Here is a 57,144-nt window from a genome sequence, read left to right on the forward strand (position 1 = left end):
AGCCTGCGCTCCAGCGGCGGCCAGATGAACAAGAACGCCACCAAGGCGGCGGTGACCGCGGACCTGGACGGTAACGGCATTAAAAACCCAGCAATCTGGGATCTTTCCAGCCACAAACTCACGCCTATGCAGGACCTGACCGGTGACAGCTGTGGCGGCGGTAGCAGCGCTGGTGTGCAGAGCGCCACGGTGTGGGATATGGACGACACCGGCGACACAATTGTTGGCCTGGCCTACAAAGATGTCGATGCGGATGGCTCCTGTCAGCGCAGTGGTGTGGGCGAGATTGTTCCGGTGAAGTGGAACAAGCACGGTGAAATCGAAGAACTTTCTTACGATCTGCCTGGCTACGTGCAGTGGGTACGTGCCGACCGCATTTCCGGTTCCGGCCACGTCATCACCGGCTCCAGCACCTACAAGCAGGTTGCCTGGATCGATGGCCAGTTCCGCGATCTGTTCACCGAGTTTGGCGCTCGCAACTCAACCGCCATGAACCACGACGGTAGCGTTGTTGCACTGGATACCGACACCGGCGTCAAGCTGTGGAATACCAAGACCGACGCGCTGGAAGATATTGGTGGCCTGACCTGGTGTGAGGATATGGACTACAACCATTTCTTCCTCGGCAACCTGTGTACCAACCCACGTTTCGGGCCTGAGTTTGTACAGAGCGTCTTTGGTCCGATCCGCGTGATGCCCACCGATATGAACGAAGACGGTACCGTGCTGGTTGGCCGTGCTGGCTCCTTCTTCACCGGCTTTATTGGCGCGGTGTACCTGAAGGACGTTGGCTGGATCAATACCCGTGACTTCTTCAACAAGCAGGGTGTGGTGGAAGCTTCCCAGTGGCCGGCGGATAACCCGCTCGCGCTGAGCGGCAAGGGTGACCAGATGATGGCTAACCTGGCTGGTGCGACCATCACCTTCGCTGTGGATATGGAAACTGCTTTTGTGTGTGACGGTGGTGAAGATCGCGAAGTGAAGTTCCCCAATCAGCTGATTGCTGAAATAAAGGACGGCGCAGAGTTTGGTCGCTGCGCGCATCTAAACGACTAAGTTTCAGCTAACTTCCAAATAAAAAAAGCCCGCCGAATGGCGGGCTGAATTTGTTTGGCATGGAATCAAGCTGAAACATGTGTACGGATGTACAATTTTTATATGCTGCAGCAGTCTCAAGATTCTGTGGCTGGGCGGGCGATAGCAATGTAGTTTTTTGTCGATTGCGTCGAGCTCGCCGGTAGAGGGCCCTGCTGTTGTCAGGGCCCTCTTTCTTTCGGGTATTCGTTTACCCTGCAGCCTCAGGTCAGGCGGCCGAGTGATTCGCCGTTAAAAGACTGCAATTCGTCGAGACGCCCATCGCGGACTTTGTTGGCCCACTGTGGGTCCTGCAGCAGGGCGCGGCCTACGGCCACCAGATCGAACTCGCCGCGCTCGAGTCGCGTCAGCAAATCGTCGATGGCGCGGGTCTCGGAAGACTGCCCGGCAAAGGCACCAAAGAAATCCCCATCCAGGCTCACCGAGCCCACGGTCACGGTGGGCTTGCCGGTGAGTTCTTTGGTCCAGCCGGCCAGGTTGAGGTCCGACCCTTCAAATTCCGGTTCCCAGTAGCGGCGCTGGGAGCAGTGGAACAGGTCCACGCCCGCATCCGCCAGTGGTGCGAGAAAATCGTGCAGCTCCTGCGGCGTTTGTGCCAGGCGCGCGGTGTAGTCCTGCTGCTTCCATTGAGAGTAACGCAGCATGATGGGGAAGTCTGGGCCGGTGGCCGCGCGCACCGCCTTGATGATTTCCACCGCAAACTGCCCGCGCTTGGCCATGCTGCCGCCCCAGGCATCGCTGCGCTGGTTGGTGCCTTCCCAGAAGAACTGGTCGATGAGGTAGCCGTGTGCACCGTGGAGCTCGACGCCGTCAAATCCCAGCTTCTGCGCGTCGGCAGCCGCCTCGGCAAAGGCCTCGATCACGCGCTCGATGTGCGCGGTGGTCATGGGCTCGGCAATTTGCTTGCCCGGTTTTAGCAGCCCTGACGGGCCGGCGCTCGGCAGCTCCGGGTTGGCCGACTTGCGCGCGTCCCGCGCGGTGCCCACATGCCACAGCTGCGGGAAAATTTTGCCAGCGGCAGCGTGCACATCCTCCACCACTTTTTTCCAGCCGGCGAGCGCGGCTTCACCGTGAAATTCCGGCACGCGCTGGCTGAGGCTGGCGACCGGGTCGTTGACCGTGGTGCCCTCGGTAATGATCAGTCCGGTGCCGCCTTCGGCGCGGCGGCGGTAGTAGCCGGCCACATCGTCACCGGGTATGCCGCCCGGGGAAAAATCACGGGTCATCGGCGCCATTGCCACACGGTTTTGCAGGGTCAGGCTCTTCACACTGAAGGGGGTAAACAGGGGGTTGCTCCGTTCGCTCATGGTTATTACTTCTCTGGGGATCTACTAATTTGGGGTAAGCGCCGTGCCGGATTAGAGGCACTGGCCGTCGTCGAGTGCCAGTACCTGGCCGGTTAAAAATTCCTGGTCCGGTTCGCACAGGTACAGGATGGCCTTGTCCAGATCGGAGGGCTTGCCCACACGGCGGCGCGGCATAAACGCGGTTACCGCCTGGCCGGCGGGGCTGTCAAAGTATTCGGCATTGAGTTCGGTGCGGATATAGCCCGGTGCCAGTGCGTTTACGCAAATGCCCTTGTTGATCCACTCGCGGGCAAATTGCTGGGTCAGGCGGGCGATGGCGGCCTTGGTGGTGCCGTACACGGTATGTCCCGGCATTGCCTTGCGGTCAGAGACGGAGCCCACATTCACAATGCGGCCCTGGATGCCATTGGCGATCCAGCGGCGGGCGAATTCGGTACAGAGGAAATACGGGGCCTTGAGGTTCAGGTCCACTACGAAATCGAAATCTTCCGGGGTCATGTCTACGGCTTTCTTGCTCACCGAGCTGCCGGCGTTGTTGACCAGGCAGGTGATGGGGCCGACGACGGCCTCCGCCTTGTCGATGGCACCGGCGAGGGCGCCCAGGTCGGTGACATCCAGTTCCAGCGGATAGGCCTTGCCGCCGGCCGCTTCAATTTCTGCACACAGGGTTTGCAGTTGCTCCAGGCGCCGCGCGGCGGCAACCACGGTATAGCCGTTGGCGGCCAGAGTGCGGCAGAACTGTGCGCCGAGGCCGGAGGAGCCTCCGGTCACCAGTACGGTTTTGTTGTTACTCATGGTCAAGCTTCCAAATTTTCCAGTGCGTGTTTAGTTGGGCCAGTACAGGTAGGTGTCACCGGCCTCGGTAACTTCGTTGGTGGTCTTGTCGATCAGGATTGGCGCTTGCAATGCGCTGGGCCATGCCGGCGGTACCTGTTCGGCGTTGTGTGCCGCAAGTAGCGCCTCCAGTTCGGCGACTTTCTCCGGCTGTTCCGCGCTCAGGTCACGCTGCTCGGTGGGGTCGGCCGCGAGGTGGAACAGGAACTTCTGCGGGCCGGCACCGGGCTTGTCCGGTTGCGCGGCGCGGATTAGTTTCCAGCCCTCGGAAAGCACGCTCTGCTGGTGGCCCTGGCGCCAGAACAGTGGGCGCTGCAGGTTTGCGTCGACCTCGCCGCGCATGGTCGGCAGCAGGTCGATGCCGTCGAGCTTGCGGTCGTCGGGTACCGGAGCGCCTGCGGCGGCGGCGATGGTTTGGAACAGGTCAATGTGATGTGCCGGTTCGGTGACGGTGCCGCCCGCGGGAATTTGTGCCGGCCAGCGCATCAGGAAGGGTACATGGGTCCCGCCCTCGAAGTGCGACAGCTTCCAGCCGCGATAGGGCTTGTTCAGGTCCGGCAGGCCAAGGTAGCCGGCGCCGCCGTTGTCGCTGGAAAAAATTACCAGGGTGTTGTCGCTGAGGCCGTGCTTTTCCAGTGCGGCGTTGATCTTGGCTACGCTGCGATCGAGGGCGCGGATCATCCCCGCGTAGACCCGCAGGCGGTGATCCTTGATGTGAGACAGCGCTTCGTAATCCGCGCGCGACGCCTGCAGCGGGTTGTGCACGCCCCAGTGGGCCAGGTACAGGAAGAAGGGCTGGTTGCGGTTGGCTTCGATCACCTTGACCGCCTCGCGGGTGTAGTAATCGGTGAGGTAGCCTTCCGGGGCAAAGGGCTCGCTGCCGTTGAACTGTGCTGCGTAGGTGCCGGTCGCCCAGATCATATTGTCGATACCATCGCCGTGCACCCGCGCATTCACCACCTCTGGGTGGTCGGCGGGCTGGTACAAGGTGCCTTTCATATACAGGCTATCGTCAAAGCCCTGTTCTTCCGGGCGCATGCCGTTACCGGTGCCCAGGTGCCACTTGCCGATATGGGCGGTGTAGTAGCCCTGTTGCTTGAGCGCCTCGGCGATGGTGACTTCCTCTGCCGGCATCCCCAGCTCTTCCATGGGTGGCAGCGAGGCGGTTACGTCCAGGTCCACCAGCACCGGTGGATCGCTCGGCTCCAGATCTTCCATCCATTGGAAAATCCGCGGTCCCAGCTTGAAGATCGGGGTGTACTCGAAACCGAAGCGGCTGGAGTAGCGCCCGGTCATCAGGCTGGCGCGGGAGGGTGCGCAGATGGCGTTGGCGGCATAGCCGTTGGTGAACTGGGTGCCCGCGGCCGCGAGGCTGTCGATGGAGGGCGTCTGCAGGCTGCCATCAGCGGCGCCGCCATTGGTGAGGGAGATGTCATTGAAGCCCAGGTCGTCGGCGAGAATCAGGATGATGTTGGGCGGTCGCTCTGCCGGTGACTGTGTGGCCACCTCTGGCCCCTGCTGCCAGTTCACCGGCTGGTTGGGGGCAACGGGGGTGCGCAGCTCGGTGAGTTTGGGGGCCGCCCACAGCAGCAGGTCGAGTCGATTCTGCCAGCCGACATAGCCGGCGGCCACGAGCAGGGCAAGGGTAATGGCGAGTTTCTTCATGGGCGGTCCGTGGTCGTTTTTTTGTTCTGTATTTCGGTTTTGTGCTTTCTCGGGCGGGCGCCTTCAGGCCCAGAATTAAAGTGCGTTGATGTAGAGCGCGATCGTGGCCAACAGGGCAATCAGCAGTGGTACCAGAACGCGCGGGCCACCGGCCAGTGACCAGGGCGCCGCGGGAAAGGCGATGGTGCGGGCCAGCGCGTCGAGCTTGAGCCCGTGATGCTCGCTACCGAGGGTCTCGAGCATCACCTCTGCAAAGTCCGTGCGGCTGCGGTAGCGCACCAGAAAGGCCACGCCCCAATCCCGCTCCGGGGCCACATTGACACTTTCGATCTTGCCGGAGGCAGCGGTAGCCATTGCTACCGGGTGGCCGGCGCGCCGGAGCAGGCGCCCCAGGAAAATCTTCGAGTATGCGGTCAGCTTTTTGCGGGATTCTGCGCGCGGCTGCTTGAGTTCCAGCAGGTTGACCATCACAAAATCTTTGCCGTCGTCCCGCTCCAGAAACTGCAAAATATTGGACCGCTGGAACGCGGGTATGTCCGTTTTTTCCATGGCTAATTTAAGGCGCTCGCGCAATTCCGGCGCTACGCGCTTGCCAAAGCCCACATACCAGTAATGGAACAGGCCATAAGTGAGCAGTGCGCCGCCAATAATCCAGACTGCATGTGAACCCATACTCAACCCCTGTGCAATATGCCGGCGGGAATGCCTGCTAATCTGTTCGATTCGGTCAATCTATTGAATTGACACTAATTATGACAATAGGGGAAACTGGCCTCACAAGTCAATGCAAAGTCGGCGCGGGCCCACACCCGCCAGCCGCAACCCGGACAAGAGGCATTTCCAATGAATGAGCAGGTAACACAGGTGCGATTCGCCAAGCCCGCCACCGGCCTACCAACGGCGGAAACCTGGGCGTTCAGTCACGACCCGCTGCCCGAGCCAAAGGAAGGCGAGGTCTCGATCCGGCTCCACTATCTATCCATCGATCCGGCCATGAAAGGCTGGATTACCAACAAGCGCAGCTATATCGAATCGGTACCGCAGGGTGAGGTGATGCGCGGCTTCGGGGTCGGTGAGGTAATCGCTTCGCGCACGGACTATTTCCAGGTTGGGGATTTCTGTACCGGCTTTACCGGTATCCAGACCCACGCCACCCTGGATGGCAGGACACTGCGCAAAGTCGACCCGCAACTGGCGCCGCTGAGCCGCTATATGGGCGGCCTGGGGATGACCGGCTTTACCGGCTATTTTGGCCTGCTGGATATTGGCAAGCCGCAAGCGGGCGAGACGGTGGTCGTGTCGTCTGCAGCCGGCGCGGTTGGCCATGTGGTGTGCCAGATTGCACGTCTCAAGGGTTGCCGTGTGGTGGGTGTTGCCGGCGGGCCGGACAAGTGCCGCTATCTACGCGAGGAGTTGGAGCTGGACGCGGTGATCGATTATCGCGCGGGCAGTCTCGGCGCGGCCCTGAGCGCGGCCGCTCCCGACGGTATCGACGTCTACTTTGACGGTGTGGGTGGCGAAACCCTGGATGCGGTGCTCGCGCGTATTAACCGGCATGCACGCATTGTGTTGTGCGGTGCGGTATCCCAGTACGGGCAGCTGGAAAATATGGTGGGGCCGGGCAATTACATGCAGCTGATCGCTCAGAGCGGATTGATGCAGGGTTTCACCATGCGCGATTATCTCAAGCAAATGCCTGCGGCGTTTGTGGAGCTGCTGACCTGGGAGAAGCAGGGAAAGCTCAAGTTCCGTGAGCATATTGTCGAGGGTATCGAGCAGTTCCCACAGGCGGTGGACATGCTCTACCGCGGTGAAAACCACGGCAAGCTGATGCTGAAGCTGGTGTGACAAAAAATACGCGAGATTGAAATAATGATGGACATACTGCGCACGCCCGACGAGTGCTTCGAAAACCTGCCGGGCTATGGCTTTGCGCCGCACTACACCACCATCCTCGACGACGATGGAACGGAAATTCGTATTCACCACGTGGATGAAGGGCCGCGGGATGCTGAACCGATCCTGCTGATGCACGGCAACCCTTCCTGGGCCTACCTGTACCGCAAAATGATACCGGGGCTGCTGCAGAGCGGGCGCCGGGTTATTGCCGTGGACCTGGTAGGTTGTGGGCGCAGCGACAAGCCCGCACGCAAGCAGTATTACACCCTCGCACGGCACATGGACTGGATGAAAAAATGGCTGCTCGCCAACGACCTGCGCAACATTACCCTGTTCTGTCAGGACTGGGGTGGCACCATCGGTCTGCACCTGGTGGCCAAATTCCCAGAGCGTTTTGATCGCGTCATTGCCAGTAATACTGGCGTGCCCACCGGCAAGGGCGGCAACCGCTACCTGGATATCTGGCTGGCCGTGATGCGCTGGATGCCGTCCTTCCCGTGGAAAATCGCCTTTAAGAACACAATCCAGTGCGAAGAGTTCAATCAGGCGAAGTTCGATGCCTACCGCAAGGCACCCTTCCCGGCGCGCCGTTACCAAGCCGGTATATTGCAGTTTCCGCAGCTTATTGCGATCCATCCGGATAACCCGGGAGTACCGCTGAATAAGGAAACCTGGGCCGGCCTGAAACAATTTCACAAGCCCTTCCTGACCCTGTTTGGCAATCGTGACCCGGTCTCCCGCGGTTTTGAAAAAACATTGCAGAAACATGTGCCGGGCGCCCGCGGCCAGGCGCACAAGATCATCCGTGGCGGTGGCCACTTTATCCAGGAAGATAAACCGGAGGAACTGGTGGCGGAGATACTGCCGTTCCTCGAAGTGCACCAGTCCACCGAGGCCGCAAGCGATCCCGCGTAGTGCCAGGCGCAGATGGGTTGCCCAAAAAATAGAAAAGTAAAAAATAGAATAATCGAGTAAAAGTATGCCCAGCACGAATAAGAATACATTCGCCGAGCGCCGCATTGCGATTACCGGCGCGTCCGGCGGCCTCGGCCGCGAACTGGCACTGTGCTTTGCCCGCAATGGCTGGCGCGTCGCCGTGGCGGATGTGCGTGAGGCGGAAGGCGAAGCGGTGGTAGGGGAGCTCAAAACCCTCGGCGCAGAGGCCTTCTATCAGCACTGCGACGTGCGCCAGGAAACCGACTTTGAAACCCTGCTGGGCGCCTGCCAGCAGCACTGGGGCGGCGTGGATGTGCTGGTGAATAATGCCGGCGTTGCCAGTGCCGGGCGCATCGAGAAAGAACCCATCGACAATTGGCTGCGTTTGCTGGACATCAACACCCTGGGGGTGGTGCGCGGTTGCAAGGTGTTTGCACCGGCACTGAAGGCCCAGGGCGGTGGCCAGCTTGTGAATATTGCGTCGATCGCGGGCATCGCCTCGGTGCCAAAAATGAGTAGCTATAACGCCAGCAAGGCGGCGGTGGTCAGCTTGTCGGAAACCCTGCGTGCGGAACTATCCCCTGACGGTATTGGTGTGACCGTGGTTTGCCCGCATCTGTTCCGCACCGGGCTACTGGACTCCATGGTAAACAACAATGACCGCACCAAGGCCGGCATTGGCAAAACCATGGATGCTTCACCGCTGTCCGCCGCGGATATTGCGCAGATGATCTACCGCGCAGTATACAAAAATACGTTTATGCTGTTGCCGCACCGGTCGACGCATTGGGTCTGGTGGCTGAAGCGCCTGTCGCCTTCGCTGGATCGCTGGCTGTCGGCGCGCTTGGCCTGATTCTGCGGCAGTGGTTTGGTCTGTGGGACGTTACTGATATAGGAAACCTTGGAGAAAGCGAGTGAGTAACATCGACCCGATCCAGATATTCGGCCACATTGGCTCGCCCTACAGTCGCAAGATGGTGGCGCTGATGCGTTACCGGCAGATTCCCTACCGGGTGACCTGGGGGGACCCCCGCGAGGCATTGCAATCTTTAGGGGTGGCGGTGCCCAAGCCCGCCCTGTTACCGGTACTGTTGTTGCCGGGTGACGATGAGCAGCCTCACCCTCAGCCAGAGGCGCTCTGTGACTCTACCCCCTTGATTCGCCGTCTTGAGCATCTGTATTCAGACCGGTCCGTGTTGCCGCAGGACCCGGCGCTGGCGTTTATCGATTACCTGCTCGAGGACTATGCCGATGAGTGGGTAACCAAGTTTATGTTTCACTACCGTTGGCACTTTGCCGCCGATGCCGGTCACGCGGGTAACCTGCTTCCGCTGGGTTACTCGGTGAGCCTGCCGGATGCCATGTTGCAGCAGATGAAAACAATGCTGTCCGAGCGCCAGATCGGCCGCCTTGGGGTAGTGGGCTCCAGCGAACAGACCGCACCGGTAATCGAGGCCAGCTACCGCCGCTTCCTGCAGGTAATGGACGCGCATTTGGCCAGCCAGCCGTATATGCTCGGTTCAAGGCCAGGTGCTGGCGACTTCGCCTTGTACGGCCAGCTCACGCAGCTGGTGAGTGTAGACCCAACGCCGCGACACATCGCCCTTGAATTGGCTCCCCGGGTCGTTGCCTGGACCAGCCTGATGGAAGACCAGAGTGGCCTCGACCTTGCCGGTGCACAGTGGAACGACCCCGCGGACCTTCCACCGACCTTGCGCCCGTTGTTGAATGAAATTGGCCGCACCTATGTGCCGGCACAGCTCGCCAATGAAGCTGCCCTCCGGGCTGGTCAAAATACCTGGGAATGCGAGATCGACGGTCAGCGCTGGGCCCAGTCTGCATTCCCATACCAGGCCAAGTGTCTGGGTTGGCTGCGCGAGGAGTTTACGCAGCTGGCGAAAGCCGACCAGCAGCGGGTGCTGGGAGTCCTGGATGGCACCGGTTGTGAGGCGTTACTCGATGGGTTTGTTTAAAAGAATGTGTATGAGACCCGGAGCTATTTCCCTGCTGGAAGCGTTGTCATGAAAAAAACGCTGCTCGTGTTGTCTGCCCTGATCGTACTGCTGGGCGGGCCAGTGTTATACAGCCTGAGCCTGGTCAAAAAGACCGCTCAGGCCTATGTGTACAGTTACCCGCTCGCGCTGATGGCGCTTACGCGCGAGTCGATGGTCAGTAATGGCTTTACCCTCAACCAGTTCAGCCATATCCAGTCTTTTCCCGACCACACTTTTCGCAACGTGGTGCGTCCAAATAACGACACGCTCTACAGTATTGCCTGGCTGGATTTATCCACCGGGCCGCTGGTGCTGGACGTGCCGGACACCGCCGGCCGCCAGTACGTCATGCCACTGATGGATATGTGGACCAATGTATTTGCCACCGTTGGCAAAGGGAGCACCGGCACCGGCGCCGGCAGTTACCTGATTGCGGGGCCGGACTGGCAGGGCACGGTGCCCGCCGGTGTACGGGAAATTACCGCGCCCACCAACGGCGTGTGGATTATTGGTCGCATCCAGACCAACGGTCGCTCCGACATCCCCAGTGTGCGCGAATTACAGCAGGAAGTTTTCCTCACGCCATTGGCCAAGTGGGTGGCCGGGGCGCGCCATAATGGGCAGGCGGCAAAAACCAATACGCAATCCGCTAAAACAGACCCCGCTGCGGAACTGATGGCGATGTCCGCGACAGAATTTTTCGCACTGGTACATAGATTACTGCAGAAGCAACGAACCCTCGCGCAGGATGCAGTGGCTGTGATGAGTCTGCGTACACTGGGAATTGCGCCTGGCAGCAACGAGGTAAAAGAGCGCTGGAATCCGTTGCAGACACTGCTGATGGACAGGGCAATCAAGATTGCACAAAACCGGGTACTGTCTGCGGTAAATGGTCCGCGCGCGCTGGAAAATGGCTGGGCCGTTTGGCGTTCTAAACTCGGGCGCTACGGCGATGATTATGGTCTGCGTATGGCGGTGGCGGTTATTGGCCTCGGTGCCTTGCCCCCGGAAGAGGCGGCCTACCCCAACGCCGAAGTCGATGTTGAAGGTAACCCGTTGCTCGGCGCAAACCGTTACCGCCTGCATTTTCCTGCCGGGCAGACGCCACCGGTGGATGCGTTCTGGTCGCTGACCATGTATGACGAGGAAGGCTTCCTGGTCGACAACCCGATTAACCGCTATACGATCGGCGACCGGGACGCCCTGCAATACAATGAGGACGGCTCCCTGGACATCTTTATCCAGTCTGGTCCGCCAGAAAATCAGGCTAACTGGTTGCCGGCACCGGACGGCACTTTTGCGGTAACAATGCGCCTGTATTTGCCCGGCGACGAATTCCTGAATGGCGAGTGGCAGGTGCCGGGACTGCAGCGCGTTCGTTAAAACTTTTTCGTGGCTAACGTCATTGGCCTAGCTGATAAAAGTGACGGCCTCAGACAGTGTTGCGCGCTCGGTACGCGCGGTGTTCGCCGCTGCAGTTTCGTCCGGGTAGCCGAATGACATACCAAAAAGAATACCCTGCTCTTCACTCAGCCCGAACATTTCCCGGGCGGGCGCGGGGAACTGCCCCAGAGCACCCTGGAAGCAGCTGCCGAGTCCATGCTCTTCCAATAGCAGTGCCAGGCTTTGCGCATAAATGCCGATATCAACCGCGCCCATGATGCCGAGATACTTGTCCATCACAAAGAATGCCGCGTGCGGTGCGCCAAAGAACTCCCAATTTCGCACCATCGCCATCTGCCGAGCGTTCTTGTCCTCCCGCGCAATACCCATCGCGGAATACAGGGCATTGGCCGAGCCAAACTGACGCTCGCGGTGGACGCCGGCGTACTTCACCGACCAGTCAAAATCCGGTTTGGGCCCCTCGCCTTTCATCAGCTCTTCGATAAAGCGCTGCTTCAGTGCGTCTTTCTTGATGCCTGAGACGACGAAAGTTTGCCATGGCTGCACGTTGCAGTTGGACGGTGACTGTTGCGCGCGGGTGAATATGTCATTCAGCAGCGCCTGGGGCACCGGTGTGTCTTTGAAGGCGCGGGTGGAAACCCGGCTGTCGATGGGGGAAAGTTCGCTCATACAATCTTCTTCTGTTTATCCGCTGCAAGAGGTATTCAAATCGTCGCTGTTGCTCCGGCTTGATTCTCCCGCGTCGCATTTTTCATATTGTTGCCGCGTCGGGCAAAGGCAGATAGTAGCAGATCAATCAGAGCCGCCAGCGAAAACAGGATGAGCCCGAGCAGCAGGCGCGGGTCACCCAGGTACAGGCTGGGTTCGATTGGGTAGGCGATGGTCTTTTCCAGTGCTGCGGTCTTGAAATCGTGGCGGTCGAGAAACACCGGGTTGCTAATGATCTCCATAAAATCGCGCCGGCTACGGTAGCGGAAGATGGCGGCACTGGTCCACTCCCCGGCGCCCTCGAGTCCGATCAGGTCGATCACCGGGAACACGGCTTTACCCCAAAGTACCGGGTGGCTGGCGCGCTTCGCGAGTGCCGGCAGTATATGCTCCATGTACAGGCCCATCAGGGTGTCGGCGTCTGCGTTAGCCGGTGCGCCTTCCACCGCTGGTGGTTCGGCATTATTGTGGATCGCATTGACCATTAGGAACTGGCGGCCGCTGTCTTCACGCATAAAGCGCGCCAACTCATCCACCCGTTCTGCGGACACGTCGTTGTCGGTCAGTGCCCGGGTGATCTTTGCTATTTCTGCGTCACTGAGCGGGCCGGAAAAATCGGTGTACCAGAAAACAAAAAGGGCATACAGCAGGGCTGGTAATAGCCAGAGTTTTACGCGCGTTGACATCGGTAGTCCTGTAGTGGTGTTGCTTTGATTTTCTTCGAATGCGCCGGCTAATTTATCCGGCAGGATTCTCAACGGATGGCAATAACTTACGCAAAAGCGCCTCACACTGCTGTTGGTTCATCAGCGTGGGTACCGGGTAGTCCGGGTTGCCTTCCTTGAGGGCGCGCTGCGCAAGTTGCGGGATGTCTTTTTCCTGCAATTGCGCCACGTGCGTGGGAATATCCATATTGCGATTCATATCGCGGACCTTTTCGATAAAGCGCATGGCAAGGTCTGCGGTGGGTTCGCCGGTATCCCCCAGCCCGCCAACAACCGCCAGGCGCGCCAGTTTGTGCTCACAGTCCGCGCGCGAGAAGTCCAGGATGTGCGGCAGCACGATGGCATTGGCGAGGCCGTGAGGTACCCCGTACATGCCACCCAGGTTGTGTGCGATGGCATGTACATAGCCAATGAGTGCCCGGGTAAATGCGAGCCCTGCAAAGTAGGAGGCCTGGGCCAGATTGTTGCGCCGTTCCAGATCACTACCGTCCAGATACACCGCTTCGAGATCCTGGAAAATAATCTTTACCGCTTTCTCGGCATTCTCGTCGGTAAACGGTGTGCCAAATCTGCCGATATAGGCCTCGATGGCATGGGTAAGTGCATCCATGCCGGTACTGGAGGTGATGTGTGGCGGCAGGCCGAGCATCAGCTCGGGGTCCAGCACCGCGTAGCGGGGGACGATCTTCAGGCTGGTGACTGCGAATTTTTCCTGCGCCTGCGGATTGGAAACCACCGCGGCAATGGTGCACTCGGAGCCGGTGCCGGCGGTGGTGGGGATTGCAAACAGCGGTGGCAGTGCGCGGGCAATCTTGAACGCCCCACGCATTTTCATCACTGGTTTGCGCGGGTTGCTGGCGCGGGCGCCAATCATCTTGGCGCAGTCCATGGGCGAGCCACCGCCAAAGGCAATAATGCCATCACAACGATTGTGCTGATATGCCGCCACCCCGGCCTCGATATTCTCGATCGTGGGATTGGGCTGCACACCGTCAAACACGCTACAGCCAATACCAATTTCTTCCAGTGCCTTGACCAGCGCATCCGCCAGGCCAAGCCGGGTGATGCCCTGGTCGGTGACCAGTAATACGCGACCTACACCGTGCTTCTGGATAAGCAGCGGCAGCTGGGTAACGCTCCCGGCACCGGTGATCAATTCTGGTACCGGTACCTTGATCAGATTCACCAGTGGCTTGGTAACCACATGTGCAGTGCGGTACAGCGCTTTTTGTAATGGCCACTTCATGGTGTCCTCCAAGCTATCTCTTCTAGGCTGATGTCGTCACGGAGTGACGATATCAAACTTCCCATCGGCCATATTGAACAGTGAAAAGAACCGGATCAGGTCCAGCTTGCTGCCGGTAACTTCCAGCTCATCGGAAAACAGCACTTCCTTGGCGCTCGCCTGCCCGGTCAACAGTCTCAGAAACAAATCGTGGGTCAGGGTCAGGGTGGCATTGGCATTGGGGTCGGGTTGCCGCTGCCAGTAGTGCAGTACGGCGTTTTCGACCTGCAGTACATAGCTCTGGTTGAGGTCGGGGAAAACGAAGTTAACGGTCAGGTTTTCACCCTCGGCCTTGGGGCCGTCCAGACCCACCGCGATGGTGTCGAGAAAGCGCGGCAGGGGCATGTACTGCAATTGCTCGGCGGCCAGCGCCAGATCCATACCGCGTTCGGGGCCGCCGTGGCGCAGCTCGTAGGCGCCGCTCAGGTACACGTCCCGCCACGGGCCGGATTCCGCGATATACCCCAGCTGGTCATAGGTTTTCGCCAGCAGGGCTTTGGCGTCGTCATTATCGGGTTCCGCGAAGACCAGGTGGTTGAGCACCTCGGCCACCCAGCGGTATTCACCATCGTCAAAAGAGCGCTGTGCCTTGCTCAGTACCGCATCGGCACCACCCATAAATTCGATGGTCTTTTTCGCCGAGTCTACCGGAGGCAGCGGATTTAAATTGGCCGGGTTGCCGTCGTACCAGCCGAAATAAAATTGATACACCGCTTTCACATTGTGACTGACGGTGCCGTAGTAACCGCGGGTGGAAAAGTTATTGCGCAGTGACGCGGGGAGTTGGATCTGTTCGGCGATTTCCCGCGGCGTCAGGCCGGCATTGGCCATGCGGATTGTCTGATCGTGAATGTATTTATAAACATCGCGCTGCTTTTTGAGAAAGTCCACCACCTCCGCGTTGCCCCAGATCGGCCAGTGGTGGCTGCCGAAATAAATCTCCGCATTCCCGAAGCGCTGGATCACATCATCGATGGTGTTGCTCCAGTTCAGGCTGTCGCGCACCTTGGCGCCGCGCAGGGTGTAGACGTTGTGCATCTGTTGTGAAACCAGTTCGGCACCACACCATGCATTGTGCTCGGGCAGGTAGAAGGTCAGTTCCGCGGGGGCTTCCGAGTGGGGTGCGTTCTGGAAGACAAAAGGCACGCCGTCAATCTCGTGCTGCTGAGGCGTTTCGGTGACGAGATAATTTGGTGGCAACACGCTGCTGGAACCCAGCGCGGGCTCTTTGCCCAGGCCGGTGTCCACATGCGCGCGCTCGGAACGCGGCAGTCGCTTGCCATACATGTACAGGGCGCGGCGATACATTGCCATGCCGGCCATGGAGTTCTCGCTGGTGGCTTCTTCCATAAAGCCCTCGGGGGCGATGAGGTCCACCTTGCCACTGGCGATCTCCTCGGCGGAGACCAGTGCAGTGGCGCCACCAAAATGGTCCACGTGGCTGTGCGTGAAAATAACTGCAGAAATTGGCTTGCGCGGCAGGTGCTGCATGGCAAATTCGAAGGCGTAATGGGCGGTTTCTTTGGAGGTGAGCGGATCGACAACGATCCAGCCCTTTTCCCCATCGATCAGCGTCATGTTGGCGAGGTCGAAGCCGCGTAGCTGATAAATCCCCTCGGTGACTTCAAACAGGCCGTGGATATTATTCAGCTTGGCCTGGCGCCAGAGGCTGGGGTTGACGCTGGCGGGCGCGTCGCCCTGAATGAAGTCGTAGGCGGTAAGGTCCCACACGGGGCCGGATCCGGGCCCATCAATCCGAAGCTTGTCAGCGCTGGCAATCAGGCCGCGGCGGGCATCGGCAAAGTCCTGCTGATTGGCAAACGGCAGTTGGTTCAGCACATCGGCATTCGCGCGGATGGTCGCTGCGGTGGGTGCGCTGAAACCGTATTTATCCGGGCTGTCGTTGATGCTGCTGTCGGCGTTGTTATCAGAACTACTGCCGCAACCAGTCAGGGCGACGGCACAGAGCAATACGGGAATAAGCGGCTTCATAGTGCAGAGACTTGCTTGAGTAGTGAGCCAAAGCCCTGGCGCCCCTTGCGCTCGAACAGGGGGCCGAGAAAGAGTTTGCCGAGAACAGGGATGTTGATGGAACCTCTGGAAATCCAGGTGACCTTGGTCCCCCCTTCTACCTCGCTCAGGGTAACGCTGCCGATATCGTGGTTGAATGGCAGGGGCGAGGATTTTTCGATCTTGTAATCGAGCCGGTAGGGGCGCTCGAAGCAGGTAATGCGCTCTGCAAATTTTATCGCGCCCAGGTCAATGTGGCGCAGCGCTCCCTCGCCATTTTTTTCTGTATGCCCGGGCTCCAGAAGCTTTGCACCGTTTACTCCGCGAAAGCGTGCATACGCCGCGTGGTCGGCGAGTATTTCGAATACGGTATTAATGTCTTTGTCGATAATACGTTCTACATGAATATCAAACATGGAATTTTACTTCGTTATTCGCTACAGGGAATGGCATAACAGTGGATACGCATCAGGTGGCATTGGCCTGCGCGGCCTTCTCCTTGATGCGCTTAATACGCGCGTCAGGGATACCATCTTTGATAAAGGGCGGGGTGAATCCGTCGAACAGGCTGTTGTGGAGGATTCCATCGCCGATCAATCCGGGCATTATCTGCGCGTCGCGCAGTGCGGTGCTCAGGTCCGCTTTTTCGCCATCGGTAAGTGCTTCGTAACGCAACTGCAGCTGCTCGAAGCTCCAGGCGCGGTATTGATGCGCACTGAAGGACGCGGTTGCGCCGTAAATGGTTTCCTCGAAGTGCCTTTCACGGGCAATGCAGGCCTTCGCGGTGGCTTTTGCCAATGGCAGGTAGGTCTTGCCGATAAAGCCCAGTAGTGCCAGCAGGCTGTCTGGCAACCCTTCATTAAAGTCGATCCAGTCGCCGAACTCGGTTTGGCCGGCGCAGCCGCGGGTATCCCCCAGGTCGGTGATGGTCTGTATCCAGTTGCAGGTGCGCGGGGCCTTCACTTCCATGATTTCGTTGGAGCGGGGGTCTTCATACAGGTGCACCTTGAGCGGCCCGTATAGGGAGAAGTCCGCGACTGACGGTTTGAATCCCAGCAAAAACTGATGGTGCTTGAAGTGTTGTTCGAGTATCGCCAGCAGATCTTCAACTTGCTGGTCCATGCTGGCACGCACCTCGTCACCCACAAGACCCAGGTGCTGGTTAAAGCCGGACTGGCGTTCCACCAGGAATGGCGCCAGGTCTTTGGCTTCCATGTCGGCACTGCCAAAGGTGAAACCCCTGGCGATGCGGTGGCTCACGGCGGCCCGGTTCTGTTCATTGCCCCAACGGGTGTGCATGTGAATGCGCGGCATGTATTCATCGGCAAACTCTTCGATCAGCCACATCAGGAATGCGAGGCGCGCATCGTGCGGTACGGTTTCCACTGCCGGAAATTTTTCTTCCAGATGCATCACAATCGGAGTGGAATCCTGCATCACCTGATCATCGGGTGTCAGCATAATGGGGACAATGGATTGTCCGGCCACTTTCTTTGCCCACTCGAGTTCCATATGGTTGGCGCCCACCTTCTTATAAGGGATGCCCTTGTAGTTCATAAAGGTCATGACTTTGTAGGAGTAGGGCGAAGCCTGTGCCTGCCAGATGCGGTAGTGATCCTCTTGGCCGCGGTGGAGCTGTTTACTTTCTTCGTGCAGCTTCTGTTGGTGTGCGATGTTGGCCGGGATTTCTTTATTCTCTTGCATATTTTTTCCGTTGGGTAGAGCCGTCTACTCGTATCAAACGCTGGCAAATTATATTTTTAGCTTCACGTTTCATCGGGTGCGTTAGTAACGCCTGGTATAGCTGTTTAACTCAGCCCCAGAACCCGTGCTTCTTTTTCCAGAATTTTTTGAACGGCCGGCAGTGCCTTCACTCGCTCAATCAAACCCGCCAGTGCCGGCCAGCGCGCTGGATCGACATCGTAGCCGGCGTAGCTGGCATTAAAGAACGGGCTGGCAATACACAGGTCCGCCATGGAGAAGTCGCTGAATACAAAACCCTCTGCGGGAATCTGGCTCTCCAGGTAATCCAGTAGCGGCGGCAGGTCGCGGTCGATGATCTTTGCGACTTTTGCTTCGTCCGGTTCCTGCTTGAACGCAAGTGGCCGCATAAAGCGCTGGAAGAAAATACCCGCGGCGAGTTCGGAAACGCGCCCGCCACACAGGTCTTCGTACCAATGTGCCCTGGCCTTGTCAGCCACGGTTTGCGGATACAGTGGTGTTTCCGGGTAGGCCGCTTCCAGGTACTGGCAGATCACCTTGGAGTCCCCCAGGGTCAGGTCGCCATCCACCAGTGTGGGGACCTTGCGGAGGGGGTTGATTTTTAGGTACTCCGCGTCGCCGCTGAATGGCATTTGCGGAATCAGCTTGAAGGGGATGCCCTTGAGGTCCAGAGCGATCAAAACTTTGCGGACAAAGGGTGAGCCGTGCACACCGTAGACCTGAATCATGTTGTGTTCCCCAATTAGGTTTGCAGCGCTTTGCGCGCGCCGGTTTTGAATTTCTCCTGCTCTTTTTCGTCGTCGAGCAGGTTGCCGAGGCTGAACGGCACTGCAATGCCTTTTTGCATGCCGGGCTGTTCGTACATGGCGCTGAGCCAGCGATTGAGATGCTCGAGGCCTTCTACCGATACACCGGACCATTTGTGGGTGCGCACCCAGCACCAGTTGGCAATGTCGGCAATGGAGTAGTCGTCGGCGAGCCATTCGCGCTCCGCCAGCCGCGTGTCCAGTACTTCGAACAGGCGCCGGCATTCATTGTGAAAGCGGTCGATCGCCGGCTGCAGTTTCTCCGGGAAATAACGGTAGAACACATTGGCCTGGCCCATCATCGGACCGACGCCGCCCATCTGGAACATCAGCCATTGCATGACCGTAGTGCGGCCCTTGCTGTCGGTGGGCAGCAGCTTGCCGGCCTTTTCCGCCAGATAGACCATGATGGCGCCGGACTCGAATACCGCGAAGTTGTCCTGTGCGCGGTCAACGATGACCGGGATGCGACCATTCGGGTTCATGGCCAGAAATTCCGGTTTTTTCTGCTCGCCTTCAACGATATTTACAAAGTGTGATTCGTAGGGAATCTCCAGCGCTTCCAGCGTGCAGGATGCCTTGTGCCCGTTGGGCGTTGGGGCTGTGTAGAGATCGATCATGGGCGTTAACTCTCCTGTTGATTATTATTGCCGCGTCAAAATGCGGCTGGTTCAGGCCGCAGTGACCCGGTCGAGTTTGTGTGGCAGGTCGTCGCGGCCAACTTCGATCAGGTGATCGGCCAGCGCGCCGCGGTTGCCACTTTGCCAAAGTTCGAAGAAATCGTCGGCGAGGCGACGGTTCATATCGGCCACGGTATTCCAGTACTTGCGCAGTTCGTTTTCGGTCAGGCGGCGGAAGTCGTCGCGGTCAGGAATTTTGCCGTAGGGCAGGCTGGCGACGAAGGCCGGTGACGGCGCCACAAGCAAAGTGTTTTCCATCGCGCCGCCGCGCACCCAGCGCCAGCTGAGGGACTTATCAAACCAGCCCGGCACCATATACGGGAAAAAATGCGGGTACAGGGCCAGGCCCTGTGGGTGCCGGAAAGCGAGGTCGAAGTGGTAGTCGGTAATACCACCGTCGCGGTAGTTGCCCGCTGGTGCGCCGTGGGGATTCTGCACTCCCGCCATGACCAGCGGAATCGCACCGCTTGCCAGTACCGCATCGGATACATTGTGCTCGGACAGCCGGGTGTTGACGGTGCGCAGGTTGTCGAACTGCACCGACGCAGATTCGCCGGCGTGGAAGACCACGCGCTCCCAGAAGGCGCGCAATGTGCGCCGCGACACCGCATTGGCCATGGCCGATGCCATCAACACTGGCGCCAGTACCGCGCGGTTTTCGCTGGCCAGCGGACCGCGTCCGCGCACGGTCACGAAATGGCTCTGCCAGATGGGGTTGTTGGCTACCTGCTGGGCGCCGGTTGGGCCCAGGGCGGCGAGCACCATCTGTTCGCCGACCGCGGTAATTTCCGCAGGGGTAGGCTTGTCCGATTCGTACTGCTGGTTGATGTAGGCATTTTCGAGCCGGCCAATAGCCGCGGGGGCATCCTCCAACGCGTAACACATATTGCGGAAGCTGCCGATGGAGGAACCCACACTGGTGATTGGTGTGTTGCGGCCGGCAAAAAACTCGCCTGCCAACAGCCGGTCGAGGTGGCTGATCGCCAGCCATTTGGGGCCACCGGACGCGCCGATCAGGGTGGAGAACTGCTGCTGGTGCAGCCCCTCCTCACGGAGGCACCGGGCGGCGCTGGCGCCGGCCAGCAGCACGCAGGAATAGCGTTTCATAAGCAATCAGTCGAGTAGTGAAACCATCAGCCCGCGGCTGGCGCCGACCTGGTTGTCCAGCAGTTGCTGCCAGGCGTTATCCAGGGCCTCGGGCCCGTGCAGCCACTCGACCTTGAGGTTGCCGCTGGTGGCCGTGGCGATCTCGGCGCTGGCCATCATGGCTTTTTGCATCATCGCACCGGGCCCCCACTCCTTGTCGCGTTTGGCGATCTGGCCGGGGGCAAAGAAGAAGGTGGGTTTGGCCCCGGGCAGGTCGCCGGCAGCACCGCCGCCTTCCCAGTGGCTGGCGCCAACCATGGCGCTCTCGACAATGTTGTCGCCGATATGCTGGTGCAGGGCGCGGGTCAGGGTGACGTTACCGGACATGTCGATATAGGCGGTGCGCAGGCTCGCGTCGATCTGGCTTTCCTCGCCGTAGTTCACCACCTGATCGCAGCAACCCAGGTCGCGTACAAACGCGGTGTTGCCGGCGGACGTCACGCCCACCACCTTGGCGCTGATTTCGCTATTGCGATGCAGCAGGTGTGCCAGGCCGAAGCCGGTCTTGGACGAGACGGAACCGATGATTACCTGCTCGGCGCCGAACAGGGCGTTGTCGATGAGGTAGTCGTACAGTACAAAGGAGGTGGCGAACAGCGGGAACAGCAGGCAGCGCTCATTCTCCAGCTTGGTGAGGATGTCTGGCTCCGCCTGGGTGCGGCGGTAGGCGTTGTACATGGCGGGCAAGGCCTGGCGATGCTCCGCCATATCCATAAACTGATCTTCGCGCACCTTGCCCGGGGTCAGCACCGTGTGGCTCGCCATAGGGAAGAAGCCCCACAGGCGTTCGCCGACGGGGACCTCGGGGCAGTGGGATTCGACCACTGTGCCGCAGGCCCACACCGGCACCTTGCCCCATTGGTCTTCCGCAGGGAAATATCCCCAGTAGCCGATCATCTCTCCGGACAGGGCGTAGCTGACGTTATTGGCGGTGAGGCCAAACTTGTCGATGGCGACCAGCACCTGGCCGTCCCCGGCGGTGAGGTCCCGTTCACCGACCGTGCGTGTCTTGCGGAAGTCCTTGCGGTCGACCCAGAGTTCAGTGCAGCTCGCCATTTTCAGGTCCTTTATGTTTTATGAATATAATGGCACTATATATGCCAATACCTGATTCGCCAAGTGCAATTCGTCACGCAAGCAGCAAGTACCGGTAGCTCGAATTCGGGAGAATGACTGGGTGCTGGAGAAATTGTGCGGTGAATAGGTCGTCAGGGTATGCTGTGGCACAATATCGCGCCGAATTATGGGTGGTGGCAAGTTCAAAGAGGAAACGGGGACGTTATGGAAGTCAAAGTAGATGGTCGTGCCCTGCGCAGTGTGCGTAGCCGCCAGCAGATTATTGACGCAATGCTCGCGCTGATGGAGCGTGAAATCTATATCCCCACGGCGCAGCAGGTGGCGGATGAGGCAGGTATTTCCATTCGCACAGTATTCCGGCACTTCACCGAAATGGAGTTGCTGTATGCGGAACTCAATTCGCAGGTGCGTCCTGTGTATGAAGCCCTGTTCAATAAAATGCCGGTGGAGGGTTCCCTTGAGGAGCGGCTGACCGGTTCGGTGCGCTGTCGCATGGAAGCCTTTGCCCAGCTGATCCAGCTGCAGCGGGCGACGTGGAGCCTGCTGTGGCGCTCGCAGGTCATCTCCGACGTTTATGCATCCAATGTGCGCAAGATGCGCAAGAACCTGGAAAAGTGCCTGCCGGAAATTTTGCAGTTGCCTGCGGACAAGCGCGAGGCCGTGGATGCAATTATGTCGTTTGAATTTTACGAGCGTCTTTCCCGGCACCAGAAGCTCTCTGATAAGGCCTGTGGCAAGGTCGTTGAGGGGCTGCTGAAGGATTTGCTCACCTGAGCTTGTCACCTTCCTTTTACCCGCTTTCTTCAGCTTCCCTGATGTACCCTGTTTCTGCCTGAATCTTTCTCCCTTTCAGGTAACTGCTAACTGACTGCTAACTGACTGCTAACTGATTGGTGCATACGACCGCTGCACCAATGCAGTCCGCCTGCTCCGTTCTGCGCCTTTTTCCGTAATAGCTGGGTAACAGTTTCTCTTCATTTGGGTAGAAGTGACACAAGTTGTGCCGATTTATTCGGCTGTCCGCGATTTGCCTTGCATTCAATCCCTCGACTTGGCTAGCATTAAATTGATGTCGCAAGTTATGACAATAGTTGGCGATTAGGATCACCGGTGGTCTGGGTGAGGCTTGTTCGCCAATTCACAATAAAAAATCCAGCGATCTGGGAGAGAACCCATGCCGATCAATAAACTGTTTACCAAGACCGCGCTCGCGGTCGGCCTCGCCAGCGCCGCCACCACTGCCTGGGCGGAACTCGAAGAGGTGACTGTTACCGCCACCAAGCGCGAACAAAGCGTGCAGGACATTGCCGTTTCGGTAAGTGCCCTGTCCGCCGAAGAAATGCAGCAGGCCGGCATCGACGATGCAAAGGATGTGGCTGTGCAGGTGCCGAGCCTGACGGTTAACCGCAATTTGAACCCGTTTGCGGCTGGTATCCGCATCCGCGGCTTGGGCACCAACCAGAACGATCCTTCGCTGGAGGCCTCGGTGGCGGTTGTGGTCGATGGGGTTTACCTGGGTCGCTCCGGCCTCGGTCTTTCGGATCTGGTGGACATCGAGCGAGTGGAAGTGGTGCAGGGGCCGCAGGGCACTCTGTATGGTAAGAACGCCAATGCGGGTGTGCTCAACATCGTTACCCGTGGCGTGAATATGCAGGAGACCGAAGCGCGCCTGGAAGCGTCCGCCGGCGATTACGGGCTGCAGAAGTACACTGCCTCAGTGAGCGCACCGATTGGCGACACAGCCGGCTACCGCCTGAGCGGTTCTGTGCACGAGCGCGATGGCTGGCTGGAGAGTGGTACCGGCCCGGACCAGAACGACCGGTCTGACTGGAACCTGCGCGGTAAATTTACCTGGGAGCCCACCGATGCGCTCAGTGTGAACCTGATTGCCAGCCATGTAGAGCGGGATTCCAGTTGCTGTGGCGCCGACACTACCATCAGCCCGGCTATGGCCAGCGTGTTGCAGATGAAGGGCCTGGAAGTGCCCGAAAACGATCCGCTGGATTACTACAGCAATAACGATTACCCGCTGGCGTTTACCCTCTCGGCCGACGCGCTGAGCGCAGTGGTGGATTACGACCTTTCGTTCGGTACTCTCACCTCTATCACTGCCTGGAATGATTACGAATGGGCGAGCAGTTTTGACGGCGATCGCACCGAGCTCGACCTCTACTATGTGGATGATAGCTACCGTGGCGAGAGCCTGGTGCAGGAATTGCGCCTGAGCAGCGACCTGGACGGACCGCTGCAGTATCTGGCGGGCCTCTACTTCAGTCACGAGGAGCTGGGCCGCGGTGATGGTCAGCCGATTGCGACCTTTGGTTCGGACATCCTCACCGTGGGCACTCAGGTGCATCCGCTGGGGCAGGCATTTGCCATGCTGGTGCGCCCCGGTGACAGCGCCACAGCGGAGAATACCTGGGAGACTGATACCTTTGCGGCCTTCGGCCAGGCTACCTATACCTTCTCCGACAGCTGGGAGGCCAGCGTTGGCCTGCGCTATACCGCAGAGGAAAAGTCCGCGGACATGTATGTGCGGGCTGATTCCACCGCAACCGGTATCCCCGCCGGTGCCTTTGGGCCGGGGGTGCCGGCCATGCCTATCCCGACATTGGTGTCTGCACTTTATGCGCCGGTGGACGACAGCTTCAGTCTCGAGGATGAAAGTGTCACCGGCATGGCGAGCCTGACCCATTTCGTCAATGAGGATGTGATGGTGTTTGCGTCTATCGCCACTGGCCACAAGTCCGGCGGTTTCAACGGCGTGGCGGGGGCGGGTGCGGAGCGCACCTACGATAACGAGCAGACCACCAACTACGAGCTGGGTATCAAGTCGCGCCTGTTCGACAACCAGCTGGAGCTGAATGCCACCGCCTTCCACATGCTGGTGGATGACCTGCAGTACCTGAGACAGCAGGCCATGGGCCTCGGCACCTATGTCGCCAATGAGGAGGACGAAGGCACGATCAAGGGCGTGGACCTGAATTTTGCCGCGGCACCCTGGCAGTTCCTGAAGCTGAGCGGCGGCGTGCAGTACCTGGATAACGAACTCTTCCCTGCCTCGCGCTGGTCCTCCAATCTGGCTGCTACCCTGATGGCGCCGGTGGCTGATGGTGCCGCCTACCTGCGTACCGACTACAACTACGCTTCGGACCACGCCGTGAACCCGGATATCCCGGATTTTGTGCAGGACCGAGAGACCGTCAATGTGCGTGCCGGCTGGCGTAACGAAAGCTGGGATGCGGCCCTGTGGGCGAAAAACGCCACCAACGATGTCTACTCCTACCTGCGCACCGTGCCCGCAGCGATGACCGGCGCCCAGCAGGACTGGCTCGCCGAGCCGCGCACCATTGGTGCTACGGTCAGCTACCAGTTCTGAGGTGTGGAGCTGATCTAGTGTGAGTGTTGGGTCCAACAATGGGCCCATGCAGACGCAAAAAAGCCGGCGGGAAACTGCCGGCTTTTTTGTGCTCTTCGGTTTGTACTTTCATCCCGCTAGCCCCGGCGGCGCCGGCGCCACAGCAGCAGCGTTGCGACGCCGGCCAGTAATAGTCCGGCAGCAAAGGCGATCTGCGGCAAGCGCTGCCTTACGGCATTGCGGGTTACCTGGCGTCGCTGGTTGTAGTCCGGCGGTACCGGCAGTACGCCGTTGTCGCGCACATAGGCTTCGTAATCGGACAGCAGCTCGGTAAAGCGTGCCGGCTCCTGCTGTTCGAGCGGTGTGGTTTCACCAGGGTCGCGTTCGATATGGTAAAGGTGCCACTGGCCATCGTTGTTGGGGCCGCGGTTGAAGGTGATCTTGTAATCTCCCTTGATCAGTGCCGCATTGCCACCGATTTCGTAAGCGATGGTGTCCTCGGGGCCGTATACCGCTGTACTGGGCTGTTCCAGCAGTGGCCGCAGGCTGCGACCGGTCATCGGCTCCACAGTACGGCCGCGGTATTGGCCGCGGTGGTCGGCAACCCCGGCCAGTTCCAGCAGGGTCGGCGCCAGGTCTTTGACATAGGCGGTGGCGTGGCTGATTTGTCCGCGCAGGACATCGGCAACGGCTGGGCCACTGACCACTAGCGGTACCCGCATGCCGCCCTCCCCCGAGTGAAATTTGTAGTGCCCGAGGGGCGCGGCAGCGGCGCTGGCAAAGCTCGGGCCGATGGTGGCGAAGCTGCCCTTTTCGCCGAGGGTTTCGTAGTCGTCGGTGTAGTCCAGCAGCTTGAGCATCAGCAGGCGCTGTGGGCCGGTAATTTCATTGGGCTCGGGACCGTTGTCGGAGGTGAAGACGATCACGGTATTGTCGTATTCGCCGATGTCTTTCAGGTACTGCAGCAGTCGGCCGATGTGGACATCCATGGCATCGACCATGCCCGCATACACCGCCATGCGTTTGGCGTTGTAGCGCTGTTCCTCTTCCGACAGCGTCGCCCACTCGGCGGTGGTGTTCATGTGCTTCATCGCCGCATCGGCGGGCACCAGTCCCCTCGCTTTCGCCGCTTGCTGGCGCTGGCTGCGGATCGGGTCCCAGCCCTGGCGATAGGTCTCCAGATATTTCTGTGTGTATTTCCTTGGGGCCTGCATGGGCATATGCACGGCCATAAATGGCAAGTAGGTGAAGAATGGCTTGCCGTCGGCGCGGTTGCTGTCGATCTGCGCAATGGCCCTGTCTACCAGGAACTCCGAGGAATAGAAGTCTTCCGGCAGTTCAAATGGTTCGCCGTTCTCAAACCACAGGGTTTTTTCATACAGCGGCAGGTAACTTTTGTCGGACCAGTTGTCGCCGCCGGAATACGGCATCATGACGGTTTGTTCAAAGCCGCGGTTGATCGGGCGCAACGCCGGATCCTTGTAGCCCAGGTGCCACTTGCCCGCCATGTAGGTGTGATAACCCGCATCCTTGAGCTGGGTGGCGATGGTCACCACGTCCTTGCGCAGGTGCCCCTGGTAAAAGGGCGAGTGCGACTGTGCCGGTGTCAGTGCTTCGGCGATATTGGCGACGCCGGCGCGATGGCTGTCGACGCCCGACATCAGCATGGCGCGGGTCGGTGCGCAGCTGGGCGCGGTGCGGTATTTGCTGAAGCGCAGGCCCTGTTGCGCGAGGTCATCCAGGTTGGGGGTTTCGATCTCGCTGCCGTATGCGCCGAGGTCGGTGTAGCCGAGATCGTCGGCGAGGATCACCAGGATGTTGGGGCGCTTCGCGGCGGCGGATGTTTCTGGCTCACTCGTACTTTCGCTCATTTGCGCCTGCGCCACAGCGCTGATGGCAGCGGCCAGTGAGGTGCAGAGCAGTGTGTGGGTGAAACGTTTGCCGGTGCGGCGAGCGGTTGAAGCGGGCTTGCGGTACATAGGGGCTGCGCCTGTATGGGGCTGGTCGCCAGCGACAGTGCTGGCGACGTGAACGTGGGGCTTAGGGCTCGGCGACAATGGCCATCATCTGGTGCGCGGTTTCGTAGCCGGAGTTCTGGTTCTGACCGGTGACAAAGCGGCGTTCATCATCCACGACAACGTGGGTGGCAAAGATGTCGCGGAAGGCGGTTTGCTTTTCATACTCGGCACCGGCCTTGCGCAGCTCGGTTTCCGGGTGCTGTGGGGTGACCTCGATACCCAGCTCCTTGATCTGCTTGTCGCTGACTCCGGTCATACGGCGCCCAGCAATGAGCAGGTTGCCGTTCTTGTCCTCGGCCTTGATCAGGCCCAGCACACCGTGACACACCCCGCCGATCACCGCGCTGCTATCGTAATAGGCCTCGCTGACCTTGCGTCCCAGGACATCGGAATAACCCAGGTCGTAGGCTGCACCCCAGCCGCCGGCCATAAAGATGATGTCGTACTGGGTAAAGTCGACCTCGTCGATACGCAGGGAATTCTTTACTTTGGCCTGCACTACCGCATCCTGCAGGTAGCGCTCGTCCTCCGCGGTGCGCACCGCGTAGAAAAAGGATTCCGGGTCCACCGGGATCTCGCCACCCTGAACACTGGCGATATCAACCTGCATACCGCCGTCCAGGAAGGTGTAGTAAGGCACGGTCATCTCCGAGGCGAACACGCCGGTGGCTTTGCCGGTGGTTTCGCCGGGGGCGTTCAGGGTGCCGTGGCTGGTAGTGATCACCAGTGCGCGTTTGCCCGGCAGTTCCACGGTCTCGCCCTGATAGCTCGGGTGCAACCCGGCCTTGTGCAGGATGGTGGGCAGCAGTGCGGCCAGTAATCCAAAAAAGAGCGCTACGCCTGCCGCGCCAATCAGTAGTTTCTTCGCCATGGTCTGTATCCCGAGCTTTATATATAGGCACAATATATGACAATATTTATTCAAGGAAAAGGATTGCTGGGCTCGCTCGCGCATCTGCGGTGAGTAATCGCCTTTGCAGGGCGATACCCGGTGTGGCATGTCAGGCGTTCAGGGCGTCCACGATCAACTCCCGCAGCCACTGGTGGGCCGGATCCTGCTCGGCGTTCTTGTGCCAGAGTAAACAGGATTCGATTTTGGGCACCGGGAATGGCAGGTCAAAGCAGTCCACGTTGTAGCGGCTGGCAAAGCTGCTGGGGGCGCTGAGGGCGAGACTGGAGGATTCCACAATCATCGGTGCGATGCGGTAGTGCTGGGCGCGCAGGGTGATCTTGCGGCGGCGGCCGAGCTTGTTCAGTTGCAGGTCCACCAGTCCTGGGCCAGAGCGGCGACTGGAGATGTGGATATGTTGCAGCGCCAGATAGTCGTCCAACGTCAGATTGTTGCTTACCTGGGGGTGGTCGCGACGCAACATGCACACGAAGTGGTCCTTGCCCAGGGGGTGCTGCTGCAGCTGGGTATTACCCATCATGGGCACGTCGATGGCGAAATCCAAGCTGTGGCTGGCAAGCTCCCGCTCCAGCTGCTCTCGCGGTACGTTGTAGGACTCCAGTTGCATATTCGGCGCCGCCTGCTGCAACCGTTCTACTAAGGCCGGCAACAGCATGGTCTCGGTGAGGTCGTTCATGCTCAGGCGAATGGTTTTTTCCGCACTGGCCGGGTCGAAGGTCACATTGGCGGTGGCGCTCTGGTGCAATTGCTGCAGCCCCGTTTTTACCTGCGCGATGATGGCCTCGGTAAATACTGTGGGTCGCATGCCCTGTGGGGTGCGCACGAACAGCTCGTCATTGAGAGCCTCTCGGGCGCGGGCAAGGGCGTTGCTCACTGCCGGCTGGGTAAGGTGCAGCTGCTCCGCGGCGCGGGTCAGGTTGCGCTCGCGATAAATGGTGTCGATCACCACGAACAGGTTGAGGTCGATGCGGTGGGGGTGCATGTCTTTCTATATGTGACTGGTTTTAAATACACTTCTGATAATTTTTGTGAATGTCGGTATATCAGAACAATTGATTTTAATGATTAAAAGCCCTGCGCTACATTGCGTCAATGGTATTCATTGATGGATGGGCGACGGGAGGTTGCGGTGGCAGAATTTTTTACCGTACGGCATGGGCAGGCGTCCCTGGGCAGCGACAACTATGACCAGTTGTCCGCCCTGGGGGAGCAGCAGTCCCGCTGGCTGGGCGAACACTTTCGCCGTCAGGGCACCCGCTTCGAGCGCATCCTGTGCGGCGATCTGTTGCGCCACCGGCAAACCGCCGAGGCCATCTGTGCGGGCATGCAGGGCGGGTCAGGTGAAGACCAGCAAACGCCGGCACTGGAATGCTTTCCCGAGCTGAACGAATTCCAGTTCAAGCAGGTGATGGGCGCGTTCTTGCAAAAGCACCCGGAGCGGCGCCCGCCGGACGGCGCCGATACCCGTGTTTTTTTCCGTGTGTTGCGCGACGCGATGCACGCGTGGATCGATGACGAGATCCAGGTTGAGGAAACCTGGGCTGGGTTTGAGCAGCGCGTGCAGCGGGGCATGGACATTATCGCCGAGGGCAATGGCCGCACCTTGGTAGTCAGCTCCGGTGGCACCATCTCCATGCTCACCCGGCTGGTGTTGAGTGCACCCTCGCAAACCGTGGTGCAGCTCAATATGCAGACTCGCAACACCTCCCTCAGCCGCTTTTTCTTTCAGGCACAGCGCGGCCGCGATTCGGTCAGCCTGCACTCCTTCAACCACACACCGCACCTGGAGCACCCCGAGCGCCAGGACGCCATAACTTACGCATAAAACGAGGCGATGCACTATGGATTTTGATTACACCGACAAGGTAAAAGGACTGCAGGCACGAGTGCAGCAATTTATGGAGGAACACATCTACCCGGCGGAAGCGCTCTATGAGGAGCAGCTCCAGCAAAACCGCTGGGATACGCCGCCGGTGATGGAAGAATTGAAAAAGAAGGCCAAGGCCGCGGAGCTTTGGAACCTGTTTTTGCCGGAGTCCGAATACGGTGCGGGCCTGACCAACCTGGAATATGCGCCACTCGCCGAGTTAATGGGGCGCTCGCTGATTGCCTCGGAAGTGTTTAACTGCAGTGCGCCGGATACCGGCAACATGGAAGTGCTGGCACGCTACGGTAGCGAAGAGCATAAAGCCCAGTGGCTGACGCCACTGCTAAACGGAGAAATTCGTTCAGCATTTGCCATGACCGAGCCGAAGGTGGCCTCCAGTGATGCTACGAATATCGAAACATCGATTCTACGCGACGGCGACGACTACGTAATCAATGGCCACAAATTTTATATCAGCGGTGCATCCAATAAGCACTGCAAAATCCTGATCGTAATGGGCAAAAGCGACGCGGATAATCCGGATCGCTATCGCCAGCAATCCATGATTTTGGTGCCCATGGATACCCCCGGGGTGGAAGTGGTACGTCCCATGCAGGTGCTCGGCTTTGACGATGCGCCAGAAGGTCACGCGGAAATTAAATTCAACAATGTGCGGGTGCCGGCGTCCAACATGCTGTTGGGTGAAGGGCGCGGTTTTGAAATTGCCCAGGGGCGCCTGGGCCCGGGCCGTATTCACCACTGTATGCGCCTGATTGGCCTTGCGCAGCGCGCGCTGGAAGCGATGGCCAAGCGGGCGAGCGAGCGCGAGGTGTTCGGTCGCGCCATGGCGCGCCATGGTGGTGTGCGCGAGGTGCTGGCAAAGAGCCAGTGTGAGATCGAGCAGGCGCGCCTGCTGACCCTGAAGGCCGCCGAGCGTATGGACAAGGTCGGCAACAAGGGGGCGAAGGATTTGATTGCGATGATTAAAATCGTCGCACCGCAAATGGCCTGCAATGTGCTCGACCGCGCGATTCAGATCCACGGTGCCGCCGGCCTGGGGCAGGATTTCTTCCTCGCACGGGGTTATTCCTACGCACGGATTATCCGCCTCGCGGATGGTCCGGACGAGGTGCATATGATGCAACTGGGGCGCGGTATTGCTGCGGCCTACGGTGCGTAATTCAGGGCGCGTAATTGGGAGAGGATGTTGTGAGTGAATTGAAACAGGCCGTTGATCAACTGGACGAAGCGCTGTTGGCAGAGTATCTCGCCGAACATATTGATGGCTTCAGCGGGCCGGTAACCGCGAGCAAATTTTCCGGTGGCCAGTCGAACCCGACGTTCAAACTGGAAACACCGGAACGGACTTATGTACTGCGCCGCCAGCCCCCGGGCAAACTGTTGAAAAGCGCCCACGCGGTAGACCGTGAATATCGGGTAATTAAGGCGCTGGCAAACACCGCCGTACCGGTGCCAGAAGTTTTCCACCTGTGCGAAGACCGCGATGTAATCGGCTCCATGTTCTATGTGATGTCGCACATGGAGGGGCGTATTTTCTGGGATGCAAAGTTGCCAGAAGTGGCCAAGGCCGAACGCACGGCCATGTACAACGAGATGGGGCGGGTGCTGGCAGACCTACACAGTGTGGATGTGGATGCGGCGGGGCTTAGCGATTACGGCAAGCCGGGTAACTACTTCGCACGGCAGTACGATCGCTGGTGCAGCCAGTATCGTGCATCTGAGATCGATAAAATCGACGCGATGGAGAAACTAATTGGCTGGCTCGGCGAGGCGCAGCCAGCGGACGACGGTCGTGTGTCGCTGGTGCATGGTGATTTCCGCCTCGACAATATGGTGTTTGCGCCACAGGAACCCAAGGTCATTGCGGTGTTGGATTGGGAATTGTCCACACTCGGCCACCCGTTTGCCGATCTCGCCTACCAGTGCATGCAGCTGCGTATGCCGGGTGGTATGGGTAATATTTCAGGGTTGATGGGCGCCGACCGCGCCGCGCTTGGTATCCCCTCTGAAGAGGACTATGTGGCGCAATACTGTGATCGTATGGGGATCGCGCAGATTGAGCACTGGACCTATTACTTAGCGTTTAGTTTCTTCCGTTTGGCCGCGATTGTGCAGGGGGTCGCCAAACGTGCGCAAGGTGGCAATGCGTCCAGCAAGGAGGCGTCCAAAGTCGGCGCCTTTGTCGAGCCTCTGGCGGCGATGGCGCTGGATATTATTCAAAAAGAAAGTTAGCAATACACCAAATAAAAAACGGGGCCACTGGCCCCGTTTTTTATTTCTATTGTGGAGTTGGTAGTTTAATCGCCGCGATTAAACAGCCCCTTGAAGCGATCTTTTAGCTTGTCGCGCAGCTTTTCGGATTTCTCTTCCAGCTGGTCGCCGTACTTCTTCTGCGCCTTGTATTTCAGTTCTTCACGGATCAGGTCATCCAGCCGGCGGCTGTCCGGTTTACAGGTGGTGGCACCGGCTTCAGAGAATTTCGCCTTGCAGCGCAGCGGCAGTGGGCGGTTGCGCCAGCGCGAATTCTGCACGGAACAGCCGTTACCGGAAGTTCGCTCGCCAACCAGTGCCAGGCCCAGGGCAAAATCAAAATTCTGCTGTTGCAGATTAATGGTGCCATCACCGCTCAGCGCGATGTTCTCAATCCCTGCATTGAAACCATCTACCTTGGCTACATCACCATTTAAATTCACGCTGGCACGCAGGTCCTGCATGCGGGTCTGTGCGGGCCATTCGCGCTCTGGCATCGGCGTTTTCTCTGCGTAGCTCACCAGCTGGCACATGCCCTTTTCAAGGTTGAACGGGGCCAATGCCAGTTCCTGCGAGTTGAGTTGAACCGCGGCGCGCAGGTTCTTTTGCAGGGCCTGGGTGTCTGCGCCGGAGGTCTGGCCTACCCAGGTGAGGTCGGTTTTGCCGGACAGGGTGACTTTGTTCTGGTCGGCGGCCTGGGGCTCATCGCTGGCGAACAGGGCTTCCTGCACCTTGGAAATCTCCACGCCGCTCAGACCGCCGCTCAGTTCGCCGCGCGCGGACTTGCCGCGGGCATTGAATACGCCGGTGCTGTTCAGGGTGCCGCCGTATACACCGGCCGCCAGTTTGTTCAGTTGGTAGAGGCCGTTTTGCACATTGATGGCGAGCTCGGGTTTGTCGATATCGAAATCCAGTGCGTGTAGTTTGTCGAGTGTCAGATCCAGTTTGGCGTTAAAGCCGCGCATGGCCTCCAGTGGCAGTGGTACCGGCTTGGCTGCGGCAATATCCGCGCTGAGCTCATCCTGTTCCGGCGTGGCAACTGGTGGTGGCAGGTAGTCATCCACATTCAGGTCGCCGCCTTTGAGGCTTAGTGAGACAGTGGGCACGCCCTTGGCTCCGTTTGCCCCTTTGCTGTTATCAAGAGCGGCCTGATAACTGGCGCTGCCGGTAAAGGTATGTTCGTCGAGCACCAGTTCCAGCGGCTGCATATTCATCTGGCGGTCGCTACCGGTTACGTCGGTGTCGATTTTCAGTTTCTGCAGAGCGCTGGTGCTTTGTGGCTTGTAGCTACTGCCCACGGCAGCAAGCCAGCCGGAAACAGGCTCTACATTCACTTTCAGGTTCAACTGGATCTGCCAGGGTGCGTCGGCTTTGGCTCGGCGCACGTTACCGCGCAGGTACACTTCCGCACTCGCATCGTCGCCGCTGGTGAGCTTGATGGTAGCTGGCTGCAGGCGCAGGCCGTTCAGCCCTTCGTCAATGGCGAGGCTGCTGTGAATATTCAGGTCCACCGGCTCCGGGAAATCGCTGCCGGCAAGTTTTGCGCGCACTTGCACATCGCCGGGCTTGCCCCCGGGCACCAGATTATCGGCGGTAACATTCAATTCACTGATCGAGTATTCGCTGCCACTCTGTTTATCGGTGTAGCGCAGTAGGCCGTCTTCAAGGCGCAGTTCCTGCAGGGCCAGTTCCAGTCCGGCGCTGGGGGCGGCTTCCTGCTGGGGAACTTCTAAGGTGGGCGGCGTTTCACGCTGCTGCTTGGCATCCTGCTCTGCTTTGGCCTCGATGGCGTCGGTAATCAGCTCCCAGTTGCCCTTGCCGTTCTGGTCCACGGTAAGGGCGACTTGCGGAGCCAGTAATACAATCTCCTGGGCTTCGATACGCTTGTTGAGTAGTGGCATCAGCCCCACGCCAACGGCGACCTTGTCCGCCTGCAGCAGGGATTCACTGGGCAGGGCCAGTGGCGCGACTTTCACTCCTTCCAGCTTGAGTGCGATATTCGGCCACAACTGCCAGCCGATATCGCCGTCCAGCGTCAGGGAGACCCCCTGATCGGCTGCTAGCTGCACAATCTTGGGTTTGTACTGGTTGGCATCGAGACCGGAGAGGAACCAGGCGACGGCACCGGCAAACAGTGCAAAGAGAACAACGAGGGTGATAAGTCCGCGTTTGATCCAGGCCATACAGGGCGCATCCTTAATACTGAGAAAGGCGGGAAAGCGGCGCCTGCAAGGCAACATTAGCAGGCACCATGGATGCGACTATTGAAGCAGTTGCCGGTCAGAAATGAAACCGGCGGGGACAAAAAGCGTGAGCGCCTCCCATGGCGCTCATTCGTTAATGCTCGACGTTGCGCCCGGCGCGCATCACCAGCTCGGAGACCGCGGAGTGCATGCGGATAAAAATCGCCCGAATCAGCGCGGCAGTGATGTTGACGCTTTCACTCACCGTGATGCCAATCAGTTTGCCGAGGCGCACCAGCAGGCGGGTGACCCAGTAAGAGGCTTTCTTGCCAAAGTCGTAGGCTTTTTTCAGGAAGATCGCCATCTGGTCGAGTAGGGTAAAGGCGGTGCCACCGCCCACTACCAGTGCGATACCGGTTAGCTCCACCACTTTCTTCAATACCCACATAACCGCTTCAGCGGCTACCCATGCCGTATTCAGGGTGAGCGACAGCGGCCCATCGGATTTCAGCCAGCTTTCAATACTGCGGGTAATGGGCGCGGGTGGGCGCTTTTTGCGTACCAGTTCCCAATTGTGCTTTATCTCCGAGCCGGATAGGGAGCCAATGTAGTTTTCCATCTTGTGATATTCAATGGGATTGAGTGCCACGCTGGAATTCAGCAATAGATCGCCAAGTCCACCATTGGGTACATGGATAAATGGCCAGGTTGGCACCATGGGTACCGGATCGGTACGGTGGTATACCCGAAAGATATTTTTCTCTCCCAGGCGACGCAGTGCGCCCTCGGAAAAAAGACTCAGGCCTACACGTGGGCTGCCAAAAGTGTACAGGTTTACCGCGCAGCCACTTTTTGCTTTCAGGTAGTCGGCAGCCAGGGTCGCAAGCGCGCCGCCCAGGCTGTGGCCGACACAGTGGACTGTGTGGATGTCAGGGGGCAGGTTTGCGAGAAACTGATCGAGCTCCGGCAAAAATGATTGAAAGGCGTAATAGAAGCCCTGATGGACGAATCCTCCGGTATTGAATTGTTTCAGGCCTGCGTTCAGGTCGGTAAGCCCGTCGTATCCGTTGGAGGTCCCCTTTAACGCAATCAGCGCTTCACCCTTGCGCTGCTTGATGCCGGTAGCCGCCAGACCCAGCGACTGTTCTTTTTTTAGAAGGATGAATGCGCCAGTCTTGCCCTGCAGATTGGCGTCATCTTTGAATGCGAACTGATCTGCGTACAGGTCGAAAAATAATTTCCGTGTATTCTGGTTTGTAATCAGATAGATATCATTCGCAATGTTTGCGCTGAGTTCCGGGGTTAGCTGAGCCATGTGAAATCCTTTTCGACATAAATTGTTAGCTTTCTTGTGGCAAAGTGCAGCGGGTGCCAAGAATGGACCCGAAGGCTCTCGTTGTTATGGACTCGCTGGTAAGTTCGCAGGACAGTTTCAGCGGTTCACCGTCCATCTCGCTATTCAGTTCGGTTTTGCGCTTGGCGTAGTTCCAGATTTCGTATTCCTTACCTTCATATTGCACGGTCAGAAACTGTGCTGAGACAAACTCCATCGGGAAAAACTTGAGGTAGTAATTTTCAAATTCTGCCGGAAGTGTGACCTGTCCATTCCCGTCGGCGGTGAATTCATCTACATGCTCTTTACGCCATTCGATTGTACGAGTGATTTTCGCCCCGGTTGCAGGCTTTCCATCAAAGAAAAGTGAGATCTGCATTTCAGAAAAGGTGCAGGCTTTGAGTGGGTTCAGGTTCGACATGGCAGCTCCGGGCCAAGGTAGGGCAAGAATGATCAGTACCACCGTAAAAATGATAATAATTTTTTGCACTGATTGTTCGTCCGTGATTTTTGTTTGAGCAAACAATTTAAAGCGGAAAAATGGGCTTGTCGAGGATGGGTTTGAAAATGGTTTTAATTGGTACTTACGTGCTGCAAAAAAACAATATTCCGCAGTGTGTTGCGCGTTTTTAACGTTGTAATTGGTGCGGATTGGGCAATCGGACGGCCATAAAAAACGCCCGGCAGGTTTCCCTGTCGGGCGTTTCTCATAGAGCCTCGGTTGCGGCGTAGGCCGCAGCCTGGTGCTTAGAACTGGAAGCGTACGCCCGCCTCAACACTGCGTCCGACTTCCGGAGCGAAGTCACGCAGTAGAGAAGTGGACTGACGAATTTCTTCGTCCAGCAGGTTGCGCGCGCTGGCGAACAGAACGGCATTGTTGCCGCCGATGTTCAGGTTGTAGTGCGCGGTCAGGTCCATGCGGGTGTAGCCCTCGGTTCCCTCTTCAAAGGCACCGGCGCGTTCCTGTGCAGACGCTTTGGTGGTGCGCAGCTGCCAGTTCCACTGGTCGTAGTTGCCACCGAAGGCCAGGCCAACACGCAGCGGCGGCATACGCGGGACCGCACGGCTGTTGTCGACGATCTCTTCGTGCTCGTGGCCTTCCTCTTCCTCGTGGTGCAGTTCGAGGTCGCTGGTGAAGCTGGCGCGCACGCTGTCACCGAACAGTTCTACGTAGTGACCGCCGGCGAAGGGGTAGCGCACGGACGCTTCAGCACCGTAGAAGACCGCATCGCGGTTGGTGTAGCCGTAGATCGCCAGGCCTTCTTCTTCGTGTTCCTCTTCGAGGTGCACTTCGCCTTCTTCATGTCCTTCTTCGAAGAGCTCGCCGGTGTTGGCGGCGTAGATGTAATTGTTTACGCGGTTGTAGAACAGGTTGGCTTCAACCTGTAGCGCGTGCCAGCCGGAACCGCCTTCGTTGTGGTGGTGGTAACCCAGTTCCAGGTTGAAGGAGTTCTCTTTATCAAGATCTTCTTCGCCTTCCAGATAGCGTGCTTCCGCCAGGTGCTCACCATCGGCGAACAGCTCTTCGGCCACCGGCGCGCGCTCGGCGTGGGTCAGGCCGAAGCTCAGGTGCTGGTGCTCGGCCAGGAAGTACTGCAGGGTGCCGCTCAGGCCCAGTAGGTTGAAGTCCTGAGACGCGCCTTCCTGCGGGTCGATGGTGACCTGCTCCAAGCGGCCGCCCAGATCCAGGTGCCAGTTACCCCAGGTGCGTTCCTTCATGGTGAACACGCCGATGCTCTGGGTGTTGCTCGGCTGGATAAACGCTTCGTCACCCACCGCGGCAAAGTCTTTGTCGCTCAGTTGCAGGCCGTAAGCGCCACGCCACAGGCCGCCGTTGTCGTGGGTGATTTCCACGCGGGTTTCCCACGCTTTATTGGTGAAGCGGGTGCCTTCGACGTCTTCTTCCAGCTCAACGTGCTCGTAGTCGTTGTAGCCCAGACGCACGCTCAGTTTTTCCCAGTATTCGCTGTTGAAGCGGTGCTCGCCCTTCAGGTCGTAGCGGGTTTGCTGCAGGGCGATGCGCACGGCTTCTGCGCCTTCTTCTTCGTGCTCCGCGTGCTCTTCGGCGGTTTCGCCGGCGTGCTCTTCTTCTTCATGATGGTGTGCGTGTGCGCCCAGCGGGATACCGTAGTTGTTGTCCAGCTGGTTTACGGAGAAGCCGACAAAACCGGTGTCGGTGATCCAGGACAGGCCACCGCTGTAGCTGCTGGCGCGGGAGTTGGTGTTACCCACGAAGCCGTCGGTGTTGAATTCTTCCTCGTGCGCTTCATGGGCTTCGCCAGCCATTTCGTCGGCGTGCTCTTCATGCTCTTCGTGATGCACGATGGCTTCGCCCGGGATCTGGGTGTTGCCGTTCTCGCGATATACGCCGTCCAGGTACCAGGCCAGCTGACCGGCACCGCCGTTCAGGCGGAAGACACCGGCGTCTTGGCTGTTGCCGCTGTCGTGACGCAGTTCAACAGCGCCTTCCATTGCTTCCGGTACTTCGCTGGGGATACGGCCGTCGAGCACGTTTACTACGCCGCCGATGGCGCCGCTGCCGTAACGCAGGGCCGCCGGGCCGCGCAGGATTTCAATGCGCTCGGCCAGTAAGGGCTCGATACTGGCGGCGTGGTCTGAGGAGGTGTTGGATGCGTCGGATACGTCCAGGTTGTCGCTCAGCACGCGCACGCGGTTGGCGCTCTGGCCGCGAATCACCGGCAGGCCAACGCCGCTACCGAAGGAAGCATTGGCCACGCCCAGCTGGTTAGTCAGGGTCTGACCCAGGGTGCCGGCAGCTTGCTGGCGCAGTTCTTCGCCGGTGAGGATGGAAACCGGGGCGGCGACTACATCGGCAGGCTTGGCCAGTGGGGAAACGGTGACATTCACCAGCTCCAGGTTTTCGTTCTTGTCAGTGTCGTTTTGAGCGTAGGCAGCAGAAGACAGCGCGCAGGCAACGGCCAGCGCCAGAGTGTTTACTCGGTACATTGTTTTTTATCCTGTCGAACACGGGCAGCGGCCACCCAAGAGGCCGACACCCGGAAAATAAGCGTTATTAGGTCGCCCGGCGGCCCGGTAACGGCGGCATGGCGACAGAGAGATCAGCTAAGAGACAGGATTGCGGGCGGCCCGCGGGCGGACTGGCGTTCCGGTTGGCAGTCGCGTGCTGCTGGGGCCTGCTGCTCAATGTAAAGCGGTGCGAGGTCGTCGGAAACAAAAGTGAGGTCACTACCACCGAGGGCGGGGGCGTGATTATTGGACAGGTCGCACAGCTGGTGCGCGCGATCTTCGATGTGAATATGCTCCGCCGCTACCGGTTGCGCGAGCATCAGCGCAAACAGCAGGCATAGGCTGACCCAGACGGGGGTCTTATGGCGGGGACATAGGTTCATGCCGCGTATGATATTTGATCTTTGGGGTGAATCAAGTTACATCTGAGACTATCCCCCAAATTTCGCCTCATTTGGGCGTATAATCCGCGCCATCTATCCTCTGGGGCCGGCCGAGCGGGTCATCCCCACCTCGCAATAAAGGATGTAGTCCCTATGCGCACCGCCAGCGTCAACCGCGACACTCTGGAAACCAAGATCCAGGTCAGCCTTAACCTCGACGGCAAAGGTACCGGCAAATTCAACACCGGCGTTCCATTCCTCGAGCACATGATGGACCAGATTGCCCGTCACGGCATGATCGACCTGGACATCACCTGTGACGGCGACGTGCATATCGACGACCACCACACCGTGGAAGATATCGGCATCACCATCGGCAAGGCCATAAACCAGGCCGTCGGCGACAAGAAAGGCATGACCCGCTACGGCCACGCCTACGTACCACTGGATGAGGCCCTGAGCCGCGTCGTCATCGACTTCTCCGGCCGCCCGGGGCTGACCATGAACGTGCCCTTTACCCAGAAGCGCATCGGCAACTTCGATACCGAGCTGTTCTACGAGTTCTTCCAGGGTTTCGTAAACCACGCGCTGGTCACCGTGCACATCGACTGCATCCGCGGCTTCAACGCCCACCACCAGATCGAGACCGTGTTCAAGGCCTTCGGCCGCGCCCTGCGCATGGCCCTGACCCCGGACCCGCGCATGGAAGGCGCCATGCCCTCCACCAAGGGCGTGCTGTAAGCCAGGAGACTGCTCAAGATGCAAAAGATCGTCGTCCTCGACTACGGCATGGGCAACCTCCACTCCGTGGCCAGCGCCCTGCAAAAGGTCGCCCCCGATGACCAGGTCGTCCTCGCCACTACACCGGAAGAAGCCGAAGGCGCTGACCGCCTGATCGTCCCCGGCGTCGGCGCCATCCGCGACTGCATCGAAGGCTTCATTCGCCCCGGATTCGTACCCCTGCTGAACCAGAGCATCGAATCCGGCATGCCCATTCTGGGTATCTGCGTGGGTATGCAGATCATGATGTCGCAGAGCGAAGAGAACGGCGGCGTTGACTGCCTGAGTATCTTCCCGCAACCGGTGAAATTCTTCGGCACGGACCTGCATGATAAAGGAGCGGATGGCGCCCGCGGCCCAAGGTTAAAAGTGCCACATATGGGCTGGAACCGTGTAAAGCCGACCATCGATCACCCCATGTGGAACGGCATCGAAAGCGGTAGCCGCTTCTACTTTGTGCACAGCTACTATGTGCCCGCCGAAAACAACGATGCCGTTGCCGGCCAGACCGACTACGGTGTGCCGTTTGCGGCTGCGGTTACCAAGAACAATATTTTCGCTACCCAGTTCCACCCTGAAAAAAGTGCGGATGCGGGTATGCAGTTGCTGAAAAATTTCGTTGGCTGGAACGGCTCAAATTAGAAAATATTTTTTCTGCTAACGAAGTAAGAATCTAATTCGAGAAGGTGGAGTGTCGGACTTAGGGTTTCGGAAGCGTCGGCAACAGGGATGTTGCCGACGCAGCGTACAGGGACGTATTCACAGCGGTTCCGAAACCCTAAGTCCGATGCTTCACCGCCACAGAACCGGATAAAAACACCCCGGGGCCTAGAGCTACAGGAAGTTATACAAATGATCGTAATCCCAGCCATTGATCTGAAAGACGGCCAGTGCGTGCGCCTGCGCCAGGGTGAAATGGAAGACGCGACCGTCTTCTCCGACGACCCGGTTGCCACCGCCGAACACTGGCTCGGCCAGGGTGCCAAACGCCTGCATATCGTCGACCTCAATGGTGCCTTCGCCGGCAACCCCGTGAACGGCGACGCCGTCAACGCCATCGCCCGCCAGTTCCCGCAATTTCCTATCCAGATCGGTGGCGGCATCCGCGACCTCAAAACCATCGAATGGTATCTGGAGGCCGGCGTCAGCTGGACCATCATCGGCACCGCCGCCGTAAAGAACCCCAAGCTGGTGAAAGAAGCCTGCCGCGAGTTTGAAGGTCACATCATCGTCGGCCTCGACGCCAAAGACGGCCTCGTCGCCACCGAAGGTTGGGCCGAAGTTTCCGACGTGCAGGCCACCGAACTGGCCAAACAGTTCCAGGACTGTGGTGTCAGCGCCATCGTCTACACCGATATCGCCCGCGACGGCATGATGCAGGGAGTGAACCTCGAATCCACCATGGATCTCGCCCGCGCCGTACAGATCCCCATCATCGCCTCCGGCGGTGTCAGCTGCATCGAAGACATCGAACAGCTGCTGAAAGCCGGCGACGACAAAACCGAAATCTTCGGCGCCATTACCGGGCGGGCCATCTACGAAGACAAGCTCGACCTGCGCAAAGCACAGGAACTGTGCGACAACTGGACCAAATAACTTACCGGGAACCGACCATGGGCCTCGCCAAACGCATTATTCCCTGTCTCGACGTTGACGCCGGTCGCGTCGTCAAAGGCGTTAACTTTGTCGACATCCGCGATGCCGGTGACCCGGTAGAAGTCGCTCGTCGCTACAACGAAGCCGGTGCCGACGAAGTCACCTTCCTCGACATCACCGCCACCCACGAAGGCCGCGACACCACCCTGCACACCGTAGAAAAAATGGCGTCAGAAGTGTTTATCCCGCTGACCGTTGGTGGTGGCGTGCGCGAGCTACAGGACATCCGCAACCTGTTGAACGCCGGTGCGGATAAAACCGCGATCAACTCCGCCGCCGTATTCAATCCGGATTTCGTGCGCGAAGCCGCCGACCGCTTCGGCAGCCAGTGTATCGTCGTCGCGATTGATGCCAAGCAGGTGGGTAATGACAAGGAGCCCAAATGGGAAATCTTTACCCACGGCGGACGCAAGCCCACCGGTATCGACGCGGTGGAGTGGGCGAAGAAAATGGATAGCTACGGCGCCGGCGAAATCCTGCTGACCAGCATGGACAGAGACGGTACCAAAAATGGCTTTGATCTGGCGCTGACCCGCGCGATTTCCGATGCGGTATCGGTACCGGTGATTGCTTCCGGCGGTGTGGGTAATCTGCAGCACCTGGCCGACGGTGTATTGAAGGGCGGGGCCGACGCGGTCCTCGCGGCGAGCATCTTCCACTTCGGTGAATACACCGTGGGTGAAGCCAAGGCCTTTATGCAGGACGCGGGAATTGAAATGCGACTGTAGGTGCTCTATCTAAATGTTTCGCCCTTCTAGCCCGCCGTTCCTGCGGGCTTCTTAATTCTCAAAAGTCACATTGCTCATTTTTGTTCCCAAGAATGTGAATTCGTGTGTAATTGCCTGTAATTGACTTGGTTTTGTCAGCACGTTATACGTGATCCCTCATCTCTTTCTCGAAAAAGGCCCAGCGGCACCCGGGTCTGGATATGATCCAGGAGTTCGCTATGTCCGCTATTCCATCACCGGTTTCCGACGGTAGCCGAAATAAAAGGTTGGATGTTCTACGAGGTGTTGCAGTTCTTGGCATACTCGCGATGAATATTTGTGCTTTTGCGCATCCCTCCGGTTACTACGGTAACCCTATTTTCTATGGGGAGACCGAACGGACGCCCCGACTCACTTAGTCTATTTTCATGCCCTTGTTTTCGCGATCTGGGGGGCAGTTGGTATGGAGTCCTATATGGTTGGGATATTTCCGCTTCGGACCGTTCGAGTGGCTGTGGCGGTCTCTGATTTACTGGAAAATTCAGCCTATTCAGAAGAGTGGTAAAGAAACAACGACAACAGCTATTGCCTAAGAATAGGGGGAGCGTTATGAACAGAAGGGCCTTTAATAAAAACATGGGACTGATGCTCGGAGCTGCCGCGCTCGGTGGCTTTCAGTGGTCTTGCGGAAAAAAAGTAGAGCGTCAAATTTCCGTATTTGATGGTGCCGGATTTCCGCACCCCCCTGAACCGGAATTCAGGGTCCAGCTCACTGATCGGGTGATTTCCGATCTGCATTCGGCAGGGTACCGAATGTTGCAGTCGACAGTTGGTACTGTAGGTGCAGGGGAAGATCTATTTAAACGCTCTATGGCCGATATTGAGCGAATTCATGGGGAGGTCGCCGCGTTTCCTGACACAGTTCAGATTGTGCAATCAGCAGCAGATCTGGAAACAGTGTACCAGTCCGAAAAGGTTGGGTTGATTATGGGTTTTCAAGATACCCGGCAGCTTGAAAAGCGTGTGGAGAATATCGATCGTTTCTATGAGGTTGGCGTACGTTGTATCCAGCTTACATATAACCTTGATAACCATGCAGGTAGTGGTTGCCTCTCTGACGTGGATGGAGGATTAAAACCTTTTGGCTATGAAGTAATAGAGCGGATGCGGGATAGGGGGATCCTTCTGGATTTGAGTCACGCTTCTCGCAAAACTACTCGAGACTCATTGCAAAATGCGGACTACCCGGTGGCTATTACGCACTCCGGTTGCGATGCCGTGTTTTCACATCCACGCAATAATCCGGATGATACTCTGAAGATGCTGGCGGACCGCGGTGGCGTGATTGGGATTTATTTTATGCCATTCCTGTGTGCCAAGGGCACTGCGCGTTCAGAAGATCTTATCGCCCATATTGAGCACGCTATAAACGTTTGTGGTGAAGAGGGTGTTGGTATTGGTACCGATAATGCAACACACACTGCTCCATACTCAGAGGAAGACTTGCGGATGTGGAATGAGGAGTTAAAGAAGAGAAAGGAGGCAGGGATTTCTGCCCCGCGGGAAGAGGCGGATTCCTTTCTGTATATTGAAGACCTCTATACTCCGCGACGCTTCTACGATCTCGCAGATTTATTGTCCCGCCGCGGCCACAGTGAGTCGAGAATAGAGAAGATCCTTGGTGGTAACTTCCGCCGGCTTTTTTCCGAAGTTATTTGAACTTCAGAGTATATGGCGATTTCAGTCGCGAAACTGTTTTCGCCAGCGCAGCGCACGCAGGCTGCCGAACGGGCGTACGTTGCCCGTATAGTCCTGCGCCGGATTCAGAAATTCATCCAGCGCCTTTTCTGCTTCTTCTCTACAGCGAAAAGGCCCAAAGGCCTTGCCGCCACGCACATTGAAATACCAATCGTCACCGAGTTTGTAAAAACGGTCTGAACGTACGGGAATGGTGGTGCCCTGTTCGCCACTACGATACTGCATGACTACCTCGTTACTGCTTTGCGGCTTGGAAGGCACAGGTTCAGCACAAGTCCGCAACGGACGTCCACTGGCAGAGCCATCCAAAATAGAAAACCGGCGTTCCTGAAATAAGTTTAGCTACTGGGTAGCCGCATCAAATCGCAGGGGCGCCGGTTTAATTTTCAGGGCCGTTGTTTGGCAGAACTTTTCAGGTATCTACAGTTCTCTCGGGCGTTTTCCTCAAGTGTTTTCTTGGGAACCGCACTACAGGTCTTCCGGGTTAACCCGTGCAACCTTGTCCTTGGGCTCCGGCTCAGCAGTGGCCCGGTCCGCATCGCGGTTGACTGGCGCGCGGCGCACATACAGGTTCAGGCCCTTGAGTACATTCAGTGCTTCAAATACCTGGTTGTCACGGCTGTACCAGTCTTCTTTCTCGGCCTTGGCCCGCTTGCGGTCCTGTGAACCGCTTTCCTTGCCGCCATTGCCGTTGCCCAGATGGCCCGCCAGGTCCGCTTCGGTGGAGCGTGAGCGCCCTTCCATACGCGTGATCTGCACGCGCTCCACGGTAATGTCCGGCTTGATGCCCTGGGCCTGGATAGAGCGGCCTTTGGGCGTGAAATAAAGTGCCGTGGTGAGTTTGATGGCACGGTCATCATTGATCGGAATCACCGTTTGTACCGAGCCTTTGCCAAAGCTGTCGGTACCCATAACCACCGCGCGTCGGTGATCCTGCAGTGCACCGGCAACAATCTCTGCGGCGGAGGCGGAACCGTCGTTGATCAGGACTACTAACGGTGCGCCCTTGGTCACATCGCCTGGGCTGGCGGAGTAACGCAGGTTGGAGGCGTCGTTGCGGCCCTCGGTATAGACCACTAGACCCTCTTCCAGAAACGCATCCACCACCTCGACGGAAGACTGCAACACGCCGCCGGGATTATTGCGCAGGTCGAGTATCAAACCTTTCAGTTCGCCCTCGTTTTTCAGTTTTTTCATCGCGCGCATCAGGTCGCCACCGGTATCCAGCTGGAACTGACTGATGCGCAGATAACCGTAGCCATCTTCCAGCATCTCACCGCGTACACTGTACACACGCACCTTGTCGCGCTTGAGCGTCACGTCGAATGGCTGCTTGTGCCCCTTGCGGCCGATGGTCAGGGTCACGGAAGAGCCCACCGGGCCGCGCATCTGTTCCACTGCATCGTCAAGGCTCACACCGCGCATGGATTTACCCGCGAGGCGCAGGATCACATCCCCGGCGCGCAATCCGGCGCGTTCCGCGGGCGTGTCGTCCATGGGGGTAATGATGGTGATGTATTCGTCTTCCACACCCACCTCGATACCAAGCCCGGCGAACTCGCCGGTGGTGTTGGCCTGCAAGTCGGTAAACGAGCGGCTGTCCAGGTAGGAAGAGTGTGGGTCCAGCCCCTGCAGCATGCCCTTGATGGCAAACTCCAGCAGGGTGCTGTCGTCGACTTCTTTGACATAGCCGCGGCGAATCTGCTCGAACACCTTGGCAAAGCTGCGCAGGTCTTCCAGTGGCAGGCGGGATTCTGCCTCCAGCGATACGCGTTCTTCGGGGTCGCCCTGGCTGAGTCCCATCAGCGGCAGTGCGGTGAGTGCTGCCACGCCGAGAAGGCTGGTCAGCATTTTGGGGGTGAACATAATCTGCACGTCCTTGGCATTTATCGTTACTGTCTAAATCGCGGCTACTACCCGTGGTGTTCCACTTGAAATTGTAGACCCGGGGCCAACGCGGGGTTTTCAACTTGGCGGCGATTCGAACTGGGGTGCGTGCGGCGGGATAAAAATGCAGAGGAAAATATGCTAGAGGAGGGGGCGGCGGACGGCGCAGTGACAGGGGTGCCGGAGGTTATCCCCGACACCACGCGGTAGGGTCCTGGGGTTTGCCGTTGCGGCGAATTTCGAAGTAGAGACCGGACTGGCTGGCGCCACCGGTGTTGCCCACCTTGGCAATGGTGTCACCGCGCTCTACCCACTCGCCCACCGCACGGGTCAGTGACTGGTTCTGGCCGTACAGGCTCATATAACCGTCGCCGTGGTCGAGGATGATCAGCATGCCCTGGCCGCGCAGGTAATCGGAAAACACCACGCGCCCGCGGTGAATGGCGCGCACCGGGTTGCCCTCGTTGGCGCGCAGGGTGACCCCGGTCCAGGTGATGCCGTTGGCGCGGCGCTGGCCGAAGGCGTTGGCGCGGCGGCCTTTCGCCGGCCACTGCATACGCCCGCGCTGTTTGGCGAAGGGGGTCTCGTCGCTGGGGTTGATCAGGGTGGCAATGGCGCGGCCCACTTCGTCCACCAGGCGCTGCAGACGACTGCGGTCGCTGTGCAGCTGGTCGAGTTCACCCCCCTTGCTGGCCAGTTGCCTGGCGAGTTTATCCAGGGTGCGCTGGCGCTTGGTTTGTGCACTCACCAGCGCGCGGCGTTTGTCTTCCAGCTGGTCGCGTTCACGGGCGAGGGTATTGCGTTCCCGTTCGATGCCGGTGCTGACGGTAGAGAGTTGGTCGAGGGTGCTGACGTAGTCGTCGATCACGCGGCTGCGTTGTTGGAGGAAGTAGTCGTGGTAGCGGAGTTGGCGGGCGATGTGCTGGGGGTCTTGCTGGTTGAGGAGCAGTTTGACCTGCTCCTGGCGACCGAGTCGGTAAGCGGCGGCGACTTCCTGCTCGACCCGCCGCTGCATACTTCGGCGGGATTCCTCGAGCTGTTTTTCTTCCTGTTTCAATTCCTGCAGTTTTTCACCGCGGCTTTGCATGTCGGACTTGATCTTGTCGATGCGCTGCAGCAGTTCCGAGATGTCTTTCTCGTTGGCTTCCAGGTCCCTGAGCAACTGGTCGCGGTCGCTCTTTACCTGGTTGAGTTCCTTTTGCAGGGTTTCGATACGCTGCTTGATTTCCGCCAGCCGCGCCTGCTGCTCTTCGTCACTGGCCTGCGCAAAGCAGGTGGGCACCAGTGCGAACGATAACAGTGCGGCGAAGATAATCCGGGGAAATTTCATCGTCTCTGCTTTTCTCGCATTTGGGAGTGCCCGCGCGGCGGGCATCCTCGATTAATTAACTTTGATCAGCGGCTCGCCGTTCATTTCTGCTGGCTGCGACAGGCCCATCAGCGCCAGCATGGTCGGTGCCACATCCGCCAGGCTGCCACCATCGCGCATGGTGACGTCGCGCTCGCCCACGTACACAAACGGTACCGGCAGGGTGGAGTGCTGGGTGCTGACCTGGCCGGAGCCCGCGTCAAACATCTCTTCCACATTGCCGTGGTCGGCGGTAATCAGCACTTCGCCGCCGGCAGCCAGCGCCGCCTGGATCACGCGGTCCACGCAGCCGTCCAGTGCTTCTACCGCCTGTACCGCAGCGTCGAATACACCGGTGTGGCCCACCATGTCGCCATTGGCGTAGTTGCACACGATGGCATCGAACTTGCCGCTCTCGATCGCGGATACCAGGTTGTCGGTGACTTCCGGTGCGCTCATTTCTGGCTGCAGGTCGTAGGTGGCGACATCTGGGGATTTAATCAGGATACGCTCTTCGCCATTGTAGGGCTCTTCGCGGCCGCCGCTAAAGAAGAAGGTCACATGTGCGTACTTTTCTGTCTCGGCAATGCGCAATTGGGTCTTGTTCTGGCTCTGCAGGTACTCACCGAAGGTGTTGACCAGGTTCTCCGGCGGGAAGGCGCAGGCGGCATCAATGGAACTGGCGTATTCGGTGGTCATCACGAAGTCGGCCAGTTGCGGTGTGGCGGCGCGCTCGAAGCCGTCAAAGTCCGCTTCGGTAAAGGCGCGGGTCAGCTGGCGCGCGCGGTCCGGGCGGAAGTTCATAAAGATCAGGGCGTCGCCATCGTTCAGCGGCGCGGGTTCACCGATCAGGGTCGGCGCAACAAATTCGTCGTTTTCATCGCGCGCATAGGCGGCTTCCAAGCCGGCCAGTGCAGATTCCGCCTGGTATTCCGCCTTGCCCTGGGTGATCAGGTCGTATACCGGCTGCACGCGCTCCCAGCGGTTGTCACGGTCCATGGCGAAGTAGCGGCCGGCGATACTGGCGATGCGCGCGGTGCCCAGTGCGTCGCACACCTGGGTCAGGCGTGCCAGCGGGGTTTCAGCGCTGCGCGGCGGGGTGTCGCGGCCATCGGTAAATGCGTGGATATACACCGCCTTGGCGCCGCGCTGGGCGGCCAGGGTGGCCATGGCGACAATGTGGTCGTCGTGGCTGTGCACACCGCCTTCGGAGGCCAGGCCCATAATGTGGACCGCGCCTTTGCTGGCGATGGCCTTGTCTACCGCGGCGGTGTAGGCCGGGTTCTTGAAGAAGTCACCGTCCTGGATCGCCTTGTTGATGCGGGTGAAGTTCTGGTACACCACGCGGCCGGCGCCGAGGGTCATGTGGCCCACTTCCGAGTTGCCCATCTGTCCTTCCGGCAGGCCTACTGCCATGCCCGAGGTGTGGATCAGGGTCTTGGGGCGGCTCGCCCAGATGTCGTCCCATACCGGACTCTTGGCCGCGGCAATGGCGTTGTGTTCGCTGTGCTCGCTGTGGCCGAAACCGTCCAGAATCAGCAGTACCAGGGGACGTTTGGGCGAAGTCTCGGAGGCCATGGGTTCGGAATTCCTGTATTGGGTTGTCTGGGGGTCAAACGAAAAATTTGACTGGGAGATCGTACGGCGTCATTGCCGAAAACCGGTCGCTAAGCGGATGCACGGCCCGGGCCAAGCCGGAGGTGCACAACAGCAGGTGGCGGATTTTACCCTGTTGTGCGGCTCAGGTCAGTAATTGCTCAGTACTAGCGGGTCATTTTCCCATTGCGCGCCGGGGCAGCAGGTCCCAATTGGCGGAATAAGAAATCGCCGTCATCGTGTATACTGCGCCACCTCTCGATTGAGAGTCTGAGAGTGTCGCGAAGTGATGACTGCCCAGCAGTTTTATCCTCGGCGACGCTAAACTGGTGGACTGCCTGGTCTGTGGTGCCACCGTATCAAAACAACGAATTGTGAATATTTGGGGGCGAAGTGGACTTTTTCGTCTTTATCAGCGAGCAATGGCTGCTGGTGAGTCTGTTGGTGGCGCTGATTTATGCGCTGGCTATCACCGAACGTATCAAAGCGGGTAAGCCCGCGTCGGCCCACGAGGCCACCCAGCTGATCAATAGCGATGGGGCCAAGGTGATCGACCTGCGCGACCGCGCCGACTTCTCTGCCGGGCACATTGTGGATGCCATTCACATCCCCCACAGCGAGATCGAGAAGCGCATTGGTGAGCTGGCACCTTATAAAGAAAAGACCCTGATTCTGGCGGACAAGATTGGCCAGCACGCAGGCCCGGTTGGCCGTCAGCTGAAAAAGGCGGGCTACACCGTGCGCCGTCTGGAAGGTGGTATGTCCGAATGGACAAACCAAAAGCTGCCGCTGGTGAAAGGCTGAGCCGGCAGTCATTGGATTAAGTGACGCAAAGAGGTTTTCCGGTCGTGAAAGACGTTGTTATCTACACCACCCGTTACTGCCCCTTCTGCATCCGCGCCAAGTACCTCCTGGACAACAAGAATGTCCCTTATAAGGAGATCTCCGTGGATGGCGACCGCGCAGCGCGCGCGGAGATGACCGCCAAGGCCGGGCGCCATACGGTGCCACAGATCTGGATCGGCGACCATCATGTGGGCGGTTGCGATGAGCTGATGGCCATTGAGCGCAGCGGCCAGCTGGATACCCTGCTGCGCTAAGACGCGCCGCCAGGCAAAGAAATTTGAAAAAGTGCCTTGAAAGGGGTTTTCGAGGCCCCCATAAGTAAGACTCATACAGGGAGTCTTCTTTCAGGGAAGGCATTTAACCAACATTATTGAGTGAACAGGCTACTAACATGGCTGAAGAACAAAACGGCGCTGCGGTAAACGGCGAAGAACAACAAGTACAATTCGCGATGCAGCGCATCTACCTGAAAGACCTGTCCTTTGAAACCCCGATGGGTGCAGAGATTTTCAAGAAGCAGTGGCAGCCCCAGGTGAACCAGGAGCTGAACACCAAAACCGCCAAAATCGACGAAGATCTGTATGAAGTGGCGCTGACCCTGACCATCACCGTCAAGGTTGAAGACGAAACCGCTTTCCTGGTGGAAGTGCAGCAGGCCGGTCTGTTCGGCATCAAGGGCCTGGAAGGTCAGCAGCTGGCACAGGCGCTGAACACTGCGTGCCCGAACATCCTGTTCCCATACGCACGTGAGGTGATCGACAACGTAGTAACCAAGGGCTCCTTCCCTGCCCTGATGCTGCCGCCGATCAACTTCGACGCCCTGTTCGCCGCCGCTCTGCAGCAGGCGCAGCAGCAAGCTGCCGAACAAGGTGGTGAGAAAACCGACGCCTAAGCGACGGCAACTCGGAAAAAGGCTCCTTCGGGAGCCTTTTTTGTATCTGTAAGGAAGTCATGTCTATGCAGTGGGACTACCCCAACCCCTATATCCACCGCGTGCAGGTGGCGCCGGAGCACGTGGACGGCCTGCACCACGCCAACAACGCGGAATACTTGCGCTGGTGTGAACAGGCCGGCTGGTCACACAGTGTCGAACTGGGCCTGGATGTCACAAATTACCAATCCCTCGACCGGGGCATGGCCATTCGTCACGCGGAGTACGACTATATACTGGCGTCGAGAGAGGGCGATGAGCTGCTGATCGGCACCTGGCTGACCAAGGTCGATGGCCGCCTGAATATGACGCGCAAGTTTCAGATATATCGCGCCAGTGACCAGGCGCTGATTCTGCGCGGGGTGTGGCAGCTGGTGTGTATCGAACTCTCCAGCGGCAAGCCCAAGCGTATGCCGCAAACCTTCAAAGATATCTATTGCCCGGCAGTGGTGGCGGAGACCTCACACGACTAGGCCGATAGCGGAAATACCAGAAACTACCCAGGGAGCGCCTGTATGAGCGAAGACATCACTCTCACCAAGAACACGGGCGCCCTGCAGGGCAAGACGATCTTTATTACCGGTGCCAGCCGCGGCATCGGCCGCGCCATTGCGCTGAAGTGCGCCGCCGATGGTGCCAATATCGCGATTGCCGCCAAATCCGCCGAACCCCATCCGAAACTCCCTGGCACCATCTTCTCCGTGGCCGAGGAAGTGGAGGCCGCCGGCGGCAAGGCCCTGCCGATGCAGGTGGATGTGCGGGAAGAAGACCAGGTGGCGGAAGCCCTGCAGAAGACCGCAGATACCTTTGGTGGCATTGATGGGGTGATCAACAACGCCGGCGCCATCAACCTCACCAGTGTGGAGGCAACCCCGCCCAAGCGCTACGACCTGATGATGGATATCAATGCCCGCGGCGTATACCTGACCGCCCATCTGGCCATGCCCTACCTGAAACAGTCTGCCAGCGGCCATATCCTCAGCCTATCGCCGCCGATCAATCTCGAACCCCGCTGGCTCGGCCCCTTTGCGCCTTACGCCCTGTCCAAATATGGCATGACCATCCTCAGTATGGGGCTGGCGGAAGAATTGCGTGAATCCAATATCAGCGTCGCCACCCTGTGGCCTCAGACCATTGTTGCTACCGCGGCAATTGAATTTGCCGTGGGCAGTCGCGAGATGTTCGATCAGAGCCGCAAACCCGGGGTAATGGCGGATGCGGCCTACGAGATATTGAGCACCAGCGACAAGTCCCTGAGCGGAGCCCAGTTGATCGACGAGACCCTGCTGCGCGCACGGGGGGTAGACGATTTCAGCCAGTATGCGCACAATCCCGCCAAGGCCGGCGAGTTGATGGTGGATCTGTTCCTCGATCCCTGACACCTGCGGGCCAAAGCAGTGGTTATTTGGGGGTAGTTGTGGGTAAGAGTGACCAGGACGATTTTCGCGGCGCCATGGGTGCGCTCGGTGACGTAAAGCCGCTGCCCCCCAAGCAGCGCCAAAGCGCGTTGAAAAAAGACACCAAGGACCCGCTCAACCTGCGCGCGCGCCGCGAGGCGGCGACCGCGCAAACCCATCGAGAGTTGAACCCTCTCGGTGGTGAGTTTGTGGAACCGGTGGAGCCGTTCGACCCCATCGAGTTCAAACGCGACGGTGTGCAGAACGGGGTTTACCGCAACCTGCGCCTGGGCAAATACACCGTGGATGCGCGCCTCGACCTGCACAATCACTCCGTGGAGATGGCGCGCAGTGCGCTGTATCAGTTTGTGCAGGATTGCCTGGAAGCGGATGTGCGCTGTGCGTTGGTTACCCATGGCAAGGGTGAGGGACGCAAGACCCAGGCGGTGCTCAAGAGCTGTGTGAATGCCTGGTTGCCGCAGTTACCGGAAGTGCTGGCATTCCACAGTGCGCAGAAGCAGCACGGCGGCCTTGGCGCTACCTACATTCTGTTGCGCAAGAGCGAGCGCAAGCGCCAACAAAACCTCGAGCAACACCAGCGACGGTCAAAACCGTAATCTGTTTGTCACGTCGGCCCGTTAAAGTATCCCTACAACGAAACATTTTGTGCAATCGTTTGCTCATCTGACTTGTTTTCGTTGTTCTTCTCTCTTTGCATCGCGCCAATAGTCTTATTGGTTCTTTTTACTTCCGAGTTTGGAGGTGCCTCCAGTTGGAGGGCTGGGACTGAACGCCGAATTTGCGCGTTCATCCGCGTCTTGAATGGGCGGCCCCAGTGGCCGCCTTTTTTATTGGGCAGGGGTGGGGAGTTCGCCGGTCTGTTTGAACTCGATACGGGTGCCGTCGTCGCCGCGCAAGGTCAGCATATCGCCATCGACACTGGCGCGGTTGATACGCGATAGCGCTTTCAGAAAATCTCTTTCCAGATCACTGCTGTCGCGTCGGCCAACCATGCGGGAAATCTTCGGTGGCTTGCGCCATTCGATGCGGCCGTCGTCGTCGAGGGAGAACTTGCCCAGGTAGGGATTGGAGCCGGCACTGCCGCGCACAAAGCCAAGTTTGTCACAGGTCAGGTAGGGGCGGTCGCGCACCATTTTTTGCCATAACAGGCGAGATTTCTGCTTTTCACCGTCCACGCTGATACCGTGCAGTATCCACTGGTAATCGCAGATTTCCCCGGGGTGGCTGGGGAGGCTGACCAGAGAGTTGGGGGTGGTGGAACTGCAGCCGCTGGCGAGTAGGGCAATCAGGCATAGTGTGCTGGACGCGCTGAATGTGCGTGCACAAATACTTTGAACCAGAGCAGCGCTACGGCGAGTGAGCCGCTGGGAAAGTATGCCGGAGTACGAGCGGTGCAAGAGGTCCATCAAGTCTGTCCTGTAGCCGTTTGCACCATTTAAACGTAAACCCGTAGAGTCTTCTGTGACCCAGGCGCGTTTCTGTGGCTTGCGCGCTGGCCTCAGTAGTTGGCTTTGACGTATTCGATATACACGTCGCCGGAAGCATCTCGCAGTATCAGGCGGCCACCACTGCTTTTTACGAATGCTTGGCGGGTGCGGGCAAGCGCGCTCAGGTACTGCGCTTCCTGGTCCATCAGCTGCGGTGGGCCCGCCATTTTAGTGGAGGCAAAACTGCCGGTATCCCACAAGACCTGGCCGTTGTCGGTTACGTGCATGGAGCCGCGGTAGGTATTGATACCGCTCTTGCCCATGGCCTCGCCACCGCTGTTACACAGGAAAGTGAACTCAGACGGCCGGTCAACGGGAATTGCCTGGCCGTTGATGCGCAGTAGGCTCAATTCCCATTTTCCGCCACACACATCACCAACGGTGCCCGGCTTCTGGGTGGGGCCTGAGCTGCTTTCACTCATGCTCATACAACCGGCGATAGCGACGGCGATGCCCAACAGCCACACTGGCAGCAATTTGTTCATTGTCTGGGTTCCTTTCTCTGGTCACAGGCCGGGTTGCGGCCGCGCTGCGTCCCTGCAGATAGTTCAAGCTTAGTCAGGCCATCGCCCGGCGAGTGGAATGACGCGACAGCTTGTGGCGGAGAGGTTCACAAAAGCCTGCAGCACTGCGCGTCAGCAGGCGCGTGGTGATCGGTGGTTAGGACTGCTGTCGCACACAGCGCACCACAACCTTCGATTCCAGCTCCTGCTCGAAGCAGCGGAAACGGGTGCCGTTAACGTTGAGCGAGCGGGGCGCTTCGCGAACACGGCGCCGGGGGCGTCGCTCGGAGGAGCGCACGGTAAAGTGCGAGGACTCCAGATGTGGCGGGACGGCGCTACTGAAAGCGCGGTTGACTTGACTTTCCCTGGGCTCGGTCGTGGTACAACCGGCAACAACTCCTGTCGCAATGGCCACCGTCAGCAGAATACTTCTGAATTTCTGCACGCGGATACCTCAATGGCTTGATTCGAGCAGCGGCCTCACTGCCACCACCTTTCTTCAGATTAGAAGAGCTTTCCGCCAAAGTGTGAAATTGCGCGCCAAATTAATTATTTGTACGCCGGTGCAGTCGGGTTCGTAACGGGAAAACGAAGAAAGAGAAACAAAAAAGGGGCCCAGTGGGCCCCAAGGGAAAGTGCAATGAAGATGCACAAAACGTGCGTTGCAAATTCGCGATGACGTCTATGACAAATCTTAGAAGTTGTAGCTACCTGTGAGAGCAACTGTGCGCGGTGCGCCGTAGTAGCCGGTTACCCAGCCAAATGCGTTGTAACCAGCGTTACGGTATTCCACGTCATTCAGGTTTTTGCCCTGCAGTGAAACCTGCCAGTTGCCGTCACCGCTAAAGAAGGTGGCGCCAGCGTCCATCAGGGTTACAGAGCCTTCATCCAGCGCACTCGGTGCTGCGTAGATCTGGATTCCGTCGCGGTAGGATACAGAGCCGTTCAGTACCAGCTCACCACCGGCAACGTCCATGGCGTAGTTCAGCTGACCCAGTGCAGTTTTTTGCGGGCTGTATTGGAAGTTGTCCCAGATGTCGGCGATGTTCTGCCCGGCATTGATTACTTCGATGTAGTCCGCATCGGTATAGCCCAGTACCAGGTTAGAAGTCAGGTTGTCGGTAATGCTGGCGAGCATTTCCAGTTCCAGACCACGAATTTCAGAGCGGCCGGCATTCAGTACGGCACTGGAGAAGCTCTGGGTCGCTTCGGAGAAGGTCTGGACGGTAACCTGCATGTCTTCGTAATCGGTGTGGAAGGCCGCGGCATTCAGACGAATACGATCGTCCAGCAGCTGAGTCTTGATACCGATTTCGTAGGTGTCAGCGATTTCCGGGTCAAATCCGTCTACGGTCTCCGGGTTTACGCTGGCATCGCCGCGCATATCAAAGCCGCCACTCTTGAAGCCAGAGCTGAAGCTGCCGTAAACCATGGTGTTGTCGTCGATCTGGTAGTTCAGACCCGCTTTAGGGGAGAACTGGCCCCAGTCGTCGCTGTTGCTGTAGTCGGTAAGTACCGCGTATGGCGTGTCTGCAGCCGGAGTGCCGTCGTAGCGGTCGGCGAACATGGGCGAGTAGAGACCGAGGTAGTTGCCCTTGAATACGTCAGCAGACTTCTCGTCCTTGGTGTAGCGGCCACCCAGGGTCATGTTCAGAGCATCGGTCAGTGCGTATTCATAGTTGGCGTAAACCGCGAGGCTCTCGGTATCAACGTTACCGCTAACATTCTGGGTGATACCGAACATGCCCAGTACCGCGTCAAAACCACCTTCGGCAGTACCTTCGTAGTAGTAGATACCGGATACCAGGTTAGCGCGATCACTGTTCCAGGCTAACTGAAATTCCTGGGTTAGCTGATCGTCCTTGTAGTAAGCCGGTACGTCGAAGTCCGGGCGGTCGATTGAATCGAAGTCAATGCTCGTTTCAGTGTCACCGGAGCGGGTCGCTGTAATTGACTTAACGGTAACGCTGTCGGAGATGGTCCATTCGGCAGTAAGCGATGCGCCAGTGGATTCAACCGAGTTATTCGGCGTCATATTGGAGCGGTTGTCATAGACACTGCCGAGTGGCATTTCAGCTCCGGTAGGCGCGTCAAACATGAGGTGGCCGAAGCGCGCGTTGGAATCGTCTTTGGTCGTATCAGCCGCCAGTCGGATCCACAAACTTTCTGAGGGATTGAATTCCAGAGAAACGCGGCCGCTCAGAATATCTTTGTTGTAGTTTTCGGCGCCGGTATTGATATTCTCACCAAAGCCATCACGCTGATAGCTGGCCACAGCAAAACCGAGGGCAGCTGTGTCTGACAGGCCAGTCTGGCCGCTGATCACCAGATCGCGCTGGTTGTAGGAGCCAAGACCGCCCCCGATGCTGAACTCGGTGTCACCGCTCAGGCGCTTGGTTACATATTTAACCGCACCACCGATGGTGTTCTTGCCGTACAGGGTACCCTGAGGGCCGCGCAGAACTTCAATGCGCTCTACATCAAATACGTCCATTACCGCACCCTGAGGGCGCGCTACGTAGATATCGTCCACATAGATACCAACACCCGGCTCAAAGCCCCACAATGGGTCTTGCTGGCCGATACCGCGGATGTAAGCGGTCAGGGTGGAGTTGGTGCCACGGCTCACCTGCAGAGTGGTGTTGGGGGTGAGCTTCTGAATGTCTGTCAGGTCGGCGACGCCGTTTTCCAGCAGCTGATCTTCACCGAAGGCGGTTACCGCAACCGGTACTTCCTGCAGAGACTGCTCGCGCTTCTGCGCAGTCACGGTCACTTCTTCCAGCTGAGGCTCCGCATAAGCGAAAGATGCACCACAGGCAAGCATGACGCCCGCGGCAAGAGGATTGAATTTACTTGGATTGCGCATGGCTCTCTCCGATCACCGGTTTATGGTTTTTATCTAAGTTACGGACTGGCACTGTATCGGCTGGCGGGGTTCCTGCCTGCTAGACCAAGGTATGACGTGGGTCACACCTCCGGGAGCAGGACAAAAAACGCACGATCGGTTAACCTCTTCATCATAAACACAATAATGAATGAGGCGCCAAGTGTTTAGCCTTACCCTGCTGGCCGTCGTCGGCCTCTCCTATCTGCTATTGCTATTTGCCATCGCCTTTTGGGGTGATCGCCTGCCTGTTGCCCGGATTCGCCCAGTCAAGCCCTTGCTGCTGGCCCTGGCCGGCACCTACACCAGCGCCTGGATGTTTTTCGGTGTGCCCGCACAGGCGGTAACCGAGGGCTGGTTGCTGCCGCCGACGTTCGTTGGCGCTTGCCTGATGCTGATTTTCGGCGCGCCGCTGCTGATGCGCTTTGTGCGCTTGTCCAAGCGGCAGGGCTCCACGTCTATCGCTGACTTTATCAGCGCCCAGTTCGGCGGCTCCCAGTGGCTTGCAGCCATCGTCGCGCTACTCGCCGTGGTGGCGATTGTCCCTTACCTGTCACTGCAGTTAAGGGCCGTTGCGGACAGTTTCCTGTTATTGGCAGACGGCGCTGACCAGCAGCGGGGCATCAGTGCCTCGGTGGTAACTGCGGTGGTGGGTGTCACGCTGGGGCTGTTTGCGCTGCTATTCGGTACCCGGCATATCGACAGCAGTGTGCACCGCAACGGCATGTTGCTGGCGGTG

54 protein-coding genes (2 of these 54 only partly in view) are annotated in these 57,144 nt (G+C 58.5%); 24 read left to right on the top strand and 30 right to left on the bottom strand.

All coding sequences use genetic code 11. The features are described from left to right. On the top strand, nt 1-1,056 hold the final stretch of the coding sequence (locus LCM31_RS06290) for a zinc metalloprotease (protein ID WP_224868461.1). The gene continues 1,398 nt to the left of window position 1, outside the view; 1,056 of the gene's 2,454 nt are visible here — the last part of the coding sequence; its start codon lies beyond the left edge, outside the window; its stop codon occupies nt 1,054-1,056. 242 nt (nt 1,057-1,298) lie between these two features. Here LCM31_RS06290 and LCM31_RS06295 read toward each other — a convergent pair whose 3' ends face one another. The 4 genes from LCM31_RS06295 to LCM31_RS06310 form a co-directional block, all read right to left on the bottom strand. After that, complete coding sequence (locus LCM31_RS06295; RefSeq protein WP_224868462.1) at nt 1,299-2,402, bottom strand: NADH:flavin oxidoreductase; 1,104 nt, start codon at nt 2,400-2,402, stop codon at nt 1,299-1,301. A 51-nt stretch (nt 2,403-2,453) separates the two neighbouring features. Beyond that, nucleotides 2,454-3,197: an SDR family NAD(P)-dependent oxidoreductase gene (locus tag LCM31_RS06300; RefSeq protein WP_222231341.1), complete on the bottom strand. Its 744-nt coding sequence runs from the start codon at nt 3,195-3,197 to the stop codon at nt 2,454-2,456. A gap of 30 nt (nt 3,198-3,227) precedes the next feature. Then, nucleotides 3,228-4,901 (bottom strand): sulfatase-like hydrolase/transferase, encoded by a 1,674-nt coding sequence (locus tag LCM31_RS06305; RefSeq protein WP_224868463.1) that lies wholly within the window; start codon nt 4,899-4,901, stop codon nt 3,228-3,230. A 75-nt stretch (nt 4,902-4,976) separates the two neighbouring features. Beyond that, a complete protein-coding gene (locus LCM31_RS06310; protein WP_224868464.1) occupies nt 4,977-5,573 on the bottom strand; it encodes a hypothetical protein in 597 nt (198 codons plus the stop codon). Between the two features lie 171 nt (nt 5,574-5,744). Here LCM31_RS06310 and LCM31_RS06315 point away from each other — a divergent pair, with 171 nt between their 5' ends. From LCM31_RS06315 to LCM31_RS06335, 5 genes are all read left to right on the top strand, one after another. Continuing rightward, entirely contained in the window at nt 5,745-6,749 is a 1,005-nt protein-coding gene (locus tag LCM31_RS06315) for an NADP-dependent oxidoreductase (RefSeq protein ID WP_224868465.1), read from the top strand. Between the two features lie 24 nt (nt 6,750-6,773). Beyond that, nucleotides 6,774-7,715 (top strand): haloalkane dehalogenase, encoded by a 942-nt coding sequence (locus tag LCM31_RS06320; RefSeq protein WP_224868466.1) that lies wholly within the window; start codon nt 6,774-6,776, stop codon nt 7,713-7,715. A gap of 64 nt (nt 7,716-7,779) precedes the next feature. Next, nucleotides 7,780-8,589 carry an SDR family oxidoreductase gene (locus tag LCM31_RS06325; RefSeq protein WP_224868467.1) on the top strand — a complete coding sequence of 270 codons (810 nt, stop codon included), beginning with the start codon at nt 7,780-7,782 and terminating at the stop codon, nt 8,587-8,589. 61 nt (nt 8,590-8,650) lie between these two features. Beyond that, nucleotides 8,651-9,709: a glutathione S-transferase N-terminal domain-containing protein gene (locus LCM31_RS06330; RefSeq protein ID WP_224868468.1), complete on the top strand. Its 1,059-nt coding sequence runs from the start codon at nt 8,651-8,653 to the stop codon at nt 9,707-9,709. A gap of 48 nt (nt 9,710-9,757) precedes the next feature. Further along, nucleotides 9,758-11,113 (top strand): DUF1254 domain-containing protein, encoded by a 1,356-nt coding sequence (locus tag LCM31_RS06335; RefSeq protein ID WP_224868469.1) that lies wholly within the window; start codon nt 9,758-9,760, stop codon nt 11,111-11,113. Nucleotides 11,114-11,140: 27 nt separating this feature from the next. Here the strand turns inward: LCM31_RS06335 and LCM31_RS06340 are convergent, their stop codons facing one another. From LCM31_RS06340 to LCM31_RS06385, 10 genes are all read right to left on the bottom strand, one after another. Continuing rightward, nucleotides 11,141-11,803 (bottom strand): nitroreductase, encoded by a 663-nt coding sequence (locus tag LCM31_RS06340; protein WP_224868470.1) that lies wholly within the window; start codon nt 11,801-11,803, stop codon nt 11,141-11,143. A gap of 35 nt (nt 11,804-11,838) precedes the next feature. After that, a complete protein-coding gene (locus LCM31_RS06345; protein ID WP_224868471.1) occupies nt 11,839-12,528 on the bottom strand; it encodes a hypothetical protein in 690 nt (229 codons plus the stop codon). A 52-nt stretch (nt 12,529-12,580) separates the two neighbouring features. Beyond that, the gene (locus LCM31_RS06350; protein ID WP_224868472.1) at nt 12,581-13,813 is read right to left on the bottom strand and encodes an iron-containing alcohol dehydrogenase; all 1,233 of its coding nucleotides are present in this window, start codon (nt 13,811-13,813) and stop codon (nt 12,581-12,583) included. A gap of 36 nt (nt 13,814-13,849) precedes the next feature. Continuing rightward, a complete protein-coding gene (locus tag LCM31_RS06355; protein WP_224868473.1) occupies nt 13,850-15,844 on the bottom strand; it encodes an alkyl/aryl-sulfatase in 1,995 nt (664 codons plus the stop codon). Further along, nucleotides 15,841-16,278, bottom strand: coding sequence for an SRPBCC family protein (locus tag LCM31_RS06360; RefSeq protein ID WP_224868474.1), 438 nt, complete (start codon nt 16,276-16,278; stop codon nt 15,841-15,843). Before LCM31_RS06360 ends, LCM31_RS06355 begins: the two co-directional genes overlap by 4 nt. A gap of 52 nt (nt 16,279-16,330) precedes the next feature. Next, complete coding sequence (locus tag LCM31_RS06365; RefSeq protein WP_224868475.1) at nt 16,331-17,566, bottom strand: glutathione S-transferase family protein; 1,236 nt, start codon at nt 17,564-17,566, stop codon at nt 16,331-16,333. 104 nt (nt 17,567-17,670) lie between these two features. Next, complete coding sequence (locus tag LCM31_RS06370; protein WP_224868476.1) at nt 17,671-18,312, bottom strand: glutathione S-transferase family protein; 642 nt, start codon at nt 18,310-18,312, stop codon at nt 17,671-17,673. 14 nt (nt 18,313-18,326) lie between these two features. After that, a complete protein-coding gene (locus LCM31_RS06375) occupies nt 18,327-19,010 on the bottom strand; it encodes a glutathione S-transferase family protein (protein WP_224868477.1) in 684 nt (227 codons plus the stop codon). 51 nt (nt 19,011-19,061) lie between these two features. Next, on the bottom strand, nt 19,062-20,177 hold the full coding sequence (locus tag LCM31_RS06380) for a hypothetical protein (protein ID WP_224868478.1): 1,116 nt from the start codon (nt 20,175-20,177) through the stop codon (nt 19,062-19,064). Nucleotides 20,178-20,183: 6 nt separating this feature from the next. Beyond that, the gene (locus LCM31_RS06385; RefSeq protein ID WP_224868479.1) at nt 20,184-21,272 is read right to left on the bottom strand and encodes a DUF2855 family protein; all 1,089 of its coding nucleotides are present in this window, start codon (nt 21,270-21,272) and stop codon (nt 20,184-20,186) included. Between the two features lie 225 nt (nt 21,273-21,497). Here LCM31_RS06385 and LCM31_RS06390 point away from each other — a divergent pair, with 225 nt between their 5' ends. Continuing rightward, the gene (locus LCM31_RS06390; protein WP_224868480.1) at nt 21,498-22,067 is read left to right on the top strand and encodes a TetR/AcrR family transcriptional regulator; all 570 of its coding nucleotides are present in this window, start codon (nt 21,498-21,500) and stop codon (nt 22,065-22,067) included. Nucleotides 22,068-22,467: 400 nt separating this feature from the next. Further along, complete coding sequence (locus tag LCM31_RS06395; protein ID WP_224868481.1) at nt 22,468-24,672, top strand: TonB-dependent receptor; 2,205 nt, start codon at nt 22,468-22,470, stop codon at nt 24,670-24,672. Between the two features lie 116 nt (nt 24,673-24,788). Here LCM31_RS06395 and LCM31_RS06400 read toward each other — a convergent pair whose 3' ends face one another. The 3 genes from LCM31_RS06400 to LCM31_RS06410 form a co-directional block, all read right to left on the bottom strand. Further along, nucleotides 24,789-26,630: a sulfatase-like hydrolase/transferase gene (locus LCM31_RS06400; RefSeq protein WP_224868482.1), complete on the bottom strand. Its 1,842-nt coding sequence runs from the start codon at nt 26,628-26,630 to the stop codon at nt 24,789-24,791. 61 nt (nt 26,631-26,691) lie between these two features. Continuing rightward, nucleotides 26,692-27,540, bottom strand: a complete 849-nt coding sequence (locus LCM31_RS06405; RefSeq protein WP_224868483.1) for a type 1 glutamine amidotransferase domain-containing protein — start codon at nt 27,538-27,540, stop codon at nt 26,692-26,694. Nucleotides 27,541-27,670: 130 nt separating this feature from the next. Further along, nucleotides 27,671-28,561 carry a LysR family transcriptional regulator gene (locus tag LCM31_RS06410; protein WP_224868484.1) on the bottom strand — a complete coding sequence of 297 codons (891 nt, stop codon included), beginning with the start codon at nt 28,559-28,561 and terminating at the stop codon, nt 27,671-27,673. 147 nt (nt 28,562-28,708) lie between these two features. Between LCM31_RS06410 and LCM31_RS06415 the strand changes: the two genes are divergently transcribed. Genes LCM31_RS06415 through LCM31_RS06425 form a run of 3 tightly spaced genes read left to right on the top strand, consistent with a single transcriptional unit; the run spans nt 28,709 to nt 31,699 of the window. Then, a complete protein-coding gene (locus tag LCM31_RS06415) occupies nt 28,709-29,404 on the top strand; it encodes a histidine phosphatase family protein (RefSeq protein ID WP_224868485.1) in 696 nt (231 codons plus the stop codon). 16 nt (nt 29,405-29,420) lie between these two features. Further along, entirely contained in the window at nt 29,421-30,626 is a 1,206-nt protein-coding gene (locus tag LCM31_RS06420; RefSeq protein WP_224868486.1) for an acyl-CoA dehydrogenase family protein, read from the top strand. A gap of 29 nt (nt 30,627-30,655) precedes the next feature. Next, nucleotides 30,656-31,699 carry a phosphotransferase gene (locus tag LCM31_RS06425; RefSeq protein WP_224868487.1) on the top strand — a complete coding sequence of 348 codons (1,044 nt, stop codon included), beginning with the start codon at nt 30,656-30,658 and terminating at the stop codon, nt 31,697-31,699. Between the two features lie 65 nt (nt 31,700-31,764). Here the strand turns inward: LCM31_RS06425 and LCM31_RS06430 are convergent, their stop codons facing one another. From LCM31_RS06430 to LCM31_RS06450, 5 genes are all read right to left on the bottom strand, one after another. Further along, the gene (locus LCM31_RS06430; protein ID WP_224868488.1) at nt 31,765-33,900 is read right to left on the bottom strand and encodes an AsmA family protein; all 2,136 of its coding nucleotides are present in this window, start codon (nt 33,898-33,900) and stop codon (nt 31,765-31,767) included. A gap of 154 nt (nt 33,901-34,054) precedes the next feature. Then, nucleotides 34,055-35,215 carry a lipase family protein gene (locus tag LCM31_RS06435; protein ID WP_224868489.1) on the bottom strand — a complete coding sequence of 387 codons (1,161 nt, stop codon included), beginning with the start codon at nt 35,213-35,215 and terminating at the stop codon, nt 34,055-34,057. A 25-nt stretch (nt 35,216-35,240) separates the two neighbouring features. After that, nucleotides 35,241-35,723, bottom strand: a complete 483-nt coding sequence (locus LCM31_RS06440) for a DUF4198 domain-containing protein (RefSeq protein WP_224868490.1) — start codon at nt 35,721-35,723, stop codon at nt 35,241-35,243. A 257-nt stretch (nt 35,724-35,980) separates the two neighbouring features. Beyond that, nucleotides 35,981-38,200 (bottom strand): TonB-dependent receptor, encoded by a 2,220-nt coding sequence (locus LCM31_RS06445; RefSeq protein WP_224868491.1) that lies wholly within the window; start codon nt 38,198-38,200, stop codon nt 35,981-35,983. A 113-nt stretch (nt 38,201-38,313) separates the two neighbouring features. Then, nucleotides 38,314-38,604 (bottom strand): hypothetical protein, encoded by a 291-nt coding sequence (locus LCM31_RS06450; protein WP_222231394.1) that lies wholly within the window; start codon nt 38,602-38,604, stop codon nt 38,314-38,316. 153 nt (nt 38,605-38,757) lie between these two features. Between LCM31_RS06450 and hisB the strand changes: the two genes are divergently transcribed. The 6 genes from hisB (at nt 38,758) to LCM31_RS06480 (ending at nt 43,466) form a co-directional block, all read left to right on the top strand. After that, nucleotides 38,758-39,345, top strand: coding sequence for an imidazoleglycerol-phosphate dehydratase HisB (gene hisB, locus LCM31_RS06455; RefSeq protein WP_010133126.1), 588 nt, complete (start codon nt 38,758-38,760; stop codon nt 39,343-39,345). Between the two features lie 18 nt (nt 39,346-39,363). Further along, nucleotides 39,364-40,026 (top strand): imidazole glycerol phosphate synthase subunit HisH, encoded by a 663-nt coding sequence (gene hisH, locus LCM31_RS06460; RefSeq protein WP_224868492.1) that lies wholly within the window; start codon nt 39,364-39,366, stop codon nt 40,024-40,026. Between the two features lie 210 nt (nt 40,027-40,236). Then, nucleotides 40,237-40,980: a 1-(5-phosphoribosyl)-5-[(5-phosphoribosylamino)methylideneamino]imidazole-4-carboxamide isomerase gene (hisA, locus tag LCM31_RS06465; protein WP_077407482.1), complete on the top strand. Its 744-nt coding sequence runs from the start codon at nt 40,237-40,239 to the stop codon at nt 40,978-40,980. Between the two features lie 17 nt (nt 40,981-40,997). After that, complete coding sequence (hisF, locus tag LCM31_RS06470) at nt 40,998-41,768, top strand: imidazole glycerol phosphate synthase subunit HisF (protein WP_224868493.1); 771 nt, start codon at nt 40,998-41,000, stop codon at nt 41,766-41,768. Nucleotides 41,769-42,175: 407 nt separating this feature from the next. Continuing rightward, the gene (locus LCM31_RS16440; RefSeq protein WP_224868494.1) at nt 42,176-42,340 is read left to right on the top strand and encodes a DUF418 domain-containing protein; all 165 of its coding nucleotides are present in this window, start codon (nt 42,176-42,178) and stop codon (nt 42,338-42,340) included. Nucleotides 42,341-42,356: 16 nt separating this feature from the next. After that, nucleotides 42,357-43,466 carry a dipeptidase gene (locus LCM31_RS06480; protein WP_224868495.1) on the top strand — a complete coding sequence of 370 codons (1,110 nt, stop codon included), beginning with the start codon at nt 42,357-42,359 and terminating at the stop codon, nt 43,464-43,466. 21 nt (nt 43,467-43,487) lie between these two features. Here LCM31_RS06480 and LCM31_RS06485 read toward each other — a convergent pair whose 3' ends face one another. The 4 genes from LCM31_RS06485 to gpmI form a co-directional block, all read right to left on the bottom strand. After that, nucleotides 43,488-43,730 carry a DUF6316 family protein gene (locus tag LCM31_RS06485; RefSeq protein WP_224868496.1) on the bottom strand — a complete coding sequence of 81 codons (243 nt, stop codon included), beginning with the start codon at nt 43,728-43,730 and terminating at the stop codon, nt 43,488-43,490. 243 nt (nt 43,731-43,973) lie between these two features. Continuing rightward, complete coding sequence (locus LCM31_RS06490; RefSeq protein WP_224868497.1) at nt 43,974-45,371, bottom strand: S41 family peptidase; 1,398 nt, start codon at nt 45,369-45,371, stop codon at nt 43,974-43,976. A 208-nt stretch (nt 45,372-45,579) separates the two neighbouring features. Continuing rightward, nucleotides 45,580-46,722 carry a murein hydrolase activator EnvC family protein gene (locus LCM31_RS06495; RefSeq protein WP_224868498.1) on the bottom strand — a complete coding sequence of 381 codons (1,143 nt, stop codon included), beginning with the start codon at nt 46,720-46,722 and terminating at the stop codon, nt 45,580-45,582. Nucleotides 46,723-46,773: 51 nt separating this feature from the next. Next, a complete protein-coding gene (gpmI, locus tag LCM31_RS06500) occupies nt 46,774-48,318 on the bottom strand; it encodes a 2,3-bisphosphoglycerate-independent phosphoglycerate mutase (RefSeq protein WP_224868499.1) in 1,545 nt (514 codons plus the stop codon). Nucleotides 48,319-48,729: 411 nt separating this feature from the next. Between gpmI and LCM31_RS06505 the strand changes: the two genes are divergently transcribed. From LCM31_RS06505 to smrA, 6 genes are all read left to right on the top strand, one after another. Further along, nucleotides 48,730-49,140 carry a rhodanese-like domain-containing protein gene (locus tag LCM31_RS06505; protein WP_224868500.1) on the top strand — a complete coding sequence of 137 codons (411 nt, stop codon included), beginning with the start codon at nt 48,730-48,732 and terminating at the stop codon, nt 49,138-49,140. 44 nt (nt 49,141-49,184) lie between these two features. Further along, complete coding sequence (gene grxC, locus LCM31_RS06510) at nt 49,185-49,436, top strand: glutaredoxin 3 (protein ID WP_224868501.1); 252 nt, start codon at nt 49,185-49,187, stop codon at nt 49,434-49,436. A gap of 137 nt (nt 49,437-49,573) precedes the next feature. After that, nucleotides 49,574-50,074 (top strand): protein-export chaperone SecB, encoded by a 501-nt coding sequence (gene secB / locus LCM31_RS06515; RefSeq protein ID WP_224868502.1) that lies wholly within the window; start codon nt 49,574-49,576, stop codon nt 50,072-50,074. Between the two features lie 59 nt (nt 50,075-50,133). After that, nucleotides 50,134-50,586 carry an acyl-CoA thioesterase gene (locus tag LCM31_RS06520; protein WP_222248612.1) on the top strand — a complete coding sequence of 151 codons (453 nt, stop codon included), beginning with the start codon at nt 50,134-50,136 and terminating at the stop codon, nt 50,584-50,586. A gap of 42 nt (nt 50,587-50,628) precedes the next feature. Next, nucleotides 50,629-51,492 (top strand): SDR family oxidoreductase, encoded by an 864-nt coding sequence (locus LCM31_RS06525; protein ID WP_224868503.1) that lies wholly within the window; start codon nt 50,629-50,631, stop codon nt 51,490-51,492. A 38-nt stretch (nt 51,493-51,530) separates the two neighbouring features. Continuing rightward, entirely contained in the window at nt 51,531-52,127 is a 597-nt protein-coding gene (gene smrA / locus LCM31_RS06530; RefSeq protein ID WP_318247432.1) for a DNA endonuclease SmrA, read from the top strand. A gap of 231 nt (nt 52,128-52,358) precedes the next feature. Here the strand turns inward: smrA and LCM31_RS06535 are convergent, their stop codons facing one another. From LCM31_RS06535 to LCM31_RS06550, 4 genes are all read right to left on the bottom strand, one after another. Continuing rightward, nucleotides 52,359-52,937 carry an META domain-containing protein gene (locus LCM31_RS06535; RefSeq protein ID WP_224868505.1) on the bottom strand — a complete coding sequence of 193 codons (579 nt, stop codon included), beginning with the start codon at nt 52,935-52,937 and terminating at the stop codon, nt 52,359-52,361. Nucleotides 52,938-53,029: 92 nt separating this feature from the next. Further along, a complete protein-coding gene (locus LCM31_RS06540) occupies nt 53,030-53,503 on the bottom strand; it encodes an META domain-containing protein (RefSeq protein ID WP_224868506.1) in 474 nt (157 codons plus the stop codon). A gap of 175 nt (nt 53,504-53,678) precedes the next feature. Then, nucleotides 53,679-53,966: a hypothetical protein gene (locus tag LCM31_RS06545; protein ID WP_224868507.1), complete on the bottom strand. Its 288-nt coding sequence runs from the start codon at nt 53,964-53,966 to the stop codon at nt 53,679-53,681. Between the two features lie 249 nt (nt 53,967-54,215). Next, a complete protein-coding gene (locus LCM31_RS06550) occupies nt 54,216-56,387 on the bottom strand; it encodes a TonB-dependent receptor (RefSeq protein ID WP_224868508.1) in 2,172 nt (723 codons plus the stop codon). Between the two features lie 181 nt (nt 56,388-56,568). On the opposite strand from LCM31_RS06550, the gene LCM31_RS16395 reads away from it, so the two are divergent. Further along, nucleotides 56,569-57,144, top strand: partial view of a PAS-domain containing protein gene (locus LCM31_RS16395; protein ID WP_224868509.1) — the 5' portion only. 2,841 nt of this gene lie beyond the right edge of the window; the window shows 576 of its 3,417 coding nt (coding positions 1-576); it begins with the start codon at nt 56,569-56,571; the stop codon falls past the right edge of the window.

This window comes from Microbulbifer agarilyticus, from assembly GCF_020171345.1.
In the GTDB taxonomy this organism is placed as follows: Bacteria; Pseudomonadota; Gammaproteobacteria; order Pseudomonadales; family Cellvibrionaceae; genus Microbulbifer; species Microbulbifer agarilyticus_D.

Coding starts and splice junctions, on each gene's coding strand:
- LCM31_RS06295 (WP_224868462.1), bottom strand. CDS start 2,402: ATGAGCGAACGGAGCAACCCCCTGTTTACCCCCTTCAGTGTGAAGAGC.
- LCM31_RS06300 (WP_222231341.1), bottom strand. CDS start 3,197: ATGAGTAACAACAAAACCGTACTGGTGACCGGAGGCTCCTCCGGCCTC.
- LCM31_RS06305 (WP_224868463.1), bottom strand. CDS start 4,901: ATGAAGAAACTCGCCATTACCCTTGCCCTGCTCGTGGCCGCCGGCTAT.
- LCM31_RS06310 (WP_224868464.1), bottom strand. CDS start 5,573: ATGGGTTCACATGCAGTCTGGATTATTGGCGGCGCACTGCTCACTTAT.
- LCM31_RS06315 (WP_224868465.1), top strand. CDS start 5,745: ATGAATGAGCAGGTAACACAGGTGCGATTCGCCAAGCCCGCCACCGGC.
- LCM31_RS06320 (WP_224868466.1), top strand. CDS start 6,774: ATGATGGACATACTGCGCACGCCCGACGAGTGCTTCGAAAACCTGCCG.
- LCM31_RS06325 (WP_224868467.1), top strand. CDS start 7,780: ATGCCCAGCACGAATAAGAATACATTCGCCGAGCGCCGCATTGCGATT.
- LCM31_RS06335 (WP_224868469.1), top strand. CDS start 9,758: ATGAAAAAAACGCTGCTCGTGTTGTCTGCCCTGATCGTACTGCTGGGC.
- LCM31_RS06340 (WP_224868470.1), bottom strand. CDS start 11,803: ATGAGCGAACTTTCCCCCATCGACAGCCGGGTTTCCACCCGCGCCTTC.
- LCM31_RS06345 (WP_224868471.1), bottom strand. CDS start 12,528: ATGTCAACGCGCGTAAAACTCTGGCTATTACCAGCCCTGCTGTATGCC.
- LCM31_RS06350 (WP_224868472.1), bottom strand. CDS start 13,813: ATGAAGTGGCCATTACAAAAAGCGCTGTACCGCACTGCACATGTGGTT.
- LCM31_RS06355 (WP_224868473.1), bottom strand. CDS start 15,844: ATGAAGCCGCTTATTCCCGTATTGCTCTGTGCCGTCGCCCTGACTGGT.
- LCM31_RS06360 (WP_224868474.1), bottom strand. CDS start 16,278: ATGTTTGATATTCATGTAGAACGTATTATCGACAAAGACATTAATACC.
- LCM31_RS06365 (WP_224868475.1), bottom strand. CDS start 17,566: ATGCAAGAGAATAAAGAAATCCCGGCCAACATCGCACACCAACAGAAG.
- LCM31_RS06370 (WP_224868476.1), bottom strand. CDS start 18,312: ATGATTCAGGTCTACGGTGTGCACGGCTCACCCTTTGTCCGCAAAGTT.
- LCM31_RS06375 (WP_224868477.1), bottom strand. CDS start 19,010: ATGATCGATCTCTACACAGCCCCAACGCCCAACGGGCACAAGGCATCC.
- LCM31_RS06380 (WP_224868478.1), bottom strand. CDS start 20,177: ATGAAACGCTATTCCTGCGTGCTGCTGGCCGGCGCCAGCGCCGCCCGG.
- LCM31_RS06385 (WP_224868479.1), bottom strand. CDS start 21,272: ATGGCGAGCTGCACTGAACTCTGGGTCGACCGCAAGGACTTCCGCAAG.
- LCM31_RS06390 (WP_224868480.1), top strand. CDS start 21,498: ATGGAAGTCAAAGTAGATGGTCGTGCCCTGCGCAGTGTGCGTAGCCGC.
- LCM31_RS06395 (WP_224868481.1), top strand. CDS start 22,468: ATGCCGATCAATAAACTGTTTACCAAGACCGCGCTCGCGGTCGGCCTC.
- LCM31_RS06400 (WP_224868482.1), bottom strand. CDS start 26,630: ATGTACCGCAAGCCCGCTTCAACCGCTCGCCGCACCGGCAAACGTTTC.
- LCM31_RS06405 (WP_224868483.1), bottom strand. CDS start 27,540: ATGGCGAAGAAACTACTGATTGGCGCGGCAGGCGTAGCGCTCTTTTTT.
- LCM31_RS06410 (WP_224868484.1), bottom strand. CDS start 28,561: ATGCACCCCCACCGCATCGACCTCAACCTGTTCGTGGTGATCGACACC.
- LCM31_RS06420 (WP_224868486.1), top strand. CDS start 29,421: ATGGATTTTGATTACACCGACAAGGTAAAAGGACTGCAGGCACGAGTG.
- LCM31_RS06430 (WP_224868488.1), bottom strand. CDS start 33,900: ATGGCCTGGATCAAACGCGGACTTATCACCCTCGTTGTTCTCTTTGCA.
- LCM31_RS06435 (WP_224868489.1), bottom strand. CDS start 35,215: ATGGCTCAGCTAACCCCGGAACTCAGCGCAAACATTGCGAATGATATC.
- LCM31_RS06445 (WP_224868491.1), bottom strand. CDS start 38,200: ATGTACCGAGTAAACACTCTGGCGCTGGCCGTTGCCTGCGCGCTGTCT.
- LCM31_RS06450 (WP_222231394.1), bottom strand. CDS start 38,604: ATGAACCTATGTCCCCGCCATAAGACCCCCGTCTGGGTCAGCCTATGC.
- hisB (WP_010133126.1), top strand. CDS start 38,758: ATGCGCACCGCCAGCGTCAACCGCGACACTCTGGAAACCAAGATCCAG.
- hisH (WP_224868492.1), top strand. CDS start 39,364: ATGCAAAAGATCGTCGTCCTCGACTACGGCATGGGCAACCTCCACTCC.
- hisA (WP_077407482.1), top strand. CDS start 40,237: ATGATCGTAATCCCAGCCATTGATCTGAAAGACGGCCAGTGCGTGCGC.
- hisF (WP_224868493.1), top strand. CDS start 40,998: ATGGGCCTCGCCAAACGCATTATTCCCTGTCTCGACGTTGACGCCGGT.
- LCM31_RS16440 (WP_224868494.1), top strand. CDS start 42,176: ATGCCCTTGTTTTCGCGATCTGGGGGGCAGTTGGTATGGAGTCCTATA.
- LCM31_RS06480 (WP_224868495.1), top strand. CDS start 42,357: ATGAACAGAAGGGCCTTTAATAAAAACATGGGACTGATGCTCGGAGCT.
- LCM31_RS06485 (WP_224868496.1), bottom strand. CDS start 43,730: ATGCAGTATCGTAGTGGCGAACAGGGCACCACCATTCCCGTACGTTCA.
- LCM31_RS06490 (WP_224868497.1), bottom strand. CDS start 45,371: ATGTTCACCCCCAAAATGCTGACCAGCCTTCTCGGCGTGGCAGCACTC.
- LCM31_RS06495 (WP_224868498.1), bottom strand. CDS start 46,722: ATGAAATTTCCCCGGATTATCTTCGCCGCACTGTTATCGTTCGCACTG.
- gpmI (WP_224868499.1), bottom strand. CDS start 48,318: ATGGCCTCCGAGACTTCGCCCAAACGTCCCCTGGTACTGCTGATTCTG.
- secB (WP_224868502.1), top strand. CDS start 49,574: ATGGCTGAAGAACAAAACGGCGCTGCGGTAAACGGCGAAGAACAACAA.
- LCM31_RS06520 (WP_222248612.1), top strand. CDS start 50,134: ATGTCTATGCAGTGGGACTACCCCAACCCCTATATCCACCGCGTGCAG.
- LCM31_RS06525 (WP_224868503.1), top strand. CDS start 50,629: ATGAGCGAAGACATCACTCTCACCAAGAACACGGGCGCCCTGCAGGGC.
- LCM31_RS06535 (WP_224868505.1), bottom strand. CDS start 52,937: ATGGACCTCTTGCACCGCTCGTACTCCGGCATACTTTCCCAGCGGCTC.
- LCM31_RS06540 (WP_224868506.1), bottom strand. CDS start 53,503: ATGAACAAATTGCTGCCAGTGTGGCTGTTGGGCATCGCCGTCGCTATC.
- LCM31_RS06550 (WP_224868508.1), bottom strand. CDS start 56,387: ATGCGCAATCCAAGTAAATTCAATCCTCTTGCCGCGGGCGTCATGCTT.